Source organism: Saccharopolyspora antiqui (genome assembly GCF_052246905.1).
In the GTDB taxonomy this organism is placed as follows: Bacteria; Actinomycetota; Actinomycetes; order Mycobacteriales; family Pseudonocardiaceae; genus Saccharopolyspora.
Map to the genome: position 1 here is coordinate 1 of NZ_JBQQBO010000039.1, position 57,413 is coordinate 57,413.

54 protein-coding genes and 1 rRNA gene are annotated in these 57,413 nt (G+C 70.0%); 11 read left to right on the top strand and 44 right to left on the bottom strand.

Going from position 1 to position 57,413, the window contains the following annotated elements; all coding sequences use genetic code 11:
* Positions 1-44 precede the first annotated feature (44 nt).
* The 6 genes from ACTWQN_RS35920 to ACTWQN_RS35945 form a co-directional block, all read right to left on the bottom strand.
* Positions 45-1,046, bottom strand: a complete 1,002-nt coding sequence (locus ACTWQN_RS35920) for a proline racemase family protein (protein ID WP_443208130.1) — start codon at positions 1,044-1,046, stop codon at positions 45-47.
* Positions 1,046-1,966 (bottom strand): dihydrodipicolinate synthase family protein, encoded by a 921-nt coding sequence (locus ACTWQN_RS35925; protein ID WP_443208131.1) that lies wholly within the window; start codon positions 1,964-1,966, stop codon positions 1,046-1,048. The genes ACTWQN_RS35920 and ACTWQN_RS35925 overlap by 1 nt, the downstream gene beginning before the upstream one ends.
* Positions 1,963-3,375: an FAD-dependent oxidoreductase gene (locus tag ACTWQN_RS35930; RefSeq protein ID WP_443208132.1), complete on the bottom strand. Its 1,413-nt coding sequence runs from the start codon at positions 3,373-3,375 to the stop codon at positions 1,963-1,965. The genes ACTWQN_RS35925 and ACTWQN_RS35930 overlap by 4 nt, the downstream gene beginning before the upstream one ends.
* On the bottom strand, positions 3,372-3,662 hold the full coding sequence (locus ACTWQN_RS35935; RefSeq protein WP_443208183.1) for a (2Fe-2S)-binding protein: 291 nt from the start codon (positions 3,660-3,662) through the stop codon (positions 3,372-3,374). Before ACTWQN_RS35935 ends, ACTWQN_RS35930 begins: the two co-directional genes overlap by 4 nt.
* 35 nt (positions 3,663-3,697) lie before the next feature.
* Positions 3,698-4,882: an NAD(P)/FAD-dependent oxidoreductase gene (locus ACTWQN_RS35940; RefSeq protein ID WP_443208133.1), complete on the bottom strand. Its 1,185-nt coding sequence runs from the start codon at positions 4,880-4,882 to the stop codon at positions 3,698-3,700.
* Positions 4,883-4,995: 113 nt separating this feature from the next.
* Positions 4,996-5,592 (bottom strand): helix-turn-helix domain-containing protein, encoded by a 597-nt coding sequence (locus ACTWQN_RS35945; RefSeq protein WP_443208134.1) that lies wholly within the window; start codon positions 5,590-5,592, stop codon positions 4,996-4,998.
* A gap of 523 nt (positions 5,593-6,115) precedes the next feature.
* On the opposite strand from ACTWQN_RS35945, the gene ACTWQN_RS35950 reads away from it, so the two are divergent.
* Positions 6,116-6,355, top strand: coding sequence for a Rossmann-fold NAD(P)-binding domain-containing protein (locus ACTWQN_RS35950; protein WP_443208135.1), 240 nt, complete (start codon positions 6,116-6,118; stop codon positions 6,353-6,355).
* A 118-nt stretch (positions 6,356-6,473) separates the two neighbouring features.
* Here the strand turns inward: ACTWQN_RS35950 and ACTWQN_RS35955 are convergent, their stop codons facing one another.
* From ACTWQN_RS35955 to ACTWQN_RS35965, 3 genes are all read right to left on the bottom strand, one after another.
* Positions 6,474-7,043, bottom strand: a complete 570-nt coding sequence (locus tag ACTWQN_RS35955) for a TetR/AcrR family transcriptional regulator (protein ID WP_443208136.1) — start codon at positions 7,041-7,043, stop codon at positions 6,474-6,476.
* 11 nt (positions 7,044-7,054) lie between these two features.
* On the bottom strand, positions 7,055-7,453 hold the full coding sequence (locus ACTWQN_RS35960) for an alcohol dehydrogenase catalytic domain-containing protein (protein ID WP_443208137.1): 399 nt from the start codon (positions 7,451-7,453) through the stop codon (positions 7,055-7,057).
* Positions 7,454-7,694: 241 nt separating this feature from the next.
* Positions 7,695-8,441, bottom strand: a complete 747-nt coding sequence (locus ACTWQN_RS35965) for an SDR family NAD(P)-dependent oxidoreductase (RefSeq protein WP_443208138.1) — start codon at positions 8,439-8,441, stop codon at positions 7,695-7,697.
* Positions 8,442-8,590: 149 nt separating this feature from the next.
* Here ACTWQN_RS35965 and ACTWQN_RS35970 point away from each other — a divergent pair, with 149 nt between their 5' ends.
* Positions 8,591-9,226, top strand: a complete 636-nt coding sequence (locus ACTWQN_RS35970) for a TetR/AcrR family transcriptional regulator (protein ID WP_443208139.1) — start codon at positions 8,591-8,593, stop codon at positions 9,224-9,226.
* Positions 9,227-9,396: 170 nt separating this feature from the next.
* On the opposite strand, the gene ACTWQN_RS35975 is transcribed toward ACTWQN_RS35970, so the two are convergent.
* Positions 9,397-9,798, bottom strand: coding sequence for an SDR family oxidoreductase (locus tag ACTWQN_RS35975; protein WP_443208140.1), 402 nt, complete (start codon positions 9,796-9,798; stop codon positions 9,397-9,399).
* Between ACTWQN_RS35975 and ACTWQN_RS35980 the strand changes: the two genes are divergently transcribed.
* Positions 9,776-10,582 carry an SDR family NAD(P)-dependent oxidoreductase gene (locus ACTWQN_RS35980; RefSeq protein WP_443208141.1) on the top strand — a complete coding sequence of 269 codons (807 nt, stop codon included), beginning with the start codon at positions 9,776-9,778 and terminating at the stop codon, positions 10,580-10,582. The two genes, ACTWQN_RS35975 and ACTWQN_RS35980, sit on opposite strands and share 23 nt — an antisense overlap.
* Before the next feature lie 347 nt (positions 10,583-10,929).
* Here the strand turns inward: ACTWQN_RS35980 and ACTWQN_RS35985 are convergent, their stop codons facing one another.
* Complete coding sequence (locus ACTWQN_RS35985; RefSeq protein ID WP_443208142.1) at positions 10,930-11,913, bottom strand: M28 family metallopeptidase; 984 nt, start codon at positions 11,911-11,913, stop codon at positions 10,930-10,932.
* A 308-nt stretch (positions 11,914-12,221) separates the two neighbouring features.
* Between ACTWQN_RS35985 and ACTWQN_RS35990 the strand changes: the two genes are divergently transcribed.
* Positions 12,222-13,205 carry a zinc-binding dehydrogenase gene (locus ACTWQN_RS35990; RefSeq protein ID WP_443208143.1) on the top strand — a complete coding sequence of 328 codons (984 nt, stop codon included), beginning with the start codon at positions 12,222-12,224 and terminating at the stop codon, positions 13,203-13,205.
* 214 nt (positions 13,206-13,419) lie between these two features.
* Positions 13,420-13,998, top strand: coding sequence for an isopentenyl-diphosphate Delta-isomerase (idi, locus tag ACTWQN_RS35995; RefSeq protein ID WP_443208144.1), 579 nt, complete (start codon positions 13,420-13,422; stop codon positions 13,996-13,998).
* A gap of 515 nt (positions 13,999-14,513) precedes the next feature.
* On the opposite strand, the gene ACTWQN_RS36000 is transcribed toward idi, so the two are convergent.
* The 7 genes from ACTWQN_RS36000 to ACTWQN_RS36030 all read right to left on the bottom strand — a co-directional run bounded on the left by ACTWQN_RS36000 (position 14,514) and on the right by ACTWQN_RS36030 (position 22,329).
* Positions 14,514-15,815, bottom strand: coding sequence for a GNAT family N-acetyltransferase (locus tag ACTWQN_RS36000; protein WP_443208145.1), 1,302 nt, complete (start codon positions 15,813-15,815; stop codon positions 14,514-14,516).
* A gap of 124 nt (positions 15,816-15,939) precedes the next feature.
* Positions 15,940-16,593 (bottom strand): class II aldolase/adducin family protein, encoded by a 654-nt coding sequence (locus ACTWQN_RS36005; protein WP_443208146.1) that lies wholly within the window; start codon positions 16,591-16,593, stop codon positions 15,940-15,942.
* Positions 16,594-16,605: 12 nt separating this feature from the next.
* Entirely contained in the window at positions 16,606-17,100 is a 495-nt protein-coding gene (locus tag ACTWQN_RS36010) for a ribose-5-phosphate isomerase (protein WP_443208147.1), read from the bottom strand.
* Positions 17,097-18,836, bottom strand: coding sequence for a dihydroxyacetone kinase family protein (locus ACTWQN_RS36015; protein WP_443208148.1), 1,740 nt, complete (start codon positions 18,834-18,836; stop codon positions 17,097-17,099). Before ACTWQN_RS36015 ends, ACTWQN_RS36010 begins: the two co-directional genes overlap by 4 nt.
* A 1-nt stretch (position 18,837) precedes the next feature.
* Positions 18,838-20,331 (bottom strand): FGGY family carbohydrate kinase, encoded by a 1,494-nt coding sequence (locus ACTWQN_RS36020; RefSeq protein WP_443208149.1) that lies wholly within the window; start codon positions 20,329-20,331, stop codon positions 18,838-18,840.
* Complete coding sequence (locus tag ACTWQN_RS36025; protein ID WP_443208150.1) at positions 20,328-21,386, bottom strand: 2-hydroxyacid dehydrogenase; 1,059 nt, start codon at positions 21,384-21,386, stop codon at positions 20,328-20,330. Before ACTWQN_RS36025 ends, ACTWQN_RS36020 begins: the two co-directional genes overlap by 4 nt.
* A gap of 232 nt (positions 21,387-21,618) precedes the next feature.
* On the bottom strand, positions 21,619-22,329 hold the full coding sequence (locus ACTWQN_RS36030) for an HAD family hydrolase (protein ID WP_443208151.1): 711 nt from the start codon (positions 22,327-22,329) through the stop codon (positions 21,619-21,621).
* Positions 22,330-22,461: 132 nt separating this feature from the next.
* On the opposite strand from ACTWQN_RS36030, the gene ACTWQN_RS36035 reads away from it, so the two are divergent.
* Both ACTWQN_RS36035 and ACTWQN_RS36040 read left to right on the top strand, forming a co-directional pair.
* Entirely contained in the window at positions 22,462-23,250 is a 789-nt protein-coding gene (locus ACTWQN_RS36035; RefSeq protein WP_443208152.1) for a DeoR/GlpR family DNA-binding transcription regulator, read from the top strand.
* 183 nt (positions 23,251-23,433) lie between these two features.
* On the top strand, positions 23,434-24,798 hold the full coding sequence (locus ACTWQN_RS36040) for an MFS transporter (protein ID WP_443208153.1): 1,365 nt from the start codon (positions 23,434-23,436) through the stop codon (positions 24,796-24,798).
* Positions 24,799-24,889: 91 nt separating this feature from the next.
* On the opposite strand, the gene ACTWQN_RS36045 is transcribed toward ACTWQN_RS36040, so the two are convergent.
* The 3 genes from ACTWQN_RS36045 to ACTWQN_RS36055 are packed head-to-tail and all read right to left on the bottom strand — an operon-like array spanning position 24,890 to position 30,101.
* The gene (locus tag ACTWQN_RS36045; protein WP_443208154.1) at positions 24,890-26,629 is read right to left on the bottom strand and encodes a PIG-L family deacetylase; all 1,740 of its coding nucleotides are present in this window, start codon (positions 26,627-26,629) and stop codon (positions 24,890-24,892) included.
* Entirely contained in the window at positions 26,626-29,121 is a 2,496-nt protein-coding gene (locus tag ACTWQN_RS36050; protein WP_443208155.1) for a GtrA family protein, read from the bottom strand. The genes ACTWQN_RS36045 and ACTWQN_RS36050 overlap by 4 nt, the downstream gene beginning before the upstream one ends.
* 8 nt (positions 29,122-29,129) lie before the next feature.
* Positions 29,130-30,101 carry a glycosyltransferase family 2 protein gene (locus tag ACTWQN_RS36055; protein ID WP_443208156.1) on the bottom strand — a complete coding sequence of 324 codons (972 nt, stop codon included), beginning with the start codon at positions 30,099-30,101 and terminating at the stop codon, positions 29,130-29,132.
* A 287-nt stretch (positions 30,102-30,388) separates the two neighbouring features.
* On the opposite strand from ACTWQN_RS36055, the gene ACTWQN_RS36060 reads away from it, so the two are divergent.
* Complete coding sequence (locus ACTWQN_RS36060) at positions 30,389-32,455, top strand: S9 family peptidase (protein ID WP_443208157.1); 2,067 nt, start codon at positions 30,389-30,391, stop codon at positions 32,453-32,455.
* A gap of 55 nt (positions 32,456-32,510) precedes the next feature.
* Here ACTWQN_RS36060 and ACTWQN_RS36065 read toward each other — a convergent pair whose 3' ends face one another.
* The 6 genes from ACTWQN_RS36065 to cmk form a co-directional block, all read right to left on the bottom strand.
* On the bottom strand, positions 32,511-33,344 hold the full coding sequence (locus ACTWQN_RS36065) for an aldo/keto reductase (RefSeq protein WP_443208158.1): 834 nt from the start codon (positions 33,342-33,344) through the stop codon (positions 32,511-32,513).
* A 184-nt stretch (positions 33,345-33,528) separates the two neighbouring features.
* Positions 33,529-34,611 carry a sensor histidine kinase gene (locus ACTWQN_RS36070; RefSeq protein ID WP_443208159.1) on the bottom strand — a complete coding sequence of 361 codons (1,083 nt, stop codon included), beginning with the start codon at positions 34,609-34,611 and terminating at the stop codon, positions 33,529-33,531.
* Positions 34,608-35,279 carry a response regulator gene (locus tag ACTWQN_RS36075; RefSeq protein ID WP_443208160.1) on the bottom strand — a complete coding sequence of 224 codons (672 nt, stop codon included), beginning with the start codon at positions 35,277-35,279 and terminating at the stop codon, positions 34,608-34,610. Before ACTWQN_RS36075 ends, ACTWQN_RS36070 begins: the two co-directional genes overlap by 4 nt.
* A gap of 88 nt (positions 35,280-35,367) precedes the next feature.
* Positions 35,368-36,798, bottom strand: coding sequence for a ribosome biogenesis GTPase Der (gene der, locus ACTWQN_RS36080; protein ID WP_443208161.1), 1,431 nt, complete (start codon positions 36,796-36,798; stop codon positions 35,368-35,370).
* A complete protein-coding gene (locus tag ACTWQN_RS36085; RefSeq protein ID WP_443208162.1) occupies positions 36,795-37,469 on the bottom strand; it encodes a lysophospholipid acyltransferase family protein in 675 nt (224 codons plus the stop codon). Before ACTWQN_RS36085 ends, der begins: the two co-directional genes overlap by 4 nt.
* On the bottom strand, positions 37,466-38,191 hold the full coding sequence (gene cmk / locus ACTWQN_RS36090; RefSeq protein ID WP_443208163.1) for a (d)CMP kinase: 726 nt from the start codon (positions 38,189-38,191) through the stop codon (positions 37,466-37,468). The genes ACTWQN_RS36085 and cmk overlap by 4 nt, the downstream gene beginning before the upstream one ends.
* Positions 38,192-38,346: 155 nt before the next feature.
* On the opposite strand from cmk, the gene ACTWQN_RS36095 reads away from it, so the two are divergent.
* Both ACTWQN_RS36095 and ACTWQN_RS36100 read left to right on the top strand, forming a co-directional pair.
* Positions 38,347-38,829, top strand: coding sequence for a cation:proton antiporter regulatory subunit (locus ACTWQN_RS36095; protein ID WP_443208164.1), 483 nt, complete (start codon positions 38,347-38,349; stop codon positions 38,827-38,829).
* Positions 38,830-38,945: 116 nt separating this feature from the next.
* A complete protein-coding gene (locus tag ACTWQN_RS36100; RefSeq protein ID WP_443208165.1) occupies positions 38,946-40,121 on the top strand; it encodes a cation:proton antiporter in 1,176 nt (391 codons plus the stop codon).
* 97 nt (positions 40,122-40,218) lie between these two features.
* Here ACTWQN_RS36100 and ACTWQN_RS36105 read toward each other — a convergent pair whose 3' ends face one another.
* From ACTWQN_RS36105 to ACTWQN_RS36180, 16 genes are all read right to left on the bottom strand, one after another.
* On the bottom strand, positions 40,219-40,995 hold the full coding sequence (locus ACTWQN_RS36105) for a pseudouridine synthase (RefSeq protein ID WP_443208166.1): 777 nt from the start codon (positions 40,993-40,995) through the stop codon (positions 40,219-40,221).
* Positions 40,985-41,653: an SMC-Scp complex subunit ScpB gene (gene scpB, locus ACTWQN_RS36110; RefSeq protein ID WP_443208167.1), complete on the bottom strand. Its 669-nt coding sequence runs from the start codon at positions 41,651-41,653 to the stop codon at positions 40,985-40,987. Before scpB ends, ACTWQN_RS36105 begins: the two co-directional genes overlap by 11 nt.
* Positions 41,650-42,501 carry a segregation and condensation protein A gene (locus ACTWQN_RS36115; protein ID WP_443208168.1) on the bottom strand — a complete coding sequence of 284 codons (852 nt, stop codon included), beginning with the start codon at positions 42,499-42,501 and terminating at the stop codon, positions 41,650-41,652. Before ACTWQN_RS36115 ends, scpB begins: the two co-directional genes overlap by 4 nt.
* Positions 42,498-42,848, bottom strand: coding sequence for a hypothetical protein (locus tag ACTWQN_RS36120; protein ID WP_443208169.1), 351 nt, complete (start codon positions 42,846-42,848; stop codon positions 42,498-42,500). Before ACTWQN_RS36120 ends, ACTWQN_RS36115 begins: the two co-directional genes overlap by 4 nt.
* Positions 42,845-43,786, bottom strand: coding sequence for a ParA family protein (locus ACTWQN_RS36125; RefSeq protein ID WP_443208170.1), 942 nt, complete (start codon positions 43,784-43,786; stop codon positions 42,845-42,847). The genes ACTWQN_RS36120 and ACTWQN_RS36125 overlap by 4 nt, the downstream gene beginning before the upstream one ends.
* Before the next feature lie 176 nt (positions 43,787-43,962).
* Positions 43,963-44,910, bottom strand: coding sequence for a site-specific tyrosine recombinase XerD (locus ACTWQN_RS36130; RefSeq protein ID WP_443208171.1), 948 nt, complete (start codon positions 44,908-44,910; stop codon positions 43,963-43,965).
* Complete coding sequence (locus tag ACTWQN_RS36135) at positions 44,907-45,563, bottom strand: NUDIX domain-containing protein (protein WP_443208172.1); 657 nt, start codon at positions 45,561-45,563, stop codon at positions 44,907-44,909. Before ACTWQN_RS36135 ends, ACTWQN_RS36130 begins: the two co-directional genes overlap by 4 nt.
* Positions 45,564-45,580: 17 nt before the next feature.
* Positions 45,581-47,284 (bottom strand): CTP synthase, encoded by a 1,704-nt coding sequence (gene pyrG / locus ACTWQN_RS36140; protein ID WP_443208173.1) that lies wholly within the window; start codon positions 47,282-47,284, stop codon positions 45,581-45,583.
* 245 nt (positions 47,285-47,529) lie between these two features.
* On the bottom strand, positions 47,530-48,468 hold the full coding sequence (locus ACTWQN_RS36145) for a copper transporter (RefSeq protein ID WP_443208174.1): 939 nt from the start codon (positions 48,466-48,468) through the stop codon (positions 47,530-47,532).
* A complete protein-coding gene (steA, locus tag ACTWQN_RS36150; protein WP_443208175.1) occupies positions 48,465-49,649 on the bottom strand; it encodes a putative cytokinetic ring protein SteA in 1,185 nt (394 codons plus the stop codon). The genes ACTWQN_RS36145 and steA overlap by 4 nt, the downstream gene beginning before the upstream one ends.
* A gap of 105 nt (positions 49,650-49,754) precedes the next feature.
* The gene (recN, locus tag ACTWQN_RS36155) at positions 49,755-51,536 is read right to left on the bottom strand and encodes a DNA repair protein RecN (protein WP_443208176.1); all 1,782 of its coding nucleotides are present in this window, start codon (positions 51,534-51,536) and stop codon (positions 49,755-49,757) included.
* A gap of 134 nt (positions 51,537-51,670) precedes the next feature.
* Positions 51,671-52,564: an NAD kinase gene (locus tag ACTWQN_RS36160; RefSeq protein ID WP_443208177.1), complete on the bottom strand. Its 894-nt coding sequence runs from the start codon at positions 52,562-52,564 to the stop codon at positions 51,671-51,673.
* Between the two features lie 199 nt (positions 52,565-52,763).
* Positions 52,764-53,600: a TlyA family RNA methyltransferase gene (locus ACTWQN_RS36165; protein WP_443208178.1), complete on the bottom strand. Its 837-nt coding sequence runs from the start codon at positions 53,598-53,600 to the stop codon at positions 52,764-52,766.
* Between the two features lie 5 nt (positions 53,601-53,605).
* Positions 53,606-53,836, bottom strand: a complete 231-nt coding sequence (locus ACTWQN_RS36170) for a hypothetical protein (RefSeq protein WP_443208179.1) — start codon at positions 53,834-53,836, stop codon at positions 53,606-53,608.
* Positions 53,837-53,931: 95 nt separating this feature from the next.
* Entirely contained in the window at positions 53,932-54,942 is a 1,011-nt protein-coding gene (locus ACTWQN_RS36175) for an HAD-IIA family hydrolase (RefSeq protein WP_443208180.1), read from the bottom strand.
* Positions 54,939-55,925 carry a hypothetical protein gene (locus tag ACTWQN_RS36180; RefSeq protein ID WP_443208181.1) on the bottom strand — a complete coding sequence of 329 codons (987 nt, stop codon included), beginning with the start codon at positions 55,923-55,925 and terminating at the stop codon, positions 54,939-54,941. Before ACTWQN_RS36180 ends, ACTWQN_RS36175 begins: the two co-directional genes overlap by 4 nt.
* A 162-nt stretch (positions 55,926-56,087) precedes the next feature.
* Here ACTWQN_RS36180 and ACTWQN_RS36185 point away from each other — a divergent pair, with 162 nt between their 5' ends.
* Positions 56,088-57,077, top strand: coding sequence for a hypothetical protein (locus ACTWQN_RS36185; RefSeq protein WP_443208182.1), 990 nt, complete (start codon positions 56,088-56,090; stop codon positions 57,075-57,077).
* 197 nt (positions 57,078-57,274) lie between these two features.
* Here the strand turns inward: ACTWQN_RS36185 and rrf are convergent.
* Positions 57,275-57,391, bottom strand: a 5S ribosomal RNA gene (gene rrf, locus ACTWQN_RS36190).
* Between the last annotated feature and the right edge of the window lie 22 nt (positions 57,392-57,413).

Below are 57,413 nucleotides of genomic sequence, written 5' to 3' on the forward strand. Positions count from 1 at the left end.
GTTTTCGCACTCACGACCACGTGCCGGTGCGGGTGCCGCGCGGATTACAAGGTGAAGCCGGTCGGGAACGGGTCGGTCGGGTCCAGCAGGTACTGGGCCATGCCGGTGATCCAGGCCCGGCCGGTGATGGTCGGCACCACCGCGGGCCGGTCGCCGACCTGCGCGGTGTCCACCAGCCGCCCGATGAACCGGGTGCCGATCAAGGATTCGTTGACGAAGTCCACATCCAGGTCGAGCAGCCCGCGGGCGTGCAGCTGCGCCATCCGGGCGGAAGTGCCGGTGCCGCAAGGAGATCGGTCGAACCAACCCGGGTGGATCGCCATCGCGTGCCTGGAGTGCTTGGCGTCGCTGCCCGGCGCTTCCAGGTAGACGTGCTTGCACCCGGCTATCCCGGCGTCCACCGGGTGTTGCGGCCGCCGCTGCTCGTTGATGGCCGCCATGATCGCCAGACCGGCGTCCAGCATCCGGCCCTTCTCGGCCTTGTCGAAGGGAATTCCGAGGTCGGCCAGCGATGTGATGGCGTAGAAGTTGCCGCCGAAGGCCATGTCGTAGCGGACCGCGCCGATCCCCGGCACCTCGACCGCGGCGTCCAGCTCCACCGCGAACGACGGCACGTTGCGGATGGTCACCGATTCGGCCTGCCCGTCGCGGACCGCCACATCGGCCACCACCAGACCCGCCGGGGTGTCCAGCCGGACGGTGGTGACCGGCTCGGCCACCTCCACCATCCCGTTCTCCACCAGCACGGTGGCCACCCCGATGGTGCCGTGCCCGCACATCGGCAGGCAGCCGGAGACCTCGATGTAGATGACGCCCCAGTCCGCGTCCTCGCGGGTCGGCGGCTGCAAGATCGCGCCGCTCATCGCCGAGTGCCCGCGCGGTTCGTTGACCAGCAACTGCCGGATGTGGTCGAGGTTGTCGACGAAGTACCGCCGCTTGTCGGCCATCGTCGCACCCGGCACCACGCCGACACCACCGGTGATCACCCGCGTCGGCATGCCCTCGGTGTGCGAGTCGACGGCGCTGAAGTAACGACGCGAACGCATCACTTCTCCCTGGTACGCAAGTATTCGACGGCGCGCCGCATGTCCTCGTCGACCTGCGCGAGCATCTCCTCGGGCAGCGGTCCGCGCGGCGGACGGCAGGGCCCGCCGAAGCGGCCGACGATCTCCATGCCGCGCTTGATGGCTTGCACGAACTCGGTGCGCGAATCCCACCGGAACGCCGCCACCAGCGGCTCGTACAGCGCGCGCGCCTCCTCGACCTTGCCCTGCCGCGCCAGCTCGTAGAGCCGCACCGATTCGGCCGGGAAGACGTTCGGGAACCCGGCGAACCAGCCGCCCGCGCCCATCAGCAGCGACTCCAGCGCCACGTCGTCGGCACCGGCCACCACGTTCAGCCCCGGCGCCTGCTCGCGGATCTCCAGCACCCGCCGCACGTCGCCGGAGAATTCCTTGATCGCCACGATGTTGTCGATCTCGGCGATCTTGCGCACCAGGTCGGGGGTGAGGTCGACCTTGGTGTCGATGGGGTTGTTGTAGACCATCACGGGCAGGCCGACGGCCGCGACCTGCTCGAAGTGGTGCAGCACCTCGCCGTGGTTGGCGCGGTAGAGCGTCGGCGGCAGGCACAGCAGCCCGTCCGCGCCGTCCTCGGCCGCCAGCTCGGCCCACTGCCGCGCCTCGTGCGCGCTGGGCGCGTGCACGCCGACGACGACCGTGGCCCGGTCCCCGACCGCCGCGATCGCGGTCTGCGCCGCCTTGCGGCGTTCCTCGCGGGTCAGCGAGGAGTACTCGCCGAGCGAACCGTTGGGGCCGACACCGTGGCAACCGCTGTCCACCACCCAGCGGCAGTGCTCCGCGAAGCGGTCGTAGTCGACCCGCAGTCCGGCCGGTGCCGAAGCGTCTTCGGCGTAGGGCAGCGCGGTTGCGACGATGACACCGCCAAGGTCCTTGCTGGAGCTCACTTTTCCTCCTCGTTGCGGGTTGGGATGCTGGCCAGGTCGGCGAGCCGGATGGGGGCCGCGATCGGCCGACGGGCGGGTGTTTCGGGGTCCGGAAGCGGCTCGCCCAACAGCTTCTCGGTGAGATCGGTCGCGTTGCGCCCGCAGATCCGGCCCTGGCAGGGCCCGAGTCCAACGCGGCACAGCAGCTTCAAGGACCGCGCGCTGTGCGCGCCGCGCTGCACGACCGCCTCTTCCAGCGCGCGGTACGGCACTTCTTCGCACCGGCAAACCAGCGTGTCCGGTTTCAGCCACTCCGACCAGCCCGATCCGATCGGGTGCGACCGGGCGAGCGCCCGCGCGAAATTCCGTCCACTTCGGACCTCCATGAGCGAGTGCCGCGCCTGCTCCGCCACCTCGTCCCAGGTGGTGGCCCCGGCGTGCACGGCGGCGGCGAACCCGGCGACGGCGCCTTCGGCGGCGGCGAGGTCGGCGCCGCCGATCCCGGTCGCCTCACCGGCCGCGAAGACTCCCCGCGCGGAAGTCCGCTGCGCCGCATCCACCTCGACGAACCCGTCGACGATGCGGCAGCGGGCGGCCAACGCCAGCTCCAGCTGCGGTACGAATCCGTGTCCGACGCACACCGCGTCGACTTCGATCCGGCGTTGGGTGCCCGGAATGGGCCGCCACGCCGAGTCCACTTTGGCCGTCACCACGGTCCGCACCCGGTCGTCGCCGAGTGCCGCGACGACGGCGCTGCGGATCCGGTACGGCACCCGGCCGGCGAACCTGGCCGCATACCCCACCAGTTCGCGGAGCTTGCCGAACTGCCCGGCGACCGCCGCCGACTGCCGCAGCCAGGCGGCCGGGTTCCCGGCCTCCAACACGCCGACGACCTCGGCGCCCACGTCGAGCAGGGATTCGGCCACCGGCAACAGGAACGGCCCGGTCCCGGCCACCAGCACCCGGCGCCCGACCGCGACCCGCTGGCCCTTCGCCATCGCCTGGGCGGCTCCAGCGCTGAACACCCCGGGCAGGTCCCAGCCGGGGAACGGCAGCACCCGGTCGTGCGCCCCGGTGGCCAGCACCAGCGCGTCCGCGCGCAACACCGTCGGTTGGCGATCCGGTGCGTCTGAAGGTCCACTTTGGAGGTAGAGCGCGAGCGGGTCGGGTTCGAGCGCCCACACCGCGCTGCGCGGCAGGTACCGAATCCGCGGATGCGCCAGGAGTTCGTCGCGAAGGTCCAGGAACTCCTGCCAACCGTGCTGGATGCGCTCGGGCCGCTGCGCCGAGAACTGCTCGGGGAGCTGCCGGTGGAACTGCCCGCCGAGCTGTTCGGCGGAGTCGACCAGCACCACGTCGGCACCGGCCCGCGCAGCTCGCACCGCGGCATTCATGCCCGCGGGCCCGCCGCCGACGACCACGACGCTCATGACGCACCTCCCGGCAGTTCCGCGCCGCGCTGCGTGCGGATGACATCGCCGGGCGCCACAACGCGTTGGCAGGCCCGCACATCCGGCACGTCGTTGACGACCAGCAGGCAGTCGAAGCACGCCCCGATACCGCAGAACAGTCCGCGTGGCCGCGCGTGCTGCCTGGTGCTGCGCCACGAGGTGCGGCCGATCGACATCAACACCGCCGCCACCGTCTGACCGGCCCGCGCACCGACCGGCTCGCCGTCCACCTCGACGGCGAACTCGGGCGCGTACTGGGGGCGCACCGGATCTTGCCGGTCCGGTACCAGGAACGGGCCTGTCACCCGCTCACCTCCTCGATCAGTTCGGGACGGTCCACCCGGAACGGCGCCGGGTCGACGTGCGGCGGGCGGCCGGTGTACAGCTCGGCGAGCAGCTGCCCGGTCGCGGCGGCGAGCCCCACCCCGGCGCCCTCGTGCCCGGTCGCGTGCCACAGCCCGGGGATTCGGGGATCCGCGCCGATGACCGGCAGGTGGTCCGGCGCGTACGGCCGGAAGCCGCCGTAGGCGCGCAGCACCGGAACCCGCCCCAGCACGGGGAACAACGTGGTGGCCTTGCGCGCGATTTCGCGCAGCACGCGGGTGCGGACGGTGTCGTCGAAACCGATGCGTTCGCGGCTCGACCCGATCAGCACGGTGCCCGCCTGGGTGCTCTCCACCACGGTGGAGGTCTGCAGTTCGGCGTCCCCGCTTTCCACCGCGCCGACGTAGTCGGCGTCGTAGACCTTGTGCCGCACCGTGCCCGGCGGCACCGGCGCGGTCACCAGCACCATGCCCCGGCGCGGCAGGACCGTGATCGGTGCTCCGGCGGCACGAGCGAATTCCCCGGCCCACGGCCCGCACGCGTTGACAACCGCCGCGCAGGACAGAAACCCGTCGCCGGTGCGCACGCCGGTCACGCGGCCGTCGCGACCGAGCAGCACGCCGGTGGCCGGGGTTGCCGAACGCACCGTGCCGCCACGCCGCCGCACCGCCGCGAGCAGTGCCGAGGCCGCGAGAACCGGCTGCACCTGGGCGTCCTCGGGATAGTGCACGGCCAGCGACACGTCCCGCGTGAGGTGCGGTTCGAGGTCGAACACCGCACCGGGGGGCAGCACCCGCGCATCAACGCCCGCGTCGCGCTGTCCCGCGGCGAACTCGGTCAGCGCCGCTGCTCCGTCCACTGTGGTCGCCGCGACGACGCCGCCTTTGGCCTCCCACTCGAAATCCGCGATGTCGCCGAGTTCTTCGCGCAGGCTCCGGGCCAGTTCCGGCCAGCGTCGACGGCTCGCCTGCGCCAGTTGGAGTTCCGCGCCCGGCGGTTTGTCCGACACGAGCACGTTGCCCTCGCCAGAAGCCGTCGTGCCCGCCGCGGGCGCACCGCGATCCAGCACGGTGACGACGAATCCGGCCGCGCTGAGCGCCTCGGCGCACGCCGCACCGACGATTCCGGCACCGACGATCACGACGTCGGGGAACTGCCCCATGACCACCACCATCGTTCACTAAAATGAACGCTACAGACGTTAGGTCCCGAGCCGACCCGGGTCAACCCCAGGATGCGGGCGGATCGGCCGGGCAGCCGCCTAACCGCCGAGCCCTAACCGCCGACCATCGGGTGGTGGCGCAGCATCGGGCTGTCGGTCTCACTGGGATATTCCAGCAACAACACCGAGGTCACCGGGCCGCCAACCGTCTCGTAGGTGTGCGACACCTGCGCCGGGAAGCAGACGTAGTCGCCCGGCCCCAGTTCGTACGGCGCGTCGGCCGGGCCGACCCGCAGCGTTCCCTCGGTGACCACGACGTGCTCGCGGCCCGGGTGCCCGTCGGAATGCTGCACCTCGCCGGGCCGAACCCGCTGGTCGTAGACCTCCAGCACCGACGAGGTCAGGTCGAGTCGGCGCAGCATCCGCAGGTCGACGGCGTTGCTGCTGAGCACCTCCAGCCCGGCCGACCGCACCAGCACCACGTCCGGCTCGGGGCGCTCGGTCAGCAGGGTCGAGACCGGCACCTGCAAAGCGTTCGACAAACTGAACACGGTTTGGATGGTCGGGTTACCGACGCCGGACTCCAGCTGGGACAGCGTGCCCTTGGCGATCCCGGAGCGGCGCGCCACCTCCGACAGGGACAGGGCCTGCTCGGCGCGCAGCGCGCGCAGATTGGCCGCCAACATCCGAACGGCCTCCACCTGCGACATCCAGACCTCCCGAAACCAACACCTCCCCGCAGCCTAACCGGGCCGCCCCTCCGCGCCGCCCACTCCATGGCAGGCACCGCCGCACAGCCATTCGGAAGAATCGTGCGCTTTCCGCTGTGAAGTGATCACTTTTGCGGTTTCTTCCCGCGACTTCCGTGGTAGTCGATCGTGGCCGGTAGCAGTTGCAGCGGACGTGCCAGACTGATTCGCTGTAACCGCTGGCCCTCAGGCACCGAGACTGGGCGCACGAACACTTCCGGACGACGCGGCATCGACCACCTCCACGATCACATCACCGTGCGAGGACAGGATGTCTTAACGCCTTCGGATCACGATCAATGAGGAGATGCAGATACCGGTCTACTTCGTCATGGTCATCCTTGAAGACGGTGACCCTGACAAGTGGCTGAAGCACGTGGACGACGGCACGTTCCATCACACGGCTGCCTACTGTTGTGATGCTGGGACTCTCCGCGGTCAGCCAGGAGTCAGGTCTTGCCTCAGGCATGCGTCGTGGTGAGCCGTGACGGCCGCCGGATCATCGCGTTACTGCCCGTACGCCAACGCCTTCCTCGACAATCCGGACCTGGCGCAAATCAAGGTCAACGCCGTCACGCCGGGGTACACCGCCACCGATCTCAACGGCTTCAACGGCGTGCGCACCACCGACGAGGGCGCCCGAGCCTCGGTGTACTGGGCCACCGTCGGCGACGACGGCGCGACCGGAGGATTCTTCAACGACGAGGGCCGTCTACCGTCGTGACCCGCTGCCGTGGGAAGTGTTGGCTCAGATGGCGCCAGCACGGAGTAGTTCTCTGCGGGCAGGGTCGACGGGCTGAGCGGCCCGAGGGTTGAAATACGGATCCCTGAAAAGGCTTGTGTCAGTCGGCGGCCCGGCAGATCAGGCGCACGAGCCGTCCGACCCGGTCGCGGAAGTCGGTGCGCGTCGCGGCCTGGTGTTTCCAGGACAGGCTGGCGGCGAAGAGGATGTCCGTTACCTGGTCTGCCGTGAGGTCTTCGGTGAGCACTCCGGGTGGAGCCAGCGAGGTGATCGCCGCACCGAGGGCGGCCTGCCCCTTCTCCTGGTAGTCGTGGAGCATCGAGCCCAACTGCGCTTCGCTGCTCTCCAATAGCTGGTCGATGTCCCGGGCCACCTGGGTCTCGACGTACTGCCCGATCAGCTCGTCCAGCGCCTCGACGATCCGCCGCTCGAAGCTCAGCGTCTCGTCGGCAAGATGCGTCTCCGCCGCGTCTTGGGCCCTCTGCAGAACACCTTGCATCGTGGCCCGATACAGCTCGTCCTTGCTGGAGAAGAGCAGATACAAGCCAGGGCGGGAGATATTCGCCGCCTTCGCGACCGCGTCCATCGACGTCTTCTTGAACCCATACCGTCCGAACACGCCGAGAGCCGCCGTCATCACGGCACCCAGCTTGGGGTCGTCATGTCGCACTGCCGGACTGCTCACACCACACATGATAGACATAGTGACGAAATTTGTCTACAATGTTCGATTTCGCTGCTCGGGCAGGCATAACCGAGCCGCCCAGACGGCCGAGCGGAATTGGCCGATGGCAAGGTCCACGCCCTGGCGCGCATGGGCCTCTTCGCCGGGCGCCGCGCGGACGGGCCCGGGATGTCGATGCCGGTATCGACGACCACACCGGCGGCGTCGGTGCCGGTAATCAGTGGCAGGGTGGCGGGCAAGATCTCGGCGAGCATTCCGCTGCGGATTTTCCAGTCGACCGGGTTGACGCCGACGGCGCGCACTTTGATCCGAACCTGCCCCGGCCGTGGCTCGGCGATGTCCGCGATCTCCAGGACGTCCGGAGTTCCGTACTCCGCGAACTGTGCCGCCTTCATTGTCGTCCCGCTTTCCTGTTTGCTGGCACTTCCACCTGCAACCGCCCCCGCCCCGTGCCTCGCCGTCGGACGGCGACGCGGTCGAGGGGATCCGTGGTGCGTCGCAGGCCCAGCTCGTCGAGCTGGCCGAGGCGGAGCCGCTCCACGTGCGGCGAGGCGAGGCCGCATGATCCGTATCCGTGTACGAGTGCGCCGCCACGGCGACCGCGTGCTGCTCGTCGACGAGCTCCGCGGATTCGGGCTATGCGCCGTATCCGCCGTCGACCCTCAGCACCGCGCCGGTCACGTACGAGGCCTGCGGACTGGCGAGGAAGACGACACCCGCGGCGATCTCCTCGGGCCTGCCGTAGCGCCCCATCGCGGTGGTCGGGAGGAACACCGACGCCAAGGGGCCATCGGCGGGATTCATATCGGTGTCCACGAACCCGGACTGGATGATGTTGACCGTGATGCCCCGATGCGCGAGATCGCGTGCGGCGCCCCGACTGTAGCCCTCCAGCGCCGACTTGGTTCCGGCGTAGTCAGTCATTCCGGGGAAGCCCACGCGGGTCCCCACGCCGGAGCTGATGCTGACGATGCGACCGCCTTCGGGAAGCAGCGGGTACGCCGCCCTGATCGCGGCCACGACGCTGGTGTAGTTGATGGCGAGCTGGCGGTCGAAGGCGGCAGTGTCGGCTTGGTCGCTGTCGATCGGTGCGGCGACGGTGACTGCCGCGTTGTTGACCAGGATGTCCAGCTTGCCGAAGTGCTCCACCACGGCGTGGATGAGGCCCACGGCCTGTGCGGCGTCCGCCTGGTCGGCCTGGAACGCCGCCGCGCGCACGCCTTTGCCCTCCAGTTCGGCGACCACGGTCTTGGCTTGGTCGGCCGAGGACGAGTAGCCGATCGCGATATCGGCTCCCTCGTCGGCCAGGGCAAGCGCCGTCGCCGCTCCGATCCCACGCGATCCGCCGGTCACGATGGCCACTTTGTTGTCCAGCTTTCCCATTTGCTTCCCCATTTCTTGACGTAACCAGCTCTGTTACATCGGTGTGAGTGTTACGGAGGGCCGCTGACGGCTCCCGCCCTGAAGGGGCCGAAACGGGTAGGGCGACTCCGAGAGGCGAGTTCTTGACCGTACGGTCCACCATAGAAGTTGTGGACCATACCGTCAAGAATCGATATTCTGACCGCATGGCCCGTCCACGATCGTTCGATGAGCAGCGTGTGGTGCACGCGGTCCGTGACCAGTTCTGGAATGCCGGCTATGCCGCGACGTCCCTGGAAGACCTGATGCGGGTCAGCGGGCTGGGCAAGGGCAGCCTCTACGCCGCGTTCGGCGACAAGCATCAACTCTTCCTCCGGGCGCTGCGCAGCTACACCGACGACAGCCATGGGTATCTGCGGGAGGCGCTCGCCGCCGCTCCCCGGGCCTTGGATGCGCTACGCGAATTCGTCATCGCACCGGCCTGCGACCCCAGCGGCTCGGCCGCGCGACGCGGTTGCCTGATGGCCAACACCACCTACGAGCTCGCCAGCGCCGATCCGGAGGTGCTCGCACAGGCCCACCACACCTACGAAACGACCACCGCACTGGTTGCCGACTGCGTGGCACGCGCCCAGCGCGAAGGCGACGTGCCGGCCGACGCAGACCCGACCGCGATGGCGCGGGCCCTGTTGGCCGCGCAACAAGGATTGGTGTTCATGGGCCGAACAGGCATGGACATCGACACGCTGGCGGCCACCGCACGAACGCTCGCCGACCAACTCCTGCCCGACCCGACTGACCGCTGAATCCCGGTCACCAGGCAAAATTGGCGGACCTCGCCCATCCCCACCGACATCCCGGAACCTGCCGCAGGACGTGCCCGAACGCAGGTGGCCGCCGACCGCGGGCCACGCCCGTGCGATCAGGCAACGACCGGACGGGACGTCCCCGGTGTCCAGCCCCGAAAGCGACGGGTTCAGGTGGCGATCTGCTGGCCGCCGTCGACGACGAGTTGACTCCCCGTGATCCAGGAGGCTCGTGGTGAGACGAGGAAGAGCACGGCTTCGGCGATGTCGGAGGGAACTCCGTTGCGTCCCAGCGGGATGGACTGGGCGATGGTTTCGACCGGGAAGCCGTAGGCGTCGGCCATGGTCTGGCGGATGAGGTCTGCGCCGGGGGTGGTGACGTTGCCGGGGATGACCACGTTGACCCGCACGTCCTTCGGGGCGAGCTCGGCCGCCAAGGCCTTGCTGTATGCCTCCAGCGCGGCCTTGGCGGCCGCGTAGTGCGCCAGCGGCGGAGAAACGCCGAGGGTGACGCCGGAGGAGATGTTGACGATCGCGGCGTCGGGGGCCTTGATCAGTGACGGCAGCAACACCGACTCCGGCGAGCGCGCCGCCGCTGAGATCAAGGCGAGCACCGGGCGCGACGACGTCCAAGTCGCTCACGTCGATCTGGCGGACCGGTCGACCATCGACGCATTCGTGACCGGGTGGAGCGGTCCGCTGGACGTCCTCGTGAACAACGCCGGAATCATGGCCCTGCCCGAACTCACCAGGACCCCGGAAGGCTGGGAGGCGCAGTTCGCGACCAACCACCTTGGCCACGCCGCCCTGACCCTAGGCCTGCACGACGCGCTCGCCGCCGCGCAGGGCGCCCGGGTCGTCGTCGTCAGCTCCTCCGCCCATCTGATGGCCCCGGTGGACTTCGACGACATCCACTTCGACTCCCGCGCCTATGAAGCCTGGTCCGCCTACGGCCAGTCGAAGACGGCGACCATCCTGTTCACCGTCGCCATGGCCAAGAAATGGGCCGCCGACGACATCACCGCCAACGCGCTGCACCCCGGCGGCATCATGACCAACCTCCAGCGCCACCTCGACGAAACGCAACTGCGCTTCGTGGGCGCGATGGACGACCAAGGCCACCCCCTGGACGTGCCCCCAGGGTGGAAGACCCCGCAGCAGGGCGCGGCCACCTCCGTCCTGCTGGCCGCCTCCCCCCACATCCAAGGGGTGACCGGACGCTACTTCGAGGACTCCAACGAGGCCATCGTCGTCACCGAGCCTGGCAACGGCATGAGCGGAGTCGCCCCCTACGCCCTGGACGCGAAAACCGCGGACCGCCTCTGGGACAAGACGATTCGGCTTCTTCAGCGCTGACCACGACAGCCGCCGCGCCCGTGGCGGCGCCGCGCCCTTGACGCCTACGCCGATACGCCTGTCGGGCAGACACCCGACCGCGACTAGCTAGATCGCCAGCCGTAGCTGGCCAACTCCGCAAGGCGTAGCGGTTCCAGCTGGACCACTGCGGCGACGGTCGGCACGTCCCGCTGCTCGACCGCATCTCGGTATTCGCGCTCGCAGCCTCATCGCGAGGTCGGAACATTGCTTTGGTGGGCACCTGATCTTGTTTGACGGCACTCCGTCCAGATGCGGTTGGTGAATCGACCAAACCTGGCGAAGCGATCCACCTGAAGAGGTCAAAACCGAGATCAGGTGCCCGCCGATTACGGCTGGGGGAATTGCGCCGCGTAGGTTTGGACCGCCGCGGTGATGGCTTGGAGGTTGCGGTCGAGGGCTTGGACGTCGACGTTCTCGACCGTGTCGCAGGACTGGTGGTAGCAGGAGTCGAAGGCCTCGCCCGCCTGACCGCCCCACTTCTCCGCCTGCTCGGCGGTCTTGGACCCCTCGGCGCCGGTGAAGGTGCCGCCAGCCGGGATGCCGACCTCGATGAACGGGCCGTAGTCGGAGCGGCCGTCGAAGTCGGTGCCCTCGGTGGCCACCCCGGCGGTGCCGAGCGCGTCGCCCAGCAACTGCTCGATCTGCGCCGAGCCCTCCGGGCCCGGGCCCGCGCCTTCCCCGTCGGAATCGTCGCCGTCGTAGGTGAAGTAGCCCGCGTTGGGCGAGCCGACCATGTCGAAGTTCAGGTAGGCGACGATCTTGTCGAGCTCGGCCTCGGGAAGCGTCTGCACGTAGTGCGTCGAGCCGACGAGACCTTGCTCTTCCGCACCCCAGAACGCGAAGCGCAGCTTGTTCGTCGGGGTCGCGCCGCTGGCGGCGTAGTCCAGCGCCGCTTGCAGGATCGCCGCGGATCCGGTGCCGTTGTCGTTGATGCCGGGGCCCGCGCCGACGCTGTCCAGGTGCGCACCGAACATCACCACGCTGTTGGCGTCACCGCCGGGTGTTTCGGCGAGCAGGTTGTAGGTCGTGCCGCCGATGGCGTCGAATTCCTGGATCGTGGTGGTGAATCCGGCACCGTCGAGCTGCGCTTTGACGTAGTCCAGCGAAGCCTGGTAGCCGGGCTGACCGGCCGCCCGGTTGCCGCCGTTGGCCTCGGCGATGGCCTGCAACTCCTGCAGGTGCTCCTGCACGGCAGCAACACCGGTCATCGGCGCGCTGGCCATCGGGGCGCTGGCCGCGGTCGCCGGTAACACCAGGGCGGATGCCGCAGCCAGTGCCGCTGCGGTCGCCAGTAGTGATCGTTTCGGCATGCTGCGTCCTTCCGTCGGTAGATCCACTCCTGCGAGCGGAACGTAACGACGGAGTCGCAGGCCGAAGGTGGTTTGACGGGAACTCGCCTCGACTGTCCGAAACGCGTTTTTCCCGGATTCACGGCTTGAAACCGACCCGCTCGGGCGGCTGAGCGTCAGCCCGCGCCGGACCGGCAACCGATCCACCACACCGAATACCGAAAACCCGCGCCCTTGACCTCCACTTTGATCGAGGTCCTAGCGTTCGCGGTGGTGAGTGCGGATGCGGCCCGCGCTCACGACACCGGAACCAACGCAGGGAGCACGGCATGCACGCGATTCGGCAGCACGAGTTCGGTCCAGCGGAGGTCCTCCGCCACGAGGAGGTCCCCGACCCGCATCCCGGTCCCGGACAGGTCCGCATCGAGGTGGCATACGCCGGAATCCACGTGCTGGACACGATGATCCGGCAGGGACTGCAGGGACCGTTCCCGCAGCCGGAGTTGCCGATGATCCCCGGCCGCGAAGTCGCGGGAGTCGTCGACGAGCTCGGCGAGGGCGTCGACGAGCAGTGGTTGGGGCGACGCGTCGTCGCCCACCTCGGCCAGGCCAGCGGCGGTTACGCCGAGCTCGCCGTGCGCGACGTCGAGGCGGTGCAGGTGCTGCCCGACAACGCCGATTTCGCCGCAGCGGTGGCGATGATCGGCACCGGGCGAACCACGATGGCCATCTTGCGCATCGCGCAGCCGACGGCCGATGACGTCGTGCTGATCACCTCGGCGGCCGGTGGTATCGGCGCCCTGCTGGTGCAGCACGCCCGCAACATCGGCGCGACCGTGGTGGGTGCGACGGGCAGCCCCGCCAAGGTCGACAAGGTGCGGGAACTCGGCGCGGACCTGGCCGTCGACTACACCGCGCCGAACTGGGCGCAGCAGGTGCGCGATGCCCTCGACGGGCGCGCCGTGAGCCTGGTGCTCGACGGCGCGGGCGGCGCCTACGGGCGGGCGGCGTTCGACCTGCTCGGCGTCAGCGGCCGAATCGCCATGTACGGCAGGGAATTCGGCGAGCACCGGTTCACCTCCGACGACCTGCTCGGCCGCGCGCTGACCGCAACGGTCGCCCTCGGCCCGAACCTGCTGAAGGCGCCCGGCGGGATGCGGGCCCTGGAGAACGAGGCGCTGGCCGCGCTCGCCGACGGCAGCCTGGTGCCGCTGGTCAACCCGCCGTTCACGTTGGCCGACGCCGCGCGGGCACATGCCGCGCTGGAGAACCGCGAAACCCACGGCAAGGTGGTGCTGCGGCCGCAACTGTGAGGCGATGTTCGCCCGATAGGGGGTTGCGCGGCGCCCGAAGGCCGACGTGTTCGGGCCGCATCTCAACGTCCGCTTGCCTTCTCACGCACTCGTTACCCGCGCCGCAGCGGAAACTCGCTACTATTCGGTGATCAAGATCGTATGGCGGACACCGTCCGGCTTGTCGTAAGGTCCGGGCCCGGTTTGGATCAACCCTCGCAGGGAGGTACCGCCCGTGGAACAGGTGGTTCTGCTCGACGAATCCGGTCGCTCGATCGGTGTCGAGGACAAGGCGGCCGTGCACCACCAGGACACGCCACTGCACCTCGCCTTCTCCTGCTACGTGTTCAACGACCAAGGCGAATTCCTGCTCACCCAGCGCGCGCACCACAAGCGCACCTGGCCGGGCGTGTGGACCAACACCTGTTGCGGGCATCCCGCACCCGAGGAGGACATGCGAGCGGCGATCACCCGGCGGCTGGGCGAAGAACTCGGTCTCTCGGTGCGGAGCCTGGAACTGGCGCTGCCCGGCTTCCGCTACCGCGCGGTGATGCCCAACGGCGTGGTGGAGAACGAGATGTGCCCGGTGTTCGTGGCGTTCACCGAGGACAGTCCGGAACCGAATGCCGAAGAAGTCGCCGAGACCCGCTGGGTGGACTGGAAGCAGTTCAGCACCGAGGTGGTCTCGGGCGAGGCGAACGTTTCCCCGTGGTGCGAGTCGCAGGTCCGCCAACTGAGCGAGCTCGGTGCCGAGCCAGCGCACTGGCGCAAGGGCGACCCGGCGATGCTGCCGCCCGCAGCACTCGTCGGCTAGCGCCGATCGGCTCTAAGAGGGTGCGCGGGTTGGTTTGGGTGGCGGTGCGGGTAGCGGAACCTCGGTGCCTGTTTTTGAAGTGGTCGTGTCGGGCCGTCCACCTCGGGTGAGGTGGGCGATTTCGCGCGAAATCGCCGTCTCCCACGCGGGGCGGGCGGCGATTTCGCGCGAAATCGCCAGGTCTGCCACCCGCACCGCCACGCAAAACGAGTTCGAAGACAGGCCCTCAGAGGCCTTCTCGACTGCGGGATCCCCGACATCACGTATGTCCAATACGCCACGTCGGGGCTGTCCTCGCGAGATAACTCGGGGTGCGGGGTGTCCCCGCATGGCACTGCCTGAGAACCCGCGGCGGTGCCAGCTGCGAGGGTGGTGGAAAGCGGCTCACGCCGCTTACCTGACGACCACCCTCGCCACGCCCAATCCACGCGAGCTCTAAGGCTCGTGAGTGACCATCGCGGTGCGAACCGGGATTTTCGCTCACGAGCACGCGCTGCCGAACCCCCGCTGGTGCGTCACCGCGCGGCCGCTGCGGGCTTCGGCCGCAGATCTCGCGACCAGCTCCACTCACCCGGCTCCGGCGCGCCGACCAGTTTCATCCCCGCGCCGCGCAGCGTCCGCGCGATCGGCGTGTTGTCCACGTGGGTGTGCGCGGTGAGCGTGCCGATCCCCAGTTCCTCGGCCTGCTCGATCAGCTTGCGCGCCAAGATCGTGCCGACGCCGTGGCGCTGCCAATCGTCGCGGACCAGCAGCGCCAGCTCCCCGCAATCGCCGTCGTACATCAGGTTCCCCATGCCGATCACGTCGCCGTCCGGGGCCAGCGCCAACAGCGATCGGCCCAGTGCCGGGGTGAGCAGCCGCTGCAGGCCGCGCTCGCCCCGCGCTGGGCCGGGGCCGAAGTAGCGCCGGAAGCGGGCTGCGCTGGAACAGCGCGCGTGGAAGGCCGAAACCAAATCCACATCCGCCCGGTCCGCTGGCCGGATCGTCAAGTCCACCCCGCCGGGCGTGCGCGCGGTGTCCGCGACCGGCCGCACCCGCGCCCGGCAACTCGCGGCCAACTCCACCATCGCCCGCGCCCTCGCGAACTCCGCCGGGGTGAACGAGCCACCGGGTCGCGCCAGCACCAGCACCCCGCCGCCGGGCTCCGCCAGGCACATCGCGCCACCGGTGAACGAACCGATCTCCAGCGGCGGTTCCGGCTCCTCCTGCCAGTGGATCTCAACGTGCCCGACCAAGGCGCGCAGCGCCCGCACCAGATCGGTGCGGCCGTTGACCAGATCGATGGCCAGGTTCGCGGTCCGGGTGGGCACGTCGTCGAGCTCGCGCACCTCCGCGCGCGTCGCGGTGACGTCGTGCCCACCGGCCGCCACGACGGCCTCGACCAGCTCCTTGCGGCTCACCCGCGTCGGCACGTGCAGCAGCACCTCGTCAACCACGCCACCGGCGACCGGGTGCACCTGCATGGTCCGGATGTCCGCGCCGAGCGCGGCCAGCCCACCGGCCAACCTCGCCAACCGGCCGGGTGTGTCGGTGACCGAGGCGCGCAGCCGCCACAGCGTCTGCGGCACGTTCACGGCTTCCGGGAGCGGCTCCACCACAGCAGCGGCTGGCGGATGCTGGCGCCGCCACCACCACCGGCCAGCGGCCACCACCAGCAGGGCGGCGCCCGCGCAGAGCAGCACCAGCGAGCCGCGAACCTGGCTGTGCACGCCGGTGACGAACAGGTTCGCCGCCCCGGCGGCCAGCAGCAGCGCGGCCAATTCGACGAGTTCACGGGTCCAGTCCCCGCGCCCGTGGCGATGCTGTCCGGAAGTCATGCCACCATGCTTCCCGAGCCGTGTTTCCCGCACTTGACCAGCGATGACCGCAGCGTTAACGGGCAGAGCTCACATCGGGATCACCGGGTATTGCCCAGCCCTCGGGCCTTCCACGGCGCCGCCGTCAGCGGGACTTCTGACCGTAGCCCGCGAACAGTTCCGCGCAGCGAGCCAGCTCCGCATCGCTGAGCAGGCTCGGATCACCGGCTCTGCTGGCGGTCAGCCACAGCTCGCACAGCCACTCCAGCTGCCTAGCCCGGTTGTAGGCCTGCGACAGGTCGTCGCCGATGGTGATCGTCCCGTGGTTGCGGAGGATGCAGCCGGTGCGGCCGCGCAATGCCGCCGACATCGACTCGGCCAGCTGATCGCTGCCGAAGGTCGCGTACTCCGCCACCGCGACGGCACCGCCGAACTCGGCGAGCTGGTAGTGCACCGCCGGAACATCGTTGCGCAGCAAGGACAACGCGGTGGCGTGCAGCGAATGCGTGTGCACCACTGCCCCCGCGTCGTGGCGCCGGTAGGCCATCAGGTGCATCGGGAGTTCGGAGGTGGGCTTGAGCTCGCCCGCCACCATCTCGCCGCTGAGGTCCACCACCGGAATGTCGGCCACCCGCAATGCGTCGTAGTCGACGCCCGACGGTGTCACCGCCACCAGATCACCCCAGCGGACCGACACGTTGCCGGAGGTGCCGACCACCAGCCGGTCCGCCGTCATCCGGCGGGCGATGGCGATGACCTCGGCCCGCTGGTCGGCCAGCTGCGAACTGCCGTTGCTCACTTCATCCCTCGTTCAGCACGCGACGCCGGAGGCGTCCGAGGCGGAATCGTAGCCGTTGATCGCGGCGACCTTCTGCGCCGACGGTGAAGACTCGTCGAACCGGTACGCCAGCCACTCCGAAGCCAGCTTGCGCGCCAGCTCCAAACCCACCACGCGCTGGCCGAAGCACAGCACCTGGGCGTTGTTGCTGAGCACCGATCGCTCCACCGAATAGCTGTCGTGCGCGGTGACCGCGCGGATGCCGGGCACCTTGTTCGCGCTGATCGCCACACCCAGTCCGGTGCCGCACACCAGCAGCGCCCGGTCCGCTTCGCCGTCGGCGACCAGCCGCGCCGCGTGCACCGCCACGTGCGGGTAGGCGGTGTGCTCGTCGGTGCCCACCCCCACGTCCACCACGCTGGCCACGCGCGGATCGTTCTCCAGGTCCTTCTTCAGCGCTTCCTTGTACTGCAGTCCCGCGTCGTCGGAGCCGACCACGATGCGAAACGGCGCTTGTTGCTCGGTCACGATTCTCCGTCCTTCCCGCTGTCGGCGAGCACCGTCCCGATCCGGTTGAGCACCAGCGCCAGCGATGTCGCGCCCGGATCCGGTGACCCGAGGCTGCGCTCGGCCAACGGCCGGGCGCGTCCGGTGCGGGGCCGCAGCTCCGCGGTGTCCTCGGCGGCCTTCGTCGCCGCTCGTGCGGCCTGCTGCCAGGCCTGGGTGCCGCTGGCGCCCGCCCCGATCGCGTCGCGCAGCTCCGCCACGAACGGCACCAGCGCGTCGACCAGCGTCTTGTCGCCGAGCTCCGCCCGGCCCAGCCGCTGCACCGCCGCCAGCGCTGCCGAGGCACCTGCGACCAGGTCGCCCGCCACAGCCGCGCGGTGATCGGGTAGCAGGTCGCCGAACGAACGCAGCGCCGCGCCCCACAGCACGCCCGAGGTGCCGCCAGCCTTCGCCGCCCATGCGTCACCGGCGGCGACCAGCACCGCGGCCGGACCCACGCCCTGGGCCGCCGCTTCGTCGGCGGCCGCTACCGCCGCCGCGCTGCCGCGCGTCATGCCCCGGCCGTGGTCGCCGTCGCCCGCGATCGCGTCGAGGCGGCCGAGTTCCGCTTCGTTGTCGTGCAACAGCTCCGCCACCTCGTGCAGGGCCCGCACCACGACGGCCGCGGTCGCTCGGCCGTCCGGCGGGGCCAGCACCACGACCCGCTCCGCCGCCAGCTGCGGTTCATCGTCCACATCGGACTCATCTGCCTCGGCGGACGCGGTGTTTCCCTTGCGGTAGGCGGGAGTGTCGGCGGGCGCCTGCCACAGCCGCTCCAGTTCCGGGTCCAGCCAGGTCAGCGTCAGCGAGCAACCGGCCATGTCCAGACTGGTCACCAGCTCGCCCACCTCGGGCGCGACGACCACGGCCCCGGCGTCGGCCAGCAGTCGGGACACCCGACCCCAGAGCACGAAGAGTTCCTCGTACTTGGTGGCGCCCAGTCCATTGAGGATCGCCGTCACCCGACGGGATTCGGTGTCCGGTGCTTCCGCGAGCAGACCGTCCACCAGGAGCTTCGCCAGCTCGGATGCCGAGGGCAGATCCTGCTCCGAGACGCCGGGCTCGCCGTGGATGCCCAGTCCGAGCCCCATCCGGCCCTCCGGCACCTCGAACAGCGGCCTGTCCTGCCCCGGCAGCGTGCAGCCGTCGAAAGCCACGCCCAGGCTGCGGGTTCGCGCGTTGGCGTGCTCGGCGACCCGCACCACCTCGTCGAAGGAGTAGCCCTCTTCAGCCGCCGCCGAGGCGATCTTGAACACCACGAAGTCGCCGACCACGCCGCGGCGCTTCTGCTGCTCGGTGGCCGGGGCGCTGGCCACGTCGTCGGTCACCACCACGTTGTGCGCGCGGATCCCGTCGCGTTCCAGGCGCTCCACCGCCAGCCCGAAGTTCATGTTGTCGCCCGCGTAGTTGCCGAAGGAGAACACCACCCCGGCACCGCGATCGACCGCCCGGCCCACCGAGTAGGCGTCGTCGGCCGACGGCGAGGTGAAGATGTTGCCGATGACCGCGCCGTCGGCGAACCCCGGTCCGACCACTCCGCAGAACGCCGGGTAGTGCCCGGATCCGCCGCCGGTGACCACGGCGACCTTGCCCTGCCGGGTGCGCTTGGCGCGCACCACGCCACCGGGCACCTGCCGGACGTAACCGGGATGCGCCGCCACGAAACCGGTCACCATGTCCTCGGTGAACGATGCCGGGTCGTCGTACAAGCGCGTCATCTCACATCTCCTCAGCGCCAGTTCGCGAAGGTCGGGAGGCCGCGCCCCACAGCGGGCGGGCGCGGTCGATCGAAAGCAGGTAGTCGCGGTAGCCGCGTTCGTAGAACTCCACGGCGCTGGGATGCGGCACCACGGTGCGCCGCGCCGCCGCCCACCGCTGGCGGTCCACCGGCTCGCCCAGCGAATCCCAGGCGGCCATCGCCGCGCCACGCGCGCCCACGCCTTCCTCGTGGGGCACGTGCAGCGGGCGGCCCAGCACATCGGCGAAGATCTGGCTCCACGCCGCCGAACGCGCGCCGCCGCCGCACGCCGAGACCGCACCGGTCAGGCCCGCCGATTCAAGGTTGTGCCGCGCCGCGTAGGCGACCGCCTCGCACATCGCGCGCACCAGGTCGGCTGGCGTGGTTTCCAGCGACAGGCCGGTGAATTGGCCGCGCGCATAGGGCTCGACGAACGGCGCGCGTTCGCCGGAACTGGACAGGAACGACAGCGCCGACACGCCACTGGCACCGGGTTCGCTGTTGTCCAGCAACGTTTCCAGCTGGTCCACTCGGGCACCGATCATGCCCAGCACCCAGTCCAGGTTGGCGGTGCCGACCATCGCGGGCATCACCCGCAGGTAGCGCTGCGGCAGCGGTGTTGCCAGCCACATGCCCGCGATCTCGCCGTCCGGGTCGATGCTGACCTCGTCGCGGAGCACCTGGCAGCCCAGCGTCGTGCCGATCACCAGGCTGCCGTCGCCGACATCGCTGACCCCGGCGCCGAACGCGCAAGCGGGCAGGTCGAATGGTCCGGCCGAGACCGGCAGTCCGGCGGGCAGTCCCAGCTCCTTCGCGCTCTTGCCGTCCAGCGCGAACAGCTTGTTCGGCGGGGCGGGCTCGGCCAGCAGCCTGCGGTACTGCGCCAGGCCGCAGGCCTGCAACGCGTCCTGCGAATAGCTGCGGTCGGCGACGTCCAGGAACGGCAGCGACGCGTCCGATGCGTCCACGGTGATCTCGCCGGTGAAGCGCTGCACGATCGCGTCGACGCAGTACCCGGCGACCGCCGCCCGCTCCAGCCGATCCGGGGCGTGCTCGGCGAGGTGCGCCAGCAGCGGACCGGCCGAACCGGGGAACATCCCGGACCCGGTGAGCGCGTAAACCTGCCGCTGCACACCGGATCGCGACCACCGGTCCAGCACGCCCGAGGCGCGGGCGTCCAGCCACGAGATGGCCGCGCCGACCTGCTGGCCCTGGTGGTCGCGCAGCCACAGCCCGTCGCCCTGCCCGGTGATGGCCAGCGCCTCGACCGGTTCGCCGACCTGCTCGGCCGCGGCGGCGACTTCGCGCACCACCTGGATCACCGAGTCGATGACCTCTTCGAGGTCCTGCTCGACCCGGCCACCGGGCAGCCGCCGCAGGGTGCTGCGCACGCTGTGCGTGACCAGCGCGGCGCCGTCGCGGTTCAGCAGCGACGCCTTGGTGACCGACGTGCCGACGTCGACGCCGATGATCATGGCCGCAGACCTTCGAACTTGGCGAGCACATCCGGGTTGGCCACGAAGCGCGGCCGCTGCCCGCCGCGGAACCGGGCGAGTTCACCGGCCACGATCTCGGCCGCGCGGTGCGCGGTCTGCCGGGTCGCCCCGGCCAGGTGCGGGGTGGTGATGACGTTGGGGGCGTCGAACAGCGGCCAGTCGCGCGGCGGCGGTTCGATGTCGTAGACGTCGACGGCCAGGGCGCCGAGGTGGCCCGACTTCAGCAGTTCCGGCAGCGGCGCGTAGTCGAGCAGCCCGCCGCGCGCGGAATTGATCAGTACCGCGCCGTCCGGCAGCAGCTTCAGGTTGTCGGCGTTGAGCAGGTTCTTGGTCTCCGGGGTCAGCCGCGCGTGCAGGCTGACCACCGAGCTGCGCCGCAGCAGCGCTTCCAGCTCGACGAGCTCGACGCCGTCGTGCGCGGCGTCCTCGGCCCGCACGTACGGGTCGGACACCAGCACGTGCGCGTCGAAGGCGCGCAGCACCCGGGCCACGATCTTGCCGATCGCGCCGTAGCCGACCAGGCCGACGGTCGAGCCCGCCAGCTCGATACCGGCGTTGTCGTAGGCGTAGTAGTCGCCGCGCCAGTGGCCCGCCTTCAGTTCGGCGTCCGAGCCGGGAATCCGGCGCAGCGCGGCCAGGATCAGCCCGACGGCGAACTCGGCGGCCGCGGCGGCGTTGCGCCCCGGCGCGTAGCTGACGATCACACCGTTGTCGGTGGCCGCGCCCAGGTCCACGTTCACCGGGCCGCCGCGGCACACCCCGACGAACTTCAGCTGCGGGCTGGCGGCCAGCACGTCCGCGGTGAACGGTGCCATCTGGGTGACGACCAACTCCGCGTCGCCCAGCGCGTCGAGCAGCTGCCGCTGCGTGCCGCTGGCCTCCTGCACGTTGCCGACCGGCCCGAACGGCTCCACCGGCCACGGCAGTTCCAGGGTGCTGAACTGCAGGTCGTGCGCATCGGTGCTGCGCCGCACGGCGTCGATGAACACTTCGGGAGCGACGAAGTGGTCACCTGCGGCCAGAACACGGGTCATGAGGACTCCTTTGTCTTCTCGCATCAGCGGTCTCAGCGCTTGTCTTTGGTTTTTTGAATCGGCGCCAGCCGCTTAGCCCACTCGTGCAACTCGCACCGCCGCGAGTTCTCAGACTCGCCTCGCGAAGACAGCCCCGGGACGTACATGAGTCGGGGATCCCGCGGTCGAGACGGCGTCTGAGGTTCCGCCACCTGCACCGCAAAGCAGAGCGAGTACAACGACAATCCCTCCCTCAGCTGCCGACCGGCTCGGGTAGGGAGCCCACCAGGCGCAGTCGCACGTCGTCCAGGTCGACGGCGATGTAGCCGGCCTTGGCCAGAGCGTCCTCGGCGGGCGGGTAGTCCGTGTTGGGGATGGCCACCACAGTCATCCCCGCGGCGGCCGCGGCGCGCAACCCGTTGCTGGAGTCCTCCACCGCCAGGCAGTCACGGGGATCCTGACCGAGCTTGTCGGCGGCCGACAGGTACACGTCCGGGCTGGGCTTGCCCTTGGGTACCTCGGCACTGGAGACGGTCGCGGCGAAGTACCCGGTCAGCCCGTGGCGGTCCAGGACGGCGTCGATCAGCCGACGCGGCGCCGAGGAGGCGAGCGCGATCGGCGCCCGACCGGCGACTTCGGTGACCATCAGCGCCGCGCCGGGCAGCAGCTCGATCTCACCGCCGTCGAGCGCGGCGATCATGTCGTCGACGACGATGCGCTCGGTAACCGCGGTCGACTCGGGGGCCGACTCGGGGGCCGCCGCGAAGTCGGCGAGGAACGCCGCCCACTCGGGTGCGCTCATGCCCTGCACCTGCCGGGTCTGCGCGGCGGTCCAGGTCTTGCCGCGGGCGGCGGCGAACTTGGCCCACATCCGCTCCCACAGGTGCTCGCTTTCGACCAGGACGCCGTCCATGTCGAAAACGACCGCGCGGTGGGTGCCGTTCGGCCCCTCGGACTGGGTCATCACTACCTCCCGCCACTCACTGACACCCTCAAATTAACATGTGAGACGTTAATTGTCACCTGAATAATGATAGTTCACTGCTCTTAAGTGTCTCCGCACCGCCTTCGGCGAACCACCGGGCAAGATGGCGGCATGGCGTCCGCACCGAAGAAGCAGTCCCCCCGGCTCCTGCGGCAGCAGAAGATCATCGACCACGTGGTCGCGCAGGGCTTCGCCAGCGCTGCGGAACTGTCCGAGCTGACCGGCGTCAGCCTGATGACGGTGCACCGCGACCTCGACGACCTGGTCACCCGGGGCCTGCTGCGCAAGTTCCACGGCGGGGTCTCCGCCCAGCCGTCGACGGTGTTCGAAAGCAGCTCGGACTTCCGGCTGCACACCCACACCGCCGAGAAGGAAGCACTGGCCAAAGACGCGCTGCAGTTCATCACGCCGGGGATGTCGGTGATGCTCGACGACTCCACCACCGCGCTCGCGCTGGCCAGGCTGCTGCCCGAGGTGGGCCCGCTGACCGTGGTCAGCAACTACCGCCAGGTGCAGGAGACACTGCGCGACGTGCCGGACATCCGGTTGATCGGGCTGGGCGGCGAGTACTCCCGCACCCACGACTCCTACCTCGGGCTGCCCTGCCAGGAGATGATCAACGCCTTCTCGGTGGACATCGTGTTCCTGTCCACCTCGGCGATGAACGCGCAGCTGACCTACCACCAGGAACAGGAGATCGTGCTGGTCAAACGGGCGATGCTGGCCAGTGCGACGACCAAGGTGCTGATGATGGACGCCAGCAAGGTGGCCCGGTCCGCGCTGCACCAGTTCGCGCCGGTGAGCGCCTTCGACCACGTGCTGCTGGCGGGCGAGCTGGACGCCGAGCTCGTCGAGGCGATGCGCGAGCAGACCGACGTCCGCCTGTCCCCGGTGGACTAGGCGGCCTGACCCCAGTCAGCCCAGACCGTTGGTCTTCACATCGGATTGCGGCGAATTAACGTCTTGCGCGTTAATCTGAACAAGGTGCATGATAGTCGGCACCTCGCCGGTGCGGCTGGTGCGTCGTCGACGTACCAGCTCGCAGCTGATGCGCACCGGAACTTCCGATCCTTGGAGACAGTGATGTCCCAACAGCCCACAGCGGATGCCGAGCCGACGCGGCCGGTGAGCAGACTCGACCGCATAGGTATTCCCAGGCAGCTGTTCTGGGGCTTCGTCGCCGTGCTGATCTTCATGATCGGTGACGGCGTCGAGACCACCTATCTGTCGGACTACTTGCAGCAACCCGAAGGCGGCGGGCTGCCCGGCGCGGTGGCGTCCTTCGCCACCGTCACCGTCTACGGCGTCGCGGTGATGATCGCGGCCTGGTTCTCCGGGACGCTCTCGGCGGTTTGGGGACCGCGGCGGGTCATGTGGCTCGGCGGCGCGTGGTGGGTCGTGTTCGAATGCCTGTTCCTGTTCGCCGCGATCCCCTCGCACAACCCCACGTTCATCGTGGCCGCCTACGGCATCCGGGGCTTCGCCTACCCGCTGTTCGCCTTCGCGTTCCTGGTGTGGGCGCAGGTCGCCAGCCCCACCCACATGCGCGGTTCGGTCGCTGGCTGGTTCTGGTTCGCCTTCACCGGCGGGCTGCCCACGCTCGGCGCCGCGGTGGCCGCGCTGGCGATCGGCCCGTTCGGCATGAGCCTGTACGGCACCCTCGTGCTGTCGTTGGTGCTGGTCACCATCGGGGTGCTCATCGGTTCGTTCGGGGTGCGCGAGGAACACGGCCTGAAGCCGATCGCCGACGAGACGGTGGCGAACCCGCGCAGCATGAAGCGGCTGATCGAGGGCGTGGACATCCTGTGGCGGGATCGCCGGACGCTGGCCGGTGGCCTGATCCGGATCGTCAACACCACGCCGCAGTACGGGTTCTTCGCGATGTTCCCGTTCACCTTCGGTCCGGCCGCCCCCGGTGGTGGCTTCCTCAGCGTCGCGGAGGTGGCCGCGCTGGCGTCCATCGCCTACGGCGCGAACATCGCCGCGAACCTGTTCTTCGGCGTGTTCGGCGACCGCTTCGGCTGGCGCCGCACGATCACCTGGTTCGGCTGCGTCGGCTGCGCCGTGGCCACTCCGCTGTGGTTCTTCGCCGCCGTGGCCTCGCAGAGCTTCGCGGTCACCGCGACGTGCGGTGTCGTCTACGGCGTCCTGCTGGCCGGTTTCGTGCCGCTGTCGGCGCTGATGCCCTCGATGGTCGCGCCCAAGGACAAGGGCTCGGCGCTGGCGGTGCTCAACTTCGGGGCCGGTGGTGCGGCGTTCGTGGGCCCGGTCGTGGTCACCATCCTCTACCCGTTGGTCGGCGGCGGTGGCGTGACCGTCGCGTTCAGCCTGATGTACATCGCGGTGGCGTTCCTGAGCCTGAAGATCAAGGACGACTGCGACCCGGGCGAACAGCGGTTGAAGCAGCGCGCCGCGAACCCCGCCACGACAGTGCAATCCCCGGCGTAAGCACCCGTTCCCGGAAGCGGCGCGAGTGGCACTCCGTTCGGGCGAGAGGTGAAGGGCACCTTCTACCAACTTACTTGGTGAAAGGTGCCCTTCACCTCGTTCTCACCACATGCGTTCGGCCGTCGTCGCCGAGAGCGACCAGATGGCGGCCGTCCGGGGTGAAGGCGGGTTGGCCGACGGTCCGTCCAGATAGGACGGTCTTGGTCGCGCCGAACACCTCGATGCGGCCCGCTTCGTCGCGGGTGGCGACGATCGGGGTGTCCCGGCCCGCCTGCTGCACCACTGCCAGCGTTGGATCAGAAGTGGCGGTGGTGTCGATCGCGGCGACTACCGACCATCCCGCGTGCTCACCGAGCACGATCAGGCGTGCGGTGGCCGCCTCGCGGAACGCCACGAATCCCTGGCGGCCCCGGGCCACCGCGATGGCGCCCGCCGGGCGGTGGGTCTGCGGCGCTGCGACGAGTTCGCCGCGGCCGGTGTCGCGCAGCCGCCAGTGCAACAGCCCGTCCCGGCCAGCGGCGAACACGTGCGCACCGGTGCCGGTGGCGAGCACCGAGACGGCATCGTCGACCCCGGGTCCGCCGAGGTCGGTCCAGCCGGGCCGATCGGCGTAGCGGACGCTCACACCGCCGTCGGCGTTGCGGACCGCGACCAGGATCCGCCCGTCCGGTGTCACGTCCGCCGCTGGCGGACCGACCTGCCCTGGTCGCCCTGCGGCCGGTGGGGCTCCGAGCGATTTCCACTGTTCGTCCTGGCGTTTCAGATAGATCGTGCCGGTGCGCCGGTCCTGGACGAGCAGGGTGTCCGCGTCCGCGAGCACCACCGAGCCGACCTGCGGCACGAATCCCGGAGTATCCACAATGGACTCATCGGAGCCCGCTGCCCTGATCAACCTGCCGCCACGCACGTAGGCATGGATCGGCTGGCCGTCGCGAGCGGTTGCGACCCAGTTGGATCTCCAGGACCAGCGCTGCCGCATGCTTCGCAGCCAGGTCGCATAGGGCTCGCCCAACCCCACCACGGCGTCGTGCGCCGCGTAACGCGCGAAGATCGCCCGTTTGTCGGCGACGATCTCCGGCGGCAGGTTCGGCGGCGCGTCCGCGATGTTGTAGTCGCGGTAGTGGATCAGGTGCGCCGAACCAGCCCTCGCCGAGGGCATCGCGAGTTCGGCGAACCGCGCGGCCATCACGTGGTCCGGGTGGTTGTGGTGCTGCCCCCACTGCGGCTGGTACCGAACGTCCGGCTCGGGGTCGTGCGTCCGCACGATCGTGGGCGCGAACTGCCGGTAGAGCTGGGCCAACGCGGCGACGACCGAGGCGCGGTCATGGCTGCTGGTGCCCGGCAGCACAGACCCTTCCGGCCGCAGCGTCGCGACCCGCACCGCCGCGTCGTGCCAGAGCCGGGTCAGCGCGTGCCTGCCGCCAACCGCGTGCGGGTCGTTGTCGTCCGGCAGGTTCAGGAACACCAGCCGCACCCGAGGTCGTTCGCGCAAGGTCTGCACTTCCGCCCAGCGCCCGCCGGGAAGCGACAACCGCGCGCGGTCCCAGGCATCAGGCATCCCGGCCATCGCCGCGAACGCCGACCGGGTACCGGCCTGCCGCTGGGCGGCATACCTCGCGGCGGGCTGCACATCGCTTTCGCCCGCCGTCAGGAACATCGTGGTCACCGCCGCACCGGAGCGGATCGAGATGCTCAGATCCGGGTTCATGAACAGGATGTCGTCATCGGGATGTGCCACGACCTGCACGTGTGAACGCGGCTGCGCGGCAGCCGCTGGGCTGGCGAACAGGGCGAGCAGCACGGCCGTGGCGACAGCCAGCAGTCCTCTCATCGCGATTGCCTCCCCGAACGCAGCGGCACCACGGTCAGCGCGACCGCGAGCAGCGCACCCGCGCAGGCCAGCACGAGTTGCGCGGTGAATCCGGGTGGACGCCAGGAAAGCGTCAGCGTGCCACCGTGCACACCGGGCGGGATGCGCACGACGAGCAGCCCCGCATCGGTACTGCCAACCGGCACCCGATGACCGTCCACTGTGGCCTGATAACCAGGCCAGGCGAGACGGGCGAAGACCAGTTCCGGCCGACTACCGGTACGCCCGAAGCGCACCGTCTCGTGCCGCTGCCCGTGCTGCACCGCGTCGAGCACCTGCACGCCGCGGCTGACGCTCAACCGCCCACGCGGCCACGGCGCCGCCGATTCCCGGCTGAGCACCACGACGTCGGCGTCCCGCCGCGAGATCCGCCAACCATCCGGGGCGGCGGATACGTCGCGCAGTCGGCGCTGCACCACCACATGCGCCGCCTTGAGCTGGTCGACCAGGCCGTCGGACTGCCACAACCGGTCGTAGGCCTGCGGGCAGGTGGCGCCGTAGTAGCTCAGGCAGAGCCTGGTGTGCAGGGCGTCGTAGCCGATTCCGGTGTAGGAGACCAGACTCGCCACCCCAGCCGCGGCTGGCATGTTGCCGAACAGCAGTTGGGACCAAGCACTGCCGGAGGCGATCTGCTCCGGTGGAACCAGGTTGCGGTCGGCCACCTGCACGACCGTGCCGTCGCGGAATTCCGCGTACCGGGACCGAAGTTGGGCGACATCGGACGGGAAGTTGTAGACCGCGACGTCCCGGTTGGCCGGGAACCAGAACATCTGCAGCACGAGGGCACCGGCAGTGCCCAGGTGCAGCACAACGGCCATCAGCTGCTTGCCGCGCAAGACCAGGACACCGGCCAGCAACACCGCGATCAGACCCATCGACACCAGGTGCTTCGGCGCCTGCGCGGGCCACGCCGCGAACGACAGGTATCCGCCGAGCAGCACGGAACCGACCGAACAGGCCAGCCGAACCCTGAAGTGGTCGGTGCGCAACCCCCGCGACAGCGCCACCGCGAGCAGCACCGCCACCGCCAGGTGCAGCACGGCCACGTGCCGCAGCGGCCAGCGGAACAGCCACACGTTGGACGGCCCCAGGCACAGCAGGAAATAGCACCCCGCCAGCACGACCGCGCATCCACAGCGCCGCCACACCGCCCCGGCGGATCGCCAGTCCAACCAGGCCAGCAGCGGGATGGCGAACCAGGCGAAGTAGGTCGCGGGCACGGACATCCGGAACGTGCCGAAGGACAGGATCTGCGGGACGAACGCGGGCATCGACGCGTTCAGCAGGTCGCCGATGCCAGGCACCAGCTGGCCGATGTTGAACAACTCGTGCCCGGACCGCCAGCCCACCGCGGCGGTCACCAGCACCGGACCGAAGATCAGCGGCAGGCTCCCCGCCACCGCCACGCCCAACAACACCAGGCACCGGACGCGCCGCCGATCTCGACCGGTTTCGACCAGTAGACCGGCGAAAACCCCGCACAGCGCCAACACCCCGTAGGGATCACCGGCGGACACGCACAGGAAGCAGCACAGCCACGGCACGACCGCCGGAATTCGACCGGCCAACGCACGGCGCAGCGCCCACCACGCCCACGGCAGCCAGGCGAACCCCATCAGACCGCCCGCCCAGGTGGCGGCCTGGAAGTACAGCACGAAACCGGACACCGGCAACGCCACCGCGAGCACCGACGCGACACCCCGCTCGGCCCCGTAATCGCGGCAGAGCAAGAACGTTCCGACCCCCAGCGTCACCAGGCACTGGGTCTTCACCACGGTGGCGGCGATCGCGAGATCACCGAGCCACACCACCAGCAGGCAGTCCAGCAGGTGCACCGGATTCCAGATGCCGAACAGCGACTCGGCGGCCAGGTTCCCACCCATCCACGAGTCGACGTCCAGGCCGAGCGGCCAGTCACCGGCCAACAGCCGCTCCCCCAGCCGGTGCCACATCGGCAGGAACTGCGCCGCGCTGTCGTCCCAGAAGTAGAACGACGGGTTCACCAGCACCGGGATCTGGCTCAACAGCGCGACGAGCAGCCCGACGCCGACCGCACCGCGCCAATCACCCCTGGGCAGCCGGTCGGTGAGCACCGCCTTGCTCAACAGGAACGTCGCGGGGACCACCACCAGACCAGCGGCGACCGGCGCGAGCAGCGGATCCACCCCGAACACCCCGACAGCAGCGGCGACGGCAGCGGTGCTCAATGCGATCAACGCCAGGTTCGACAGCGGAAACAGCAGCAGGGAGCGCAGATTCGGCAGCACGCCGAAGGTGAACCGGCAGTTCAGCAGGTATGAGCACAGCGTCGCCACCACGGTCGCGACCAGGTGCGCCAACAGGTACGGCAACAACAACCACAACGTCAGGTAGACGGTGCAGTGCACGGTCGTGTTCGCGCCGCCGACCAGCGCGAACCGCCCGACCTCCGACTTGCTTATCCTGCGCCACATCACGCCCCCTACGACGCCAGCTCGGCCGGGTGCAGCCGGTGCTCGCGAGCCTGCGGGTGGAGCTCCGGACTGGTCTCCTTCACCAGGTAGTGCGGCCTGCGCTTGGCCTCGAAGTAGCTCTTGCCGAGGTACTCGCCGAGCACCCCGAGGAACAGCAGCTGCAACCCGCCCAACCCGACGATCCCGGCCAGCAACGTCGCATACCCGGGCACGTGCACACCGTCCACAATGGTGTTCACCACGACGAACAGCACGTAGACCCCGGCCAGCACCGCCACCAGCACGCCCAGGTAGATCGACATCCGCAGCGGCCTGTTGTTGAAGGAGGTCAGCCCGTCGATGCCGTAGTTCACCAGCGCACCGAAACTCCACTTCGAACCACCACCGGGGCGCGGCACGTTCCGGAACGACACGTACGCCGTCTCGAACCCGATCCAGGCGAACAACCCCTTGGAAAACCTGTGGTACTCCGGCAACGACAGCACCGCGTCGACAGCTCGCCGGGACAGCACCCGGAAATCACCCACACCGTCCTGCAACCGCACGTCGGTGAGTCGACCGGCCACGCAGTAGAACACTTTGGACAGCGCCGACCGGCAACGGTGCTCGCCGTCGCGGTCGCGCCGCGCGACGACCTGGTCGTAGCCGGAATCCAGCAACGCGAGCATCCGCCGCAGCAGCTCCGGTGGGTGTTGCAGGTCGGCGTCCAGCAGCGCCACCCGACGGCCCCGCGCATGCCGCAAACCGCACAGCATCGCCGATTCCTTCCCGAAATTGCGGCTCAGCGACACGTAGCGGAACCGCGGGTTCAGCGCCGCCAACCGGCGCGCTTCGCGCAACGTCCGGTCGGTGCTGCCGTCGTCGACCAGGATCACTTCGTAATCGCGGACGCGTCCGGACAGCGCCGCGACCAGCGCGTCGTGCAACCGCTGCAGGCCGCGCTCCTCGTTGAAGCACGGCACCACCATCGAGAGGTACATGGCAGGTCACATCCAGTGTCGGTCGACCCCCGCGAGAACCGGGAAGCCGCTGCGGGCCAAGCGAATCGGCCTCGACCGTAGGATTCGGGGCGCGTCGCACCCCCTCCCGACACACCGACGAATAATCCGTTCGCGGGCCCCCGAAACGCACTGCCACCCGATAGCGCAGCCGCCGGACGGCACAACCGTCCATCACGCACCGCAAGCCAACTTTCACCAAACGTGGCACCAACGTTCGGCGGACACCTGCCAATGCTCCGCCGAACCAGCAATGGCAGGCTGGATCCATGCCGTCAGATTCGTTTCCCCGCCACAGCGCCCGAACGCAGGGCTTCACCCTGGGCGCGCCGCGGAACTTCACCGCCGGTGCCACCGTGCTCTTCCTGCGCTCCGCCAGCGGCACCGACCGCCGCAACGCCCTGTGGGCGCTGGACACCGCGACCGGCCAGGAGCGGCTGATCGCCGATCCGGCCGTGCTGCAGGCCGAAGACCAGGTGTCTCCGGAGGAACAGGCCCGCCGGGAACGCGCGCGGGAACGGGCCGGCGGCATCACCGGCTACGCCACCGACCGGGATGTGCGGATCGCCGCCTTCACCCTGTCCGGTCGGCTGTTCGTCACCGACATCGCAGCGGGCACCACCCGCGAGCTGCCGGTGCCGCAGCCGGTGGCCGACCCCAGGCCGGATCCGACCGGCCAGCGGGTGGCCTACCTCACAGGCGGCGCCCTGCGGGTGATCGAAGTGGACGGTTCCGGCGACCGAGCGCTGGCCGAACCCGACGCCCCGAACATCACCTGGGGTGCTGCCGAATTCATCGCCGCCGAGGAGATGAGCCGACACCGCGGCTACTGGTGGTCCCCGGACGGTTCGCTGCTGCTGGCGGCGCGGGTGGACGAATCCCCGGTGCAGCACTGGTACCTCGGCGACCCGTCCGCCCCGGCGACGGAACCGGCTCCGGTGCGCTACCCGGCGGCGGGCACCGCCAACGCCGACGTCACGCTGGCCGTCGTCGATCTCGACGGCCACCGGGTGGACCTCGACTGGGATCACCGGTCCTCGCCCTACTTCGTCACCGCGCACTGGTCCGAGCACGGCAGTCCGCTGATCACGGTGCAAAGCCGCGACCAGCGCACCCAGCTCGTCCTCGCCTTCGACCCGGCCACCGGGCGGACCAGCGAGGTGCACCGCGACACCGACCCGCACTGGGTGGAGATCAAACCCGGCTGGCCCGCTTGGACCCCGGACGGACAACTGGTGCGCATCAGCGCCGCGGACGGCGCCTACCGGCTCGTCGTCGGAGATCAGCCCTGGACCGCGGCGCCCCTGCAGGTGCGGGCCGTCCTCGACGTCGGCACCGACGTCCTGATCTCCGCCTCCGAGCAGGACCCGACCCAAGTGCACCTCTACCGCGTCACCGCGGCCGGTGCCGAACAGCTGACCACCCAGCCCGGTGTCCACACCGGAACGCGCTCCGGCGATGTGCTGGTGGTCGCCGCCTCCACACTGGAGGAACCGCACACCCGGGTGCGGGTGTGGCGCGATGGTCGGGAGGTCGCCGAGATCGGCAGCAACGCCGAGATCCCCGAACTCGACCTCAACGTCCGGCTGCTGCGCCTCGGGGCGCGCGAGCTGCGCAGCGCCCTGTTGCTGCCCAGCGGCTACCGACCGGCCGACGGCCCGCTACCGGTGCTCGTCGACCCCTACGGCGGTCCGCACGCGCAGCGCGTGCTGTCCCGGCAGCAGGGCTACCTGACCTCCCAGTGGTTCGCCGACCAGGGCTTCGCCGTGCTGGTCACCGACGGTCGCGGGATGGCCGGCCGCGGCCCCGACTGGGAGCGGACAATCGCCGGAGACCTCGCCGGTCCGCCGCTGCAGGACCAGGTCGACGCCCTGCACGCGGCCGCCGCCGAGCACCCCGAGCTCGACCTCGACCGGGTCGCCATCCGCGGCTGGTCCTTCGGCGGCTACCTCGCCGGTCTGGCCGTGCTGCGCCGCCCGGACGTCTTCCACGCCGCGGTCGTCGGCGCCGGAGTGGTCGACTGGCGGCTCTACGACACCCACTACACCGAGCGCTACCTCGGCGATCCCAACGTCGTCCCGGAGGTCTACCAGGCGAACTCGCTGCTGCAGGACGCCGACAAGCTGGAGCGGCCGATGCTGATCGTGCACGGCACCGTGGACGACAACGTCGTGCTGGCGCACGCGTTGCGGTTGTCCGGCGCGTTGACCGCGTGGGCCCGCCCGCACACCGTGCTGCCGCTGCCGGGCGTCAGCCACATGCCCACCGACGAGACCACCAGCGAGAACCTCCTGCTGCTGCAGGTCGACTTCCTGCGCAAAGCGTTGGCGCGCTGAGGAGCCCGGGCGAAATCACCGCGAGTCCCGCACAGCCGCGTCGGTGACAGCACTGTCAGAGGATCTCCAGCGGCACGGGGTTCGACGGCGCTGGGAAACCAGCGTCGAGCTCGGCGAGATCTTCGGCCGACAGTTCGATGTCCAGCGCCGCCCGGTTCTGCTCGACGTGCTCCTCGTCGGTGGCCTTCGGGATCGCGCACACCTCGTCCTGCGCCAGCACCCAGGCGATCGCGATCTGCGCCGGGGTCGCCGAATGCCGCTCGGCGACCCGCCGCAACACCGGCTCGCCCAACAGCCGTCCCTGCTCGATCGGCGAGTACGCCATCACCGGCACCGAGTGCTGGCGGCACCACGGCAGCAGGTCGAGTTCAATGCCGCGCCGGGTGAGGTTGTAGAGCACCTGGTTGGTGGCGGACTGCCGACCGAGCTCGCTGGCGAACAACTCCGCCATGTCCTCGGGGTCGAAGTTGCTCACCCCGAAATGCCGGATCTTCCCTGCGGTGCGCAGCTGCTCGAACGCGTCCAGCGTTTCCGCCAACGGCGTGCCGCCGCGCCAGTGCAGCAGGTAGAGGTCGAGGTGATCGGTGCCCAACCGCCGCAGGCTGCGCTCACAGGCCTCGACAGCCCCGCGTCGGCTCGCGTTGTGCGGGTACACCTTGCTGACCAGGAAAACCTCGTCGCGGCGCCCGGCCATCGCCGCGCCGACGACCTCCTCGGCGCCACCGCTGCCGTACATCTCGGCGGTGTCGATAAGCCCGAGCCCGAGGTCCAGTCCGTGCCGCAGCGCCGCGACCTCCGCCGCGCGCTGCGCCCGCCGCTCCCCCATTCCCCAGGTGCCCTGCCCCAGCACCGGCAATTCCTGCCCGCCGGGCAGTCGAAGACGTCGCATGCGCGCTCCGTTCCACAGTGTCGATTTCACGGTGTCGGTTTCACGGTGTCGGTTTCACAGTGTCGGTTTCACAGTGTCGGTTTCACGGTGTCGGTTTCACGGTGTCGGTTTCACGGTGTCGGTTTCAACGGGGTCGATTTCGCGGGGTTGATCAACGCCGGGCGTAGGCGTCCCAGGATACGGTTCAGCGCTGCTGCGGCAGGACGGCCACCAGCTCGAAGCCGCCGTCCTCGGACGGTCCGGCGTTCAGCCGCCCACCGGCCATCTGCACCCGCTCCGACAGACCGGCCAGCCCAGATCCGCCGCTGCCGACCTCGACGACCTGACCGCGCGGTGCGCTGTTGGTGACGGCGATGCGCAACGAACCCTCACGACACGCCAACCGCACCCGGATGCCCGCGCCGGGAGCGTGCTTGGACGCGTTGGTCAGCGCCTCCTGGACCACCCGGTACGCGGCTCGTTCCACCGCTGGCGGCACGTCGTGCCCATCGTCGAGCTCGGAGGCCAGCTGCACATCCACCCCAGCTGCCCGCGCCCGCACCACCAGGTCCGGGATCGCGTCCAGCCCGGTCTGCTGACCCACCGTGCCCAGGCCGAGCGTCGCCCGCATCTCATCCAGCGCCTGCTTCGCCAGCCCGCGCAACCGTCCGGCGGTGTCCTGCGCGTCGGGCTCGGCGGTGGTCGCCGCCAACGCCGCCGCCTCGACCGCGATCAACGTGACGTGATGGCCCACGGCATCGTGGATCTCCCGCGCGATCCTGGCCCGCTCCTCGGCGCGCGCCGTCTCGGCCTTCGCGTGCAGCTCCGCCTCGGTCGCCTCCTCCAGCAGCCGCAGGCTGTCGGCCAACTGCCGCCGCGACGCCACCAGCGCTCCCAACGCGACCGGCGCACCGGCGGCCAACAGCACGAACGCCACCGTCAGGGCGATCGCAGCGCCCCCGAGCGACTGCGTGATCAGCACCGGAGCCACCGCGACCGCCGACACCAGCAGCACCCAACCGACCAGCGGCCTGATCCGGGGCTGCGCCCGACCGAGCGCGAACAGCGCCACGATCATCGGGGCCCACCCCAGGCCACCGACCATCGCGGGCAGGCCCAGCAGCACCGCGATGCGCGGCCACCACCGGCGCAGCGGCAGCACCGCCGCCGCGACCAGCCCGGACACCAGGGCGTATCCGAAGTGGTCGTGCGCGAACAGCACGGCGACCGCCGGAATCCCGACGGCCAGCACCTCCACCCCGAGCCGCCGCCAGCGCGCCAGGCTCATGGGCGCTCACCCGCCACGCGTTGCGCGATCAGCGCCGCCTGCACCCGGTTCTGCGCGCCGAGCTTGCTCAACACCGTCGACACGTAACTCTTGACCGTCGCCTCGGTCAGCCCGAGCCGCGCCGCGATGTCGGCGTTGGACCGACCGTCGGCCAACAGCTGCAGGACCTGCTGCTCCCGCCCGGACAGCCCCCGCACCAGCTGCATCTCGTGGGCGTTGTCGCGCACGCTGCGAAACCGCGGCAGCAGCCGAGCGGTGATCCGCGGATCCAACACCGCACCACCGGCCGCCAGATCGTGCACGGCCCGGACCAGCACCGCGGGGTCGGCGTCCTTGAGGAGAAAACCGTGCGCCCCGAACCGCAGGGCGTCGGAGATGTAGTCGTCCAGGTCGAAGGTCGTCAGCACGGCAGCCACCGGCGGATCCGGCAACGCGTTCAGGTCCCGCAGCGCGGTCAACCCGTCCTTGCCGGGCATCTGCACGTCGATCAGGGCCACATCCGGACGGTGCGCGCGCACCTTGGCCAGCAACTCGTCCCCGTTGCTCGCCTCGCCGACCACCTGGATCGTGCTGCCGCTTTCCAGCAGCACGCGCAAGCCCCGCCGCAGCATCGGCTCGTCGTCGGCCAGCACAACCCGGATCGGCCCCCCGCCGTCCTCAGCCCGCACCTCTCGGCCACCTCCCTGTTCCGAGGGTCGCCAGCAGACTAGCGGTGCCGCGTCAACGCAGCGCACACACCACCCGAGCGGACAGTGATCAACGACGGCCGCTGCGGGCCTTGCGCTCCCGCACCCGAACCGAGATCCGCACCGGAGTGCCGACGAAACCGAACGTCTCGCGGAACTTGCGTTCCAGGAACCGCCGGTACCCGGCCTCCAGGAATCCGGTGGTGAACAGCACGATCGTCGGCGGCCGGGACTGCGCCTGGGTGGCGAACAGGATCTTCGGCTGCCTGCCGCCGCGCACCGGCGGCGGAGTGGCCGCGACCAGCTCGGAAAGCCACCCGTTCAACCGGCCGGTGGGGATCCGGGTGTCCCAGGACTCCAGCGCGGTGCGCAGCACCGGGGCCAGTTTCGCCACCGCCCGACCTGTCTTGGCCGACACGTTGACCCGCTCGGCCCACCGCACCCGGACCAGTTCCCGGTCGATCTCCTTGTCCAGCTGGCGGCGGCGGTCGTCGTCGACCAGGTCCCACTTGTTGTAGGCGATCACCAGCGCCCGACCGGCGTCCACGACCATGGACAGCACCCGCAGGTCCTGCTCGCTCAACGGCTCCGAGCCGTCGATGAGCACGATCGCCACCTCGGCCGCCTCGATGGCCGCTTTGGTGCGCAACGAGGCGTAGTACTCGGTGCCGCTGGCCGTCTTGACGCGCTTGCGCAGGCCCGCGGTGTCGACGAACCGCCACACCTCGCCGTCCAACTCCACCAGCGAGTCGACCGGGTCCACCGTGGTGCCAGCCACGTCGTGCACCACCGACCGCTCCTCCCCGGTCAGCTTGTTGAGCAGGCTCGACTTGCCCACGTTCGGCTTGCCGATCAGCGCGATCCGCCGCGGCCCGCCGGTCGCGCCGAACACCTCGCGCGGGGTTTCCGGGAACACCTTCAGCACGGCGTCCAGCAGGTCGCCGGAACCACGCCCGTGCAGACCGCTGACCGGGAACGGCTCACCCAGTCCCAACGACCACAGCGAATGGATGTCGGCGGCACCGTGCTGGTCGTCGACCTTGTTCGCGGCCACCAGAACCGGCCGCTTGGAGCGGCGCAGCACCTTCGCGACGGCTTCTTCGGTAGCCGTCGCGCCCACCTTGGCGTCCACCACCAGCAGCACCGCATCGGCGGTGTGCATCGCCAGCTCCGCCTGCGCGGCCACCGAGGCCTGCAGTCCCTTGGCGTCCGGCTCCCATCCGCCGGTGTCGACGACCGTGAAGCGGCGCCCATTCCACAGCGCGTCGTAGGCCACCCGGTCGCGGGTGACGCCCGGGGTGTCCTGCACGACGGCTTCCCGGCGGCCCAGCAGGCGGTTCACCAACGTCGACTTGCCCACGTTGGGCCGACCGACCACCGCCAGCACCGGCTGCGGCTTCGCGGGGGTTGCTTCCTCCGGTGTTTCGACCTCGTCGAACTCGGCCCATTCAGCCTCGTCGGACCACGTGCCATCCAGGTCTTCCACCGACTCGTCGGTCACGCTCGTTTCCCTCTCAAATCGTCTTGGTGCTGGTCCGCGACCAGCCGATCCAATTCGGCGATCAGCTCGACCAGCTCGGTGCGCACCGCGTCGGTTGCCACGACCAGCCCGGCGCGGCCCTTGCCCGCCGGCAGCGTGATCGGCTCCCCGAACAACACGTCGATCCTGGGTAGCAGCCTACGGCCGCGGCCTTCCGGTCGGCGCGTGCCCCGGCAGGCCACCGGCAGGACCTTCGCCTCCGACGCCCGCGCCAACCACGCCGCGCCGTGCTGCGCGCTGTCCATCTCACCGGCACCGCGGGTGCCTTCCGGGAACACCCCGACCAATCCACCGGCCCGCAACACCCGCACCGCCGCCAACAGCGGCGTCCGGTCCGGTTCACCGCGGCGCACGCCGAGCTGCCCGATGCGGCGCAGGAACCAGCCCAGCGGCCCGCGGAACATCTCCTGCTTGATCAGGAACACCGCGTTGCGCGGAATCATCCCGAACAGCAGCGGTCCGTCGATCAGCGAGCTGTGGTTGGCCACCAGCACGACCGGCCCGCTGCGCGGAATCCGCTGCGCGCCGTGGATCCGCACCCGGAACGGCAGCCGCACGATCCTTCGCGAGATCCACTGGCCGAACCGGTGCATACCGCCGGAAGCTCCCTCGGGCAGGGTTCGGTCGGTCATGGCGTCGTCCGCTCCGCCGCGACCAGCAGGCCACGGCTCTCGACGTGCTTGTGCAGCTGTTCGAGCACCGCCACCACGTCCAGATCGGTGGTGTCCAACTCCAACGCGTCGTCGGCCTTGCGCAACGGCGACACCTCCCGCCCCGAATCCAGGGCGTCCCGGCGCTGCACATCGGCGTGGGTCCGGTCCAGATCCCCCGCTCTGCCCTCGGAGACGTCCTGCGCCGTGCGGCGGTGCGCGCGGGCGTGCGCGGAAGCGGTCAGGTAGACCTTCAGGCCCGCGTCCGGCACCACCACAGTGCCGATGTCGCGCCCCTCGACGATCACGCCACCCGGCGCCAGCAGCGCCTCGTTGACCAGCTCCCGCTGCTGGGCGACCAGCTGATCGCGCACCGCGGCGACCGCTGATACCGCCGACACCGCACCGGTCACCTCGGGTCCGCGAATCTCCCGCCCGACATCCGAACCGTCGAGGAAAATCGCAGGACGCTCCGGGTCGGTGCCCACGCTCAGCCGCGCCGCACGCACCACCCGCGCCACCGCGTCCGGATCGGACGGCTCGACGTCCGCGTGCAACACTGCCAGCGTCGCGGCGCGGTACATCGCACCGGTGTCCAGGTAAGCCGCGCCCAGTGCCGACGCCAGTTTGCGGGACACCGTCGACTTTCCGGTGCCCGACGGGCCATCGAGGGCCACCACACCGCGGAGCCTGGCGTGTGCCACGTCGCATGTCCTCCCAAGCACGAAATCAACAGTGCACCGGCACCAGCCGGACCAACCGTCTATTCTGCCTGGTCCGCCCCCGACCATCCCAATCGCGTCCAGATCACGGCGAACCACGGGACAAAAACGAAAGATCTCCTAATAAGGTCGCGGGTGTGGACGTAACAGTGACCCCCTTACCGGGGCTCGGCACGCAGCAGGACTTCACCACCCGCTCCGGGCACCGCATCGGCGTGATCACCTATCGCGACGGCCGGTTCGAGCTGATCGTCTCCGGCCAGGACGACCCGGACAAGGTGGCCGCCTCCGTCGACCTCACCACCACCGAGACCAGCACGCTGGCCAACCTGCTCGGCGCCCCGCAGTTGGTCGCCCAGCTCACCGAGCAGCAGCGCGAGGTCACCGGCATCACCACCTGGCAACTGCCGGTCGCCTCGAACTCGCCCTACGCCGGTCGCCCCCTCGGCGAGACCGAGATGCGCACCCGCACCTCCACTTCGATCGTCGCGGTGGTCCGCGACGGCACGGTGCACCCGTCACCACGCCCCGACTTCCAGTTCTCCGCCGGTGACCTGGTGGTGGTCGTGGGCACCGCGGACGGCCTGCGCGCCGCCAACGAAATCCTGGAAAAGGGCTGACCAAGCCCCGCTGAGCACATTCCCGGTCAACGCACCGGGACACGCGTCGCACCAACGGTGGTCAAACGCGTGCCGAACCCGAACAACTCCATACGCAGGACGTGAGAGGACACACGGTGCACGACACGGCGATCTCCATAATCGAGCTGGGAGCGGTCTTCTTCGGTCTCGGCATCCTCGGCAGACTCGCCTGGAAGTTCGGAGTGTCCCCGATCCCGCTCTACTTGATCGGCGGCCTGGCTTTCGGCACCGGCGGGCTGATCACGTTGCACGGCATCCAGCCGTTCACCCACATCGCCTCCGAGATCGGCGTGGTCCTGCTGCTGCTGTTGCTGGGCCTGGAGTACTCGGCGGACGAGCTGGTCACCGGACTGCGCCGCTCCTGGCTGGCCGGTCTGATCGACATTGTGCTGAACGCGTTACCCGGCGCGCTGGTGGCCTACCTGCTGGGTTGGGGGCCACTCGGCGCGCTCACCATGGCCGGGATCACCTACATCTCGTCCTCCGGCATCGTCGCGAAGGTGCTCGGCGACCTGGGGCGGCTCGGCAACCGGGAAACACCGGTGGTCCTGTCAATCCTGGTCTTCGAAGACCTGGCGATGGCCGTCTACCTGCCGATCCTGACCGCGGTGCTGGCCGGGGTCAGCTTCCTCGGCGGGCTCACCGCGGTCGGGGTGTCGCTGATCGCCATCACCCTGGTGCTGATCATCGCGCTGCGCTTCGGCAAGTACGTGTCGGCGCTCGTCGACAGCCCCGACCCCGAGGTGTTCCTGCTCCGGTTGCTGGGTGCCGCGCTGCTCGTCGCGGGCATCGCCTCGGAACTGCAGGTCTCGGCCGCGGTCGGCTCGTTCCTGCTGGGCATCGCGATCTCCGGGTCCACGGCGGTGAACGCGACCCGGATGCTGGAGCCGCTGCGGGACCTGTTCGCCGCGCTGTTCTTCGTCGTCTTCGGTCTGAACACCGATCCCAGGCAGATCCCGCCGGTGCTGCTGGTGGCCCTGCTGCTGGCGGCGGTCACCTGCGCGACGAAGCTGCTCACCGGCTGGCTGGCGGCCCGGATGCAGCGCATCGGCCGGATGGGTCGCTTGCGGGCCGGTGCCGCGCTCGTCGCGCGCGGCGAGTTCTCCATCGTGATCGCCGGGCTGGCGGTGGCCTCCGGTGCGGTGGCGGACGAACTCGCCGCCCTCGCCACCGCCTACGTGCTGCTGATGGCCATCCTCGGCCCGGTCGCGGCGCGGCTGGTGGAGCCGGTGGCCCGCCTGTTCCTCCAACGCCAAACCAGCAGGGTCTGAGTGCGGGCGATTTCGCGCGAAATCGCCGCTTCCCATGGGGAGCGGGTGACGGTTTCGCGCGAAATCGGCCCCGGCGTTCGCCAGGCTCTGGAGCCGGTCAGAGCCCCACGACGCGGTACAGCGAGCTGATCTCCTGCTGGTTCAACGGACGGATCGCGCCCGGCCGCTCCGTGGTCAACCGCACCTCGCCGATCTGGGTGCGCACCAGGCGCTGCACCGGCAGTCCGACGTGCTTGAGCAGCCGACGAACGATGTGCTTGCGGCCCTCGTGCAGCACGATCTCCACCAGCGCCCGGTTCTGGTTGACGTCGACCAGCTTGAACCGGTCCACCTTCACCGGCCCGTCGTCGAGCTCCACGCCCTTGCGCAGCCGCTGCCCGAGGTCCTTCGGGACCGGCCCCAGCACCTCGGCCAGGTAGGTCTTGCGCACCTGGTAGGACGGGTGCATCAGCCGGTTCGCCAGCTCGCCGTCGTTGGTGATCAGCAGCAGGCCCTCGGTGTCCTGGTCCAGCCGCCCCACGTGGAACAGCTTGCCCTCCCGTTCCCGCAGGTAGTCGCCGATGCACGGGCGCCCGTGGTCATCCGACATGGTGCACAGGATGCCGCTGGGCTTGTTCAGCAGCAGGTGCGTCAGATTCTCGTTGACCATCACCCGGTTGCCGTCCACGTGGATCACCGCGGTCGCCGGGTCGACCCGCCGCCCCAGTTCGGTGACCACCTCGCCGTCGACCTCGATCCGTCCCTCGACGATCATCTCCTCGGCCGCGCGCCGCGAGGCCACCCCGGCCTGGGACAACACCTTCTGCAGCCGCACGCCCTCCGAATCGGCGCTGTGCTGCGAAGCATTGGACGGGGAACGGTGCTCAGACGTCATCAATCGAATCCACTTCGGGCAACAAGGGGGCGAGCGGCGGCAGCTCCTTCAGCGACGACAGCCCCAGCCGCTCCAGGAACAGCTCGGTCGTGCAGTACAGGATGCCGCCCGTCTCCGGGTCGGTTCCGGCCTCTTCGATAAGGCCGCGCCCTACCAGGGTACGGATGACGCCATCGACGTTCACACCGCGTACCGCCGCGACCCGCGAGCGGGTCACCGGCTGCCGGTAGGAGATCACCGCGAGCGTCTCCAACGCGGCGCGGGTCAGCTTGGTGCGCTGGCCGTCCAGCAGGTAGCGCTCCACGTACGGCGCGTACTTCTCCCGCGTGTAGAACCGCCAGCCGTCGCCGACCCGGCGCAGGTCCACCCCTCGCTCCGCGTCGGCGTAACCGTCGGAAAGCCGCCGCAGCGCCTGTTGGATCCGGGCCACCGGCTGCTCCAGGGTGTCGGCCAGCAGTTCCTCTCCCGCAGGCACGTCCACCACCAGCAGCAACGCCTCCAACGCCGCATCGAGCGCCACGTCGGAGGTCAGATCGGGCGCTACCGGAGTCACCACCGCATCGGACTCACCCGACGGCTCCGACGACTCGGCAGCGACCGCCGACTCCTCCGACGGCTCGGCAACCCCGGTTTCCACCGTCGGCTCCATGTCGCTCATCCGTACTCCTCGTCGTCCTGGCTGGCGCGCTGCGCCTCGGCATCCGCCTGCGCCTGCGCCACGCTGCCGCCAACCCAGCGCACCAGCAGCTCACCGAGCGGGTTCTCCTGCTCGAAGTGCAGGACCCTCTCCCGGTAGAGCTCCAACAGCGCCAGGAACCGCGCCACCACCTCGACCGTGTGGCCGCAGTCCGACACCAGCTCCGGGAAGGTGGCGCTGCCCTTCGCCGCCAACCGCACCCGCAGCAGCGCCGCGTGCTCGCGAACCGACACGCCGTGCTGGTGGATGTGGTCCAGCGAAACCGTCGGCGGCGGCTTGGGCCGGAACACCGCGGCCGCGATCTCGGCGAACCGCTGCGGATCGACCCCGATCACCACTTCCGGCAACAGGTTCTCGAACCGCTCTTCCACCGCCACCGACCGCGGATAACGCCGCAGCGCACCGGCTTCCAGCTCGCCGAACAACGCGGCCACCTGCTTGTACGCGCGGTACTGCAGCAGCCGCGCGAACAGCAGGTCGCGGGCTTCCAGCAGCGCCAGGTCGGCTTCGTCCTCCACCTCCGCGGCCGGGAGCAGCCGAGCCGCCTTGAGGTCCAGCAGGGTCGCGGCCACCACCAGGAATTCGGTGGTCTCGTTGAGGTCCCACTGCTCGCCGAGCGCCCTGGTGTAGGCGATGAACTCGTCGGTGACCTTGTGCAACGCCACCTCGGTGACGTCCAGCTGGTGCTGCGAAATCAGTTGCAGCAGCAGGTCGAAGGGGCCTTCGAAATTCTCCAGCCGCACCGTGAATCCGCCGGTGGAGCCGGAATCCTCGCTCGACTGCTCCTCCGGAACAGCGGGAACTGTCACTCGCCGGGCTCCCGCAGGCGCCGCACCAGCACCGATTCCGCACCGTTTTCGTCGAGGTCGGCGAGCACCACCGCAATCGCTTCGCGCACCATCCGGCCCCGGTCCACGGCGATGCCGTGATCGGCCCGCAATGCCAGCCGCGCCTGCTCCAAGCCCAGCAACTCCTCGTCGGACACGTACACGGTGATCTTCGAATCGTGCCTGCGCCGCCCCGATCCGGACCGCCCCGCCCCGGACTGAGCCGCGGTCTCGGCCGACGCCCGCTCCGGTGGATCGGCGTGATCCGTCCGAGGAACAGTAGTACGGAACAGTTCGGCCGCTCCGGGCAGGGCGACCCGACGCGTCATCGGGCGATCACCTCGCGTGCCAACGCCCGGTAGGCCTGGGCACCCGCCGAGCGCGGCGCCCATCGGGTGATCGGTTCACCGGCGACCGTGGTCTCCGGGAACCGCACCGTGCGGTTGATCACCGCGTCGAAGACGACATCGCCGAAGGCCTCCACCACGCGCGCCATCACCTCGCGGGAATGCAGCGTGCGCGGATCGAACATGGTCGCCAGGATGCCGTTGATCTCCAGCTTCGGGTTCAGCCGCTCCCGCACCTTCTCGATGGTGTCGATCAGCAGCGCCACCCCGCGGAGGCTGAAGAACTCGCACTCCAACGGGATTATCACACCGTCCGCGGCGGCCAACGCGTTCACCGTCAGCAGGCCGAGCGACGGCTGGCAGTCCACCAGCACGTAGTCGTACTCGGCCAGCGCTGGTTGCAGCACCCGGTGCAGCGTCTGCTCCCGGCCCACTTCGGCGACCAACTGCACCTCGGCCGCGGACAGGTCGATGTTGCTGGGCAGCAGGTCCATGCCCTCAACGCTGGTCCGCCGCACCACGTCCTGGACGACGACCGGACGTTCCATGATCACGTTGTAGATGGTCTGGTCGAGCTGGTGCGGCTGAACTCCGAGGCCGACCGAAAGCGCGCCCTGCGGATCGAAATCCACCAGCAGCACCCGGCGTCCGTACTCCGCCAGCGCTGCGCCGAGGTTGATCGTCGACGTGGTCTTCCCTACGCCGCCCTTCTGGTTGCACATCGCGAGCACCGAAGCGGGACCGTGCCGGTCCAGCAACGGCGGCTCCGGGATGTGCCGACGTGGCCGGCCAGTGGGACCGAGACCGCGGGAATCTGTCGTCAGGTCGACGTCTTCCTCGCGGCCCGTCGTCTCCGGGGCGATGCTCAGGTCGACCGCGCCCCGGGGCCGCCCTGCGGCGGAGGGCTGCGGCAGCGACATGGCGATCTGACTCCTTCAAGGTGCCGGTGGCGATCAAACGCAGCCTAAGTGGCATCCATTACCAGCGGCAACGCGCCTCGCCGGGGTGTCGGAAATGCGTGCAGGTTCCGTGTGATCTGATGTGTGATCAACGTCTACCGTGGGCGCCGCTCGCGCGCACCCGCAGCGCGGCCAACTCACTCTGAAGCATGGGCGCGCGGGTGGGCCATCGCGTAGACCTCCCGCAGCGTGTTCACCGTGACCAGCGTGTAAACCTGCGTGGTCGTGACCGAGGCATGGCCCAGCAGTTCCTGCACCGCACGGACATCGGCGCCGCCTTCCATCAGGTGCGTGGCGAAGGAATGCCGCAGCACGTGCGGGGACACCGAGCCGCCGATTCCGGCGCGCCGCGCGGCGGTCTTCAACGCGTTCCACGCGCTCTGCCGGGAAAGCCGGGTGCCGCGCGAGTTCAGGAACACCGCGGCGCTGCCGCGCCCCCGCGCCGCCAGGCCGGGCCGGGCCTGGACCAGGTAGGCGTCCAACACCCGCAGGGCCGGTCGGCCGATGGGAACCAGCCGTTGGCGGCCGCCCTTGCCGTCGAGCAGCACGGTGCGTCCGGTGCCGTCGACGTCGTCGACGTCCAGGCCGACCGCCTCGGAAATCCGCGCCCCGGTCGAGTACAGCAGCTCCAGCAGGGCTCGATCTCGCATGCCCCGGGCGTCATCACCACCGGCATGGTCGAGCAGTTTCCCGACGTCGTCGACGGAAAGCGCCTTCGGGAGGCGTTTCGGCAAGCTCGGTGGCGCGACCTCGCGCGCCACGTCTACCGCCAGCAGCCCTTCGGCGTGCGCGAACCGGTGCAGGCCGCGGGCTGCCACCAACGCTCGCGCCGCCGACGACGGCGCGAGCGCGGGCCGCTCTTCGGTGCCTTCCCGCAGCTCGGCCAGGAATCCGGACAGGTGCGCCGAACCCACCTCGGTGAGTCCGGAAAGGCCTGCTCCGACCAGGAATTCGGCGTATCGCCGCAGGTCCCTGGCGTAGGAGTCGAGGGTGCTGCCAGCGCTGCCGCGCTCGACGGCGAGGTGATCTAGGTATCCGGTGATCGCCCCGCGCAGTTCCGGTGGCAGGTGCTCGAAGCCCCTCACCGCGCTGCGAAGCGCCGGGGCCGGTCGAGCCACTCGGCGTCCGCTGGTCGCGACCGAGCGCGGCCGTCGCGGACCGCCCGGGCGGCGAGCAGCCCGGCCACCGCCGGACCGTTGACGATTTCCCCGGCCAGGGCCATCCGCACCGCCTCGGCCAGCGGGAACCGCCGGATCACCAGATCCGCCTCCTCGTCGCCGACCGCCGCCGGACGGTCCACATCGGACAGTCCGGTGCCCAGGAAGACCCGCACGCTCTCGTCGGTGAAACCCGGCGAGCTCGCGACGTCGACCAGCACCGACCAGTCCCGGGCCGCGATCCCGGCCTCCTCGACGAGCTCCCGCTGCGCCGTGCGCACCGGGTCCTCTCCAGCTACATCGAGCAGCCCGGCTGGCAGCTCCCAAAGCCGCCGACCGATCGGATACCGGTACTGGTGGATGAGCACGACCTCCTCGTGCTCATCCAACGCCACCACCGCGACCGCGCCGAGGTGCTCGACGACCTCGCGGCGGGCCTGCCCGCCACCGGGCATCCCGACCTCGTCGGCCCGCAACGCGAGGATCTTGCCGACGTACACGTCAGCGCTGGTCAGGGTGGTGAACTCGTGCTCGCCGTTGGTGCGCGCAACACCGTTGTCCGTCGTGTCCACGCCACCCACCCTAGAGCCAGCGGGGATCAGATACTCGGTGCCGGTTCTTGGATCGGTTCCAACTCGACGGGCAGGCGTTCTGCCGCTCGGTAGTCCAGTGCCGCCTTGACGAATGCCGCGAACAGCGGGTGCGGGCGGGTCGGACGGCTCTTGAGCTCCGGGTGCGCCTGGGTGCCGACGAAGAACGGATGCTCCTCGCGCGGTAGTTCGACGAACTCCACCAGCCGGTCGTCCGGCGAAGTCCCGGAGAACAGCAGGCCGGCCTTGCTCAACTGGTCCCGGTAGGCGTTGTTCACCTCGTAGCGGTGCCGATGCCGCTCCGCCACCTCGGTCGCCCCGTAGGCCTCGGCGACGATCGAGTCCACCTGCAGCTTCGCCGGGTACGAGCCCAGCCGCATGGTGCCGCCCATGTCCCGGTCGCCCGCGATCACGTCGTGCTGATCGGCCATCGTGCTGATCACCGGGTGCTGGCAGGGCTCCTCGAACTCGGTGGAGTTGGCCCGGTCCAGCCCGGCGAGCGCCCGCGCCGTCTCGATCACCATGCACTGCAGGCCGAGGCACAGCCCGAGCGTCGGGATGCCGTGCGTGCGGGCGTAGCGGATGGCGCCCAGCTTGCCTTCGATGCCGCGCACCCCGAAACCGCCCGGGATCAGCACACCGTCCATTCCGGACAGTGCCTGCGCGGCGCCAGTCTCGGTTTCGCAGGTGTCCGAACCGACCCAGGAGATCTCCACCTTCGCCCGGTGCGCGAACCCACCGGCCCGCAGCGCCTCGGTGACCGACAGGTAGGCGTCCGGCAGGTCGACGTACTTGCCGACCAGCGCGATCCGCACCCGCTCCGAGGGGTTGTGCACCCGGTCCAGCAGATCGCCCCACACCGACCAGTCGACGTCGCGGAACGGCAACCCGAGCCGCCGCACCAGGTAGGCGTCCAGGCCTTCGGCGTGCAGCACCCGCGGGATGTCGTAGATCGACGGCGCGTCCGGGCAGGCCACCACGCCGTCCACGTCGACGTCGCACATCAGCGCGATCTTGCGCTTGAGGTCCTCGGGCAGGTCGCGGTCGGCCCGGCACACCAGCGCATCGGGCTGGATACCGATGTTGCGCAGCGCCGCGACCGAATGCTGCGTCGGCTTGGTCTTCAACTCACCGGACGGCGCCAGGAACGGCACCAGCGACACGTGCAGGAAGAAGCAGTTGTCCCGACCCACGTCGTGGCGGACCTGCCGACAGGCCTCCAGGAACGGCAGCGACTCGATGTCGCCGACCGTGCCGCCGACTTCGGTGATCACCACATCCGGCGTACGACCGTCCTCGTCCGGCTCGGCCATCGCCCGGATCCGGGCCTTGATCTGGTCGGTGATGTGCGGGATGACCTGCACGGTGTCGCCCAGGTATTCGCCGCGTCGCTCCTTGGCGATGACCGTCGAGTACACCTGGCCGGTGGTCACGTTGGCGTTGCGGGTCAGGTCCCGGTCCAGGAACCGCTCGTAGTGCCCGATGTCGAGATCGGTCTCCGCGCCGTCGTCGGTCACGAACACCTCACCGTGCTGGAACGGGTTCATCGTTCCTGGATCGACGTTCAGGTAGGGGTCGAGCTTCTGCATGGTCACCCGCAATCCGCGGGAAGTCAGCAATTCGCCCAGGCTGGACGCCGTGAGCCCCTTACCCAACGAGGAGGCCACGCCCCCCGTGACGAACACGTGCTTGATCGTGCGTGCTTGCGGCACCAACAAAAGCTCCCCGTGGTCAAGCCGTCGCCTGGCTGGATGTCTGCGCTGGCAGGACGGCTGCATCCGTCGCTCCCACGGAATTCCAGCCTAACGCACGACGGTCCGGATGCGCACCGAGACCCGCCGCTGCCAGGCGGCGTGGTGAGCATCGACACGGGTCCCACCAGCACCACCCGGCTCCGCGCGGCTCAACGTTCGCGAATCGGGCGGCACCGTCCGCGAAAACCAGCCGTGGATCTCGCCTAGCCGCGAGTGTCCGGCACCGGGCCTTGAGCGCTGCTGGCGACGCCGTAGTGCCCGGACTGCCGATCGGCCTGCTCGCGCACCGCGAGGACCACCGCGACCCGCCCCGCACCACTCCCCATGTTGTCCACAGTGGACAATATCGAGGCGATCGCCGGATCCGCCCGGGCCACCCCGACGGCGCCGGTCCCATCGGCCGAACCGGCGTCACCGGCGAGCACCGCGCCCTGACCGGCGCGGTCGATCTGGGTCGCGAACCGGGCCAGCGTCGCGGCCTGGTCCCCCGCACCGTCACCATCGATGCGGCCACCGGTCAGCACCACCGCGAGCTGCGCTGGCCGCAAGCCCGGCGAGGCGGTCGCGAAGCCGCCGTCGGCGAGCCCGGCGAACGCCGCCGCGCGCTCCTGGTCACCGGTCTGCGGTTGACCGCTCTGCGGATTCAGCAGGGTCAACGGCCCGATCAGACCCCCGGCCAGGGTGCCCGGATCCGCTGCGGTGGGCAGTTGCACACCGGCGGGCAGCAGTTCGGTGACGACCAGCCGCAGCTGGTCCGCCCGATCCGGGTCGGTGAACGCGTGGCCCAAGTGCACCTCACCGGTCACATCCGCCCCAGCGGTGCGCAGCAGTTGCGCCACCGCGTCGCGCTGCTGGTCCGAGGTGTCCGCCGAAGTGATCAGCACGACGCTGCGCTGCGCCAACTGATCTTGCACGGCCATCGGCCCGACCGTCGAATCGAACCGATCAGCCGCGGCGACCTGCGCCCGCAGTGCCGTTCGCTCGGAGTTGAGGGCGTTGACCTGATCCTGCAACGACTGCCGCTGGTCGCCCAAACCGGCCAGCAGCCGGTCGCTGACCGAACTGGAGCCCATGACCACGCCCACGGCCAGCGCCAGGAAGACCGCGGCGATCGACACGATGTGGTACCGCAACGAGATCACGTGAAAAGCCCCTTGAAATATGCGGACACGGAGTCGCCGGTGTCGGCGAGCACAGCGAGGAATGCGGTGCCCAGCCCGGAAACCGCCAGCGCCACGACCACCACCAGCAGCACCGAAGCGGCGAGCAGCGCGATGGCCCCGGTGGGCGTGCGGCTGCGCTGCAAGGTGGCCACCGCCGGACCGTCGATGACCTTGCTGCCCAACCGCAGCCGGGTGAGGAACGTCGACGGGTTCGATCCGGAGCGGCCGCGGTCGAGGAATTCCCCCAGCGTCGCCTGGAAACCGACGGTGATCACCAGGCTCGCCTGGTTCGCGTCGGCGAGCAGCAGCGCGAGGTCCTCCGGATTGCCGGACGCCGGGAAGGTCACCGCGCCGATGCCGAGGTCCTGGATGCGTTCCAGGCCGGGCGCGTGCCCGTCCAGGTGGGCGGGGATCACCAGTTCCGCACCGCACTTCAGCGTGTCGGTCTTGATGACGTCCGGGTCACCGACGATGACGTCCGGCTTGTACCCGGCCTTGACCAGCGCGTCGGCACCGGCCTCGACCCCGATCAGCACCGGCCGGTACTCCCGGATGTACTTCTTCAACCGCAGCAGGTCGTCGGCGTGCCCGTAGCCAGGCGAGAGCACCAGCACCTGCCGGTCCGTCATCGGCACTGTCAGGTCGGGCACGCCGATGCCGTCGAGGATGAGCGTCCGCTCCTTGCGCAGGAACTCGATCGTGTTCGCCGAGAACGCCTCCAACTGGGCCGCCATGCCCGCCTTGGCCTCGATGAGCAGGTCGGCGACCGAGTTGGCGTCCTGCGCGGTCCCGCGCCCGACTTCCCGGTCCCCGGCGAACACCCCGCCGTCGTGCAGCCGGATCTTCGAGCCGTCCTTGACCCGGTGCGCCACCTCCGGACCCACCCCGTCGATCAGCACCACGCCCGCCGACAGCAACACCTCGGGGCCGAGGTTCGGATAGCGACCGGAAATCGAGGGCGCGGCGTTGACCACTCCGACCACCCCTGCCGCGACCAGCGCCTCGGCCGTGCACCGGTCCAGGTCCGCGTGATCTATCACCGCGATGTCGCCGGAGCGGACGCGGCGCAGCACCCCACCCGAACGCCGCTCGACCCTGGCGACCCCGACGACACCAGGCAGGTTTTCCTGCTGACGGGCAAGCAGACCGCTGAGTTTCATGCGCCGATAGTGACAAATCGACTACACGTTGTTGGTCCGCCACGCCGATGTTGTTGAACCACCAGCAGCAATTCCGATCGGCCGAACGGCCTACCGCCCGCCGTGCTACGCCTTCCCGCGCCGCCGGAACCGCGTCTGGGTCAGCTTGTACGCCGTCGCGGTGTTGAGCAGTTCCTCCGCGTGGGCGCGGCCGGTCTCCGTCGAATCGAGCCCGGCCAACATCCGCGCCAGTTCGACCACCCGCCGTTCGTCGGCGACCACCCGCACATCACTGCGGGTCAGCCCGCCGTCGGCGGCGCCCTTGTCCACCACCAGGTGGCGATCGGCATATGCGGCGACCTGCGGGAGGTGCGTGACGACCACGACCTGGTGGGTGCGAGCCAGCCGGGCCAGCCGCCGCCCGATCTCCACCGCGGCCCGACCACCGACCCCGGCGTCGACCTCGTCGAACACCAGCGTGGGCACCGTGTCAGCATCGGCGAGCACGACCTCCAACGCCAGCATCACCCTGGACAGCTCGCCGCCCGAGGCGCCTTTGTGGATCGGCAGCGCTGGGGCGCCGGAATGCGCGATGAGCTGCAGTTCGACCTCGTCCACGCCATCCGGTCCGGCATGCAGGGTCCGGCCGCGCACCGACAACGCGGACGGGTCGCTGGCATCGGTTTCCTTCGCCTGGACGACGACTTCGAGCCGGGCCTGCGGCATCGCCAACCCGTCCAGCTCCTCCGACACCGCCGAGGCGAGCCGGACCGCGGCCTCTTCCCGGGCCGCGGACACCACGGCCGCGCGTTCGGCGAGTTCCACCCCGAGTTCGTCGCGCCGCGCGGCCAAAGCCGCCAGCGCCTCTTCCGAAGTGTCCATTCCGGACAGTCGGGTGCGCGCGTCGTCGGCCCAGGCCAGCACGCCGTCGACGTCCGCGGCGTACTTCTTCGTCAACTGCTTGAGTTCGACCTGCCGGGCCAACACCTGCTCCAGCCGGGCCGGGTCGGCGTCCAACCGGTCCAGGTACCCGCCGAGCTCACCGCCCACGTCGGCCAACACCGCGACGGCCTCCGCCACCCGCGGCTCCAACTCCCGCAGCACCGGGTCCTCGGCAGCCGCGAGGCGCCGCCGGGCCTCCCCGATCAGGCCGATCGCGCCCGGCGAGTCGGTCTCGCCGTCAACCGCCCCGGTAAGCGCCAATTGGGCACCAGTCGCGATCTCCCTGAGCTGGTCGACGTCCGCGAGCCGACGGGCCTCGTCGACCAGTGCGACGTCCTCGCCTGGTTCGGGTGCGACCGCCTCGATCTCGGACACGCCGTGCCGGAGCAGCTCAGCTTCCCTGGCCAGCTCTCGCGAGCGCTCGGTTCGTTCGGTGAGTTCCCGGACCGCATCCGCCCACTCCGCGCGAACCCGCTGGTAGTCGGCCAGCGCGTGCAGCACCGGTTCCCCGGCGAAGCGGTCCAGCACCGCGCGCTGCTCGCCCGGCCGCAACAACCGGAGCTGATCGTTCTGGCCGTGCACCGCCAACACCTGCTCGGCCAGTTCGGCCAGCACCCCGTTCGGCACCGAGCGGCCTCCGAGATGCGCTCGCGAACGCCCGTCGGCGGTCACGGTCCGCACCGCGATCAGACTTCCGTCGTCGTCCGGTTCGGCCCCGGCATCGGCGGCGACCTTGGCCGCCGGTGAGTCGATCGTGGTCTGGAACCGGCCTTCCACGACGGCACGCTGCGCACCAGAGCGGACCCGGGAGGCATCAGCTCGACCACCACCGAGCAGGTGCAGCCCGGTGACCACCATCGTCTTCCCGGCGCCGGTCTCACCGGTGACCACGGTCAAGCCCGCGTGCAGTGCGAGCGTGGCGTCGTCGATGACGCCCAGTCCCTGGATGCGCATCTCGGCCAACACATCAAGCACCCTAGCGGCACAACCCGACTAGCGGAGCCCCGCTGGGGTGATCAGCACAGCCTTGAAATCTGCGGCTGGTCCGCCGCGGGTAGTCCGCGGGCAGCGAAATCGCCCCACCCGCGAACCCTGGATGGTCAGATGCTGGCGGGGCCGCGCCAGCCTTGCACCGGCAGCTCGAACTTGCGCACCAGGCGATCGGTGAACACCGTGTCGTGCAGCCGGACCAGGTGCAGCGGAGTGTCTCCGGCGGTCACCTCGACCCGCGCGCCCGGCGGCAGGTCGAACTGCCGTTGCCCGTCGCAGCACAGCACCGCGTGGTGGCCGTGCTGGTCGATCTCCAGGGCGACCAGCGACTCCCGCGACACCACCAGCGGGCGGGCGAACAGCGCGTGCGCGTTGCTCGGCACGACCAGCAATGCCTGCACCTCCGGCCACACCACCGGGCCACCGGCGGAGAACGCGTAGGCGGTGGAACCGGTCGGGGTCGAGCAAAGCACGCCGTCGCAGCCGAACGCCGAAACCGGATGGCCGTCGACCTCCACGACCACGTCGAGAATCCGCTCCCGGCTGCTCTTCTCGACGCTGGCTTCGTTTAGCGCCCAGGTGCGGGCCAGCACCTCGCCATCGAGCTTCATGGCGATCTCGATCGTCATCCGCTCCTCGACGTGGTATCGCGACTCGACGACCGCCGCCACCGCCTCGTCGAGCGCATCGGAATCGGCCCCGGCCAGGAAACCCACCCGACCGAGGTTCACACCGAAGACCGGGACGTCCGCCAGCCGCGCGAGCTCCGCTGCGCGCAACAACGTTCCATCGCCGCCGAGGACCAGGACGAGTTCGGTACCGGCCGCGGCCTGCGGGCCGGGCGCCACCGCCTGGATGTAGCAGTCCGGGCTGAGTTCCGGCGCCTCCCCGGCGAGCACCCGCACGCGCAGGCCCGCGCCGATGAGCTGCGCGGCGACCTTCTCAGCGGTGCGCAGGTTGTGCTGCCTGCCGGTGTGCACCACCAGCAGCACCTCTCGGGTCAACTCCTACTCCTTCAACGTTTCCCAAACGGCGTCAGCCATTTGCGGTGTGCGGACCGAACCAGCGCCGCCGCAGCGGTGCCTTGGACACCGCTGCAATCCACTTTAGAGATTGTGCGGGTTGGTTCGCGTGGCGGTGCGGGTAGCGGAACCTCAGCGGCCTTCTCGTCTCCGCCGATCCCCGACATCATGTATGTCCGCTTCACCGATGCGCGGTTTTGACCGCAGTCTGCGGCCCCTGCCGAACCGCGGCCAACACCAGTTCCTCCGCCGCCACATCGATGTCCGCGCCCGGACGCAGCCAGACGAAGTACTCGACGTTGCCGGACGGGCCGGGCAGCGGACTGGCCACGACACCGCGCAGTCCCAACCCCTGCTCGGCGGCGAACCGCACGACCTCCAACACCGCTTCGGCCCGCAGCTGCGGATCGCGCACCACGCCACCCGAGCCTAACCGCTGTTTGCCCACCTCGAACTGCGGCTTGATCATCGGCACCAGATCGGCGTCCGCGGTGGCGCAGGCGACCAGCGCGGGCAGCACGAGCTTCAGCGAAATGAACGACAGGTCGGCCACGACCAGATCCACCTGCCCACCGATGTCCTCCGGGGTCAGCGACCGCACGTTAGTCCGATCGTGGATCTTGACCCGGTCATCGGTCTGCAGCTTCCAGTCGAGCTGGCCGTACCCGACGTCGACGGCCACCACCTCGCGCGCGCCGCGCCGCAGCAGCACGTCGGTGAAACCGCCGGTCGACGCCCCGGCGTCGAGGCAGCGCCGGTCGGCCACGGACAGCCCCTCCGGCTCGAACGCCTCCAACGCGCCCACCAGCTTGTAGGCGCCGCGCGATGCCCAAGCCGGGTCGTCGACGTCTTCGGCGACCACCAGCGGTGCATCGATCTCGACCGCGGTGGCCGACTTGTGGGCCACCATGCCGCGCACGCTCACCCGGCCCGCGGCGACCAGCTCGGTGGCGTGTTCCCGAGACCGGGCGAGGCCACGACGAACCAGTTCGGCATCCAACCGCGACTTGCGAGGCACTCCCGTCAACTCCTGTGCGCGCTCGTTGCGGACAGCAGGTTGTCGGCCTTCGAAAGCGCTTCGGTGAGCGCGGCGTGCACCACCTCGAACCGTTCGACGTGCTCGGCGACGGGCAGTTCCCGCACCCCGTCGAGTTCGGCGACGGCCGCTGCGATGGCGTCGACCGCCGCTTGGCCGTCATCGGCCGGGCGCGCCAGCATCGCGGGATTCGCCGCCTGTTGCCACGGAGAGGTCATCCGCTCCTGCTCCCCTCGATCACGCCGCGACCGCTGTGCGGCGACACGTCCACGCTAGCCGAACGCCAGGACAGCACCACCACGACATGCGTCGGTCAGAGCAGCCCCAGCTGCCGCAGCGCCGCTCGCGCTGGCTCGTCCGCACCGCGCACCGCGACCGCTCCCGACCCGGCAGACCACCGAGCAGCGCACAGCGCGCGAAGGGCGGAGAGCGCATCGCCCGGTTGTTCCCCGGTCTGCACGGACAGTTCCACCGAGCCGGTGTCGACTCGAACCTGCCACTCGGACTGCGCACCGACCGCGACCTGAGCTGGCGGCTCGTGCAGCCCCCGCAGATCAGCGGCGACGTAGTCGGGCCGCCGGTCGGCGGACGCTTCGAGCAGTTCCCGAGGCGTGCTGACTCCGGTGAGCACCATCAGCGACGGCATTTCGGCTTTCACCGCACCAGCGATGTCGGTGTCCAGCCGGTCGCCGACCATCAGCGGAGCAGCGGCTCCTGCGGAGGCGACCGCCCGGTCCAGCAGCGGACGCTCCGGTTTGCCCGCCACCAGCGGGTCCTGGTCGGTGGCGGCTCGCAACGCCTCGACCAGTGCGCCGTTTCCGGGCACCTCACCGCGCTCGGTCGGCAGGGTGCGGTCGCCGTTGCACGCCACCCACAGCGCACCGGAGCGAATCGCCAGGCAAGCCTCGGTGAGGTCGCGGTAGGTGGTCTCGGTGGAAATCCCCTGCACCACGGCGGCCGGGTCGGCGGCGAAGTCCCGAACCGGCACCAGCCCCACCTTGTCCACTTCGGACTCCAGCGCGGTGGTGCCGACCACCAGCACCTTCGACCCAGCGGGCAGCTTCTCGGCCAGCACTGCGGCACCGGCCTGGGCACTGGTGCTGACCTCGGTCGGCTCCGCGTGCAGCCCGAGACCGATCAGGTGGTCGGCGACCGCCTGATCCGGTTTCGAGGCGTTGTTGGTGACGTACCGGACGGGGATGTCCAGCCGGTGAACCTCCCGGATCGCCTCCAGCGCGCCGGGGACGAGTTCACCACCTCGGAACACCGTGCCGTCGAGGTCGAACAGCACGACATCGTGACCGTCGAGAAGCGTGCCGCTCACTGCGTCCGCGCTCCTCCTGCGCCGCCGTTCTCAGACTCGTCGGTGTCGGCGGTCTTCGCGGTGGCCGTGGGTTCTTCTGGCTCTGCGGCGGCTTCCTCCGGCACGGCCGCTGCTTCGGCTTCGGGCGCTGCGCTGTCGTCCGCCACATCGTCCTCAGCGGGTTCGTCGTCGCCCAGCTCGTCGTCTGCCGTGTCGCGCTCGTCGTCGAAGTCGTCATCGATCTCGGCAGCCTCGTCGTCGAACTCGTCGTCGACCTCTGCGGCGGCTTCGGCTTCGGCTTCGGTGACCAGTTCCTCCACCACGTCCGGGCCGCCCAACTGCTCGGCCAGCTCTTCGAGGCGCTCGGCGGCGTCCGTCTCGTCCTCGTCATCGGCGTGCGCGGCGTGCACGAACCAGGTGAAGGCGTCTCGCTCCCGTCCGGCAGCCAGCAGGTTGTCGGCGTAGGCGTAGAAGAGGCGTGCGCTCCACGGCTCCTGGCGCCGCGGGTCGAGCTCCGGAATCTGCAGGCTCACCACCGAGGCGTCGACCTCGCCGAGATCCCGGCGGGCACCCGCGGCGACGATGCGCAGCTCCACCGCGTCCTCCTGGTCGAGCTGGCTGGCCTCCTCGCTGCGGCTGAGCTCCACCGCGCGTTCCGGCCGTCCCATCGCGCGCTCGCAATCGGCCATGATCGCCAAGTGGCCCGGCCCGCCAGCCATGCGCCGAACGGCCCGCAATTCGCCGAGCGCCTCGTTCCACTCGCCCGTCAGGTACGCGGCGAGGCCGTTGGCTTCCCGGATCGAAGGAATGCGGGGGGCACGCTGCCGCGCGTAGCGGGCGTGCGCCAAGGAGCGCTCCGGCTCCGTGTCGATCAGCTGACCGGCCGCGATCAGATGCAGCGCGACCTTGTCGGCCAGACCCTTGGGCAGCGTGAGCAGTTCGCGGCGGATCTCGATGTCCAACTCCGAGGGCTCCAGGCCTTCGGGCAGCTCGGGCTCGGGCACGCGCTTGGACTCCGCCTCGGTGGCCGCGCTGGCACGCGATTCCGCCTTCGGCGAATCCTGCCGGTTGTCTTCGCGATCTCGGCGGCCCCCGTCGCGGCGATCGTCCCGCCGGAAGTCGCGATCCCGGCGACCGCCCCGGTCCCGGTCGAACCGGTCGCCCCGTTGGCGGGGTCGGTCGTCCCGGCGCGGCCGGTCGTCACGGCCGCGGTCGTCCCGACGGGGTCGGTCATCGCGGCGCGGCCCGTCATCGCGGCGTGGCCGGTCATCGCGACCGCGGTCGTCCCGGCGGAAGTCGTCGCGACGGTCGTCACGAGGGCGGTCGTCACGAGGGCGGTCGTCTCGGCGCCGATCCTCGAAACGCGGCCTGCCCTGGCGGTTGTCGCTACGCCCGTAGCCGCCGCGCCGATCGTCCCGGAAGCCACCCCGGCCCCGATCGTCCCGGCCGCGGTCCCCAGGGCCCCGGTCGTCGCGGCGGAAATCGCCCCGCTCCCGGTCATCACGACGGAAATCATCGCGGCGTGGCCGGTCATCACGCCGGAAATCACGACGCCCACGATCATCCCGGCCACGATCGTCACGGCGGAAGTCGTCCCGGCGCGGCCGGTCATCGCGGCGGAAATCGCCGCGTGCCCGGTCATCGCGCCGGTCGTCGCGCCTGCGGTCGTCGCGACGGAAGCCACCGCGGTCTTCGCGACGGTTGTCGAAGTCACGACCTCGGCTGTCCTGCGAGTCGAACCGGCGGGGCCGATCGTCGCGGTTGTTGTCCCGGCGATCATCGCGGCGATATCCGCCACGGTCGTCCCGGTGGCCGCCGGTGCGCCGGTCCTGGTCGCCTTGTCCGCGGAACCGGTCGCGACCGCCGAAGTTGTCGCGGCCACCCCGATCCTCCCGGACCGGACGGTCGTCGCGGTTGTTGCGACCATCGCGGCTGTTGCGGTCGTCGCGATCATTGCGGTAGCCGCCGCGGTTGTCGCGGTCGCCGAACCGGCGCGCGCCACCGCTACCGCCACCGCCATCGCGGTCACGGCGAGGACCGCCGTGGGAACCGCGGCGATCGAAGTTTCCACGGCCGCCTTGGCCGCCTCGGCCGGTACCGGCCCCACGGCGGGGACCGCCGCGCCTGTCATCGGAACCGGACACCGAACCTCCTGAAGCAGAAAATACAAATACTGAAGCCCCCCAAGAGTAGTCCCACCTGGATGCGGGGTGCGGCGGGTGGCACCTCTGATGTGAGCCGGGGCAACTCCTGTGGAACATGCGGTGTTCAGCGCATAGCGGTGCTGAACGCAAGAAGCCGACCGGAAATCCGTCCCGCGAGGACGGTTCCGGTCGGCTTCTATTGTGTTGTGTGTCGGTGGTGTCTTACTCTCCCACACCCTGTCGAGTGCAGTACCATCAGCGCTGGGGAACTTAGCTACCGGGTTCGGAATGGGACCGGGCGTACCCTCCCCGCCATCGCCACCGACAACCCCTCACACCCCCACCACC

Coding starts and splice junctions, on each gene's coding strand:
- ACTWQN_RS35920 (WP_443208130.1), bottom strand. CDS start 1,046: ATGCGTTCGCGTCGTTACTTCAGCGCCGTCGACTCGCACACCGAGGGC.
- ACTWQN_RS35930 (WP_443208132.1), bottom strand. CDS start 3,375: ATGAGCGTCGTGGTCGTCGGCGGCGGGCCCGCGGGCATGAATGCCGCG.
- ACTWQN_RS35940 (WP_443208133.1), bottom strand. CDS start 4,882: ATGGGGCAGTTCCCCGACGTCGTGATCGTCGGTGCCGGAATCGTCGGT.
- ACTWQN_RS35945 (WP_443208134.1), bottom strand. CDS start 5,592: ATGTCGCAGGTGGAGGCCGTTCGGATGTTGGCGGCCAATCTGCGCGCG.
- ACTWQN_RS35960 (WP_443208137.1), bottom strand. CDS start 7,453: ATGAAGGCGGCACAGTTCGCGGAGTACGGAACTCCGGACGTCCTGGAG.
- ACTWQN_RS35965 (WP_443208138.1), bottom strand. CDS start 8,441: ATGGGAAAGCTGGACAACAAAGTGGCCATCGTGACCGGCGGATCGCGT.
- ACTWQN_RS35985 (WP_443208142.1), bottom strand. CDS start 11,913: ATGCCGAAACGATCACTACTGGCGACCGCAGCGGCACTGGCTGCGGCA.
- ACTWQN_RS35990 (WP_443208143.1), top strand. CDS start 12,222: ATGCACGCGATTCGGCAGCACGAGTTCGGTCCAGCGGAGGTCCTCCGC.
- ACTWQN_RS36000 (WP_443208145.1), bottom strand. CDS start 15,815: ATGACTTCCGGACAGCATCGCCACGGGCGCGGGGACTGGACCCGTGAA.
- ACTWQN_RS36015 (WP_443208148.1), bottom strand. CDS start 18,836: ATGACGCGCTTGTACGACGACCCGGCATCGTTCACCGAGGACATGGTG.
- ACTWQN_RS36020 (WP_443208149.1), bottom strand. CDS start 20,331: ATGATCATCGGCGTCGACGTCGGCACGTCGGTCACCAAGGCGTCGCTG.
- ACTWQN_RS36025 (WP_443208150.1), bottom strand. CDS start 21,386: ATGACCCGTGTTCTGGCCGCAGGTGACCACTTCGTCGCTCCCGAAGTG.
- ACTWQN_RS36030 (WP_443208151.1), bottom strand. CDS start 22,329: ATGACCCAGTCCGAGGGGCCGAACGGCACCCACCGCGCGGTCGTTTTC.
- ACTWQN_RS36035 (WP_443208152.1), top strand. CDS start 22,462: ATGGCGTCCGCACCGAAGAAGCAGTCCCCCCGGCTCCTGCGGCAGCAG.
- ACTWQN_RS36040 (WP_443208153.1), top strand. CDS start 23,434: ATGTCCCAACAGCCCACAGCGGATGCCGAGCCGACGCGGCCGGTGAGC.
- ACTWQN_RS36045 (WP_443208154.1), bottom strand. CDS start 26,629: ATGAGAGGACTGCTGGCTGTCGCCACGGCCGTGCTGCTCGCCCTGTTC.
- ACTWQN_RS36050 (WP_443208155.1), bottom strand. CDS start 29,121: ATGTGGCGCAGGATAAGCAAGTCGGAGGTCGGGCGGTTCGCGCTGGTC.
- ACTWQN_RS36055 (WP_443208156.1), bottom strand. CDS start 30,101: ATGTACCTCTCGATGGTGGTGCCGTGCTTCAACGAGGAGCGCGGCCTG.
- ACTWQN_RS36060 (WP_443208157.1), top strand. CDS start 30,389: ATGCCGTCAGATTCGTTTCCCCGCCACAGCGCCCGAACGCAGGGCTTC.
- ACTWQN_RS36065 (WP_443208158.1), bottom strand. CDS start 33,344: ATGCGACGTCTTCGACTGCCCGGCGGGCAGGAATTGCCGGTGCTGGGG.
- ACTWQN_RS36070 (WP_443208159.1), bottom strand. CDS start 34,611: ATGAGCCTGGCGCGCTGGCGGCGGCTCGGGGTGGAGGTGCTGGCCGTC.
- ACTWQN_RS36085 (WP_443208162.1), bottom strand. CDS start 37,469: ATGACCGACCGAACCCTGCCCGAGGGAGCTTCCGGCGGTATGCACCGG.
- ACTWQN_RS36105 (WP_443208166.1), bottom strand. CDS start 40,995: ATGACGTCTGAGCACCGTTCCCCGTCCAATGCTTCGCAGCACAGCGCC.
- scpB (WP_443208167.1), bottom strand. CDS start 41,653: ATGAGCGACATGGAGCCGACGGTGGAAACCGGGGTTGCCGAGCCGTCG.
- ACTWQN_RS36120 (WP_443208169.1), bottom strand. CDS start 42,848: ATGACGCGTCGGGTCGCCCTGCCCGGAGCGGCCGAACTGTTCCGTACT.
- ACTWQN_RS36125 (WP_443208170.1), bottom strand. CDS start 43,786: ATGTCGCTGCCGCAGCCCTCCGCCGCAGGGCGGCCCCGGGGCGCGGTC.
- steA (WP_443208175.1), bottom strand. CDS start 49,649: ATGAAACTCAGCGGTCTGCTTGCCCGTCAGCAGGAAAACCTGCCTGGT.
- ACTWQN_RS36170 (WP_443208179.1), bottom strand. CDS start 53,836: ATGACCTCTCCGTGGCAACAGGCGGCGAATCCCGCGATGCTGGCGCGC.